Below are 57,671 nucleotides of genomic sequence, written 5' to 3' on the forward strand. Positions count from 1 at the left end.
GCCCCAGCAACCGCGTGGCCACAGCCGGCGACAACACTGCCTCACCCGACGACGCGGCGACGATCGCCCGGTGCAGCTCGTCGCGCGGGGTGTCCTTGAGCAGGTAGCCGGTGGCACCGGCCTTGATGGCGGGCAGGACGTCGCGGTCGGTGTCGTAGGTGGTGAGCACCAGGATGCGGGCCGGGTGGTCGCGGAGCCGTTCGATGGCGGACAGCCCGTCGGAACCGGGCATGCGCAGGTCCATCAGCACGACGTCGGGCGAGAGCGCTTCGACCACGGCCACCGCCTCGTCCCCTGAAGCCGCCTCGCCGACGACCTCGAACGACGGCGAGGCGAGCATGCCGCGCAGGCCGTCGCGGACGACGGGGTGGTCGTCGACGATCACGAGGCGGATCACGCGGATACCCCCGCCGGGGTCACGTCACAAGCCGCACGGCGGGGTGGACGGACAGGGGCGACCGCGCGGCCGGTCGCGCAGGCAAGCCGACCCGCATTCGCGCCCCAGCAGGCACACCCGCTGCCGAACCCGCCGTCACCCCAGCTCCGAACCGCACCCGACCACGCACACCCACGACCAGACCCGCCGTCACCCCCACCCACACCAGCACCCGACCACGCACACCCACGGTCGGACCCACGGCCATCCTCACCCACACAGACACCCGACCAGCCACGCCCACCGCCGAACCCGCGGCCACCCTCACCCACGCAGACACCCAACCAGTCACACCCACCGCCGAACCCGCGGCCACCCCCACCCACACCACCACCCGGCCAGCCACGCGCGCGGCCGGTCACGCGGGCACCCGCGCCGAGATCGCGGTGCCCGCGCCGGGCTCCGACTCGACGTCGAGCGCCCCGGACAGCCGGGACACGCGGTGGCGCATCGCCGTCAGGCCGAAGCCAGCGGACGGTGAGGCCAGGTCGAAGCCGATGCCGTCGTCGCGCACGTCCAGGGTCACCACGTCCTCCATGTACGACAGGGTCAGGCCGACGCGCGAGGCCGACGCGTGCTTCGCGACGTTGGCGAGGGCTTCCTGGGCGGTGCGCAGCAGGGCGACCTCCACCTCGGGGTGCATGACGCGGGCCGAGCCGGTCAGGGTCACCGACACGGGGACGCCGTGCAGGGCCGTCCAGCCGGAGGCGACCTCGCCCAGTGCCTCGGGCAGGGCGGCCTCGTCCAGCGCGGGCGGGCGCAGCGCGTGGACGGAGCGGCGGGCCTCGGCCAGGCCGGAGCGGGCCAGGCCGGTGGCGGTCGCGACGCGGTGTTCCCAGTCGTCGGGGGTGGCGGCGGACAGCTGCGTGATGATGCCGGCCAGGTCCTGGGCCAGGGTGTCGTGGATCTCCCCGGCCATGCGCTGGCGCTCGTCCTGCACGCCCGCCTCGTGGGCCTGCACCAGGAGCTGCGCCTGAAGGCCGGAGTTCTCCTCCAGCAACGCCTTGCGCAGGCGGGCCTGCTCGGTCGTCACGTACCCGACGAACGTGAACACGCACGCGACCACCACGAAGACGAGCAGCAGCAGCCAGAACGCCGGACGTTCCGCCTCGGGCGGGTAGCCGCCGAACAACGACATGGTCGCCAGCACGGCCGTCGCCGCCGTCGCGAGGAACATCCAGCGCGGGCGCACCACCTCGCTCGCGTAGATGTACACCGCGTAGGACACGGCACCGAACCAGTGTTCGCGCATGCCGAGGACCGCGTAGAAGACGACCATGCCGCCCACGAACACGGCCATCCGCTCGGGACGGCCGCGCCACTGCGGGTGCAGGGTGAACCACCACAGCATCCACGCGTACCCGAACGCCACGACGCCGTACGTGAACCAGCGCTCCGACGCCGACTGCTGCGTGAAGATCGTGTACAGCACGGTCGTCACGGTCAGCACGAAGTACGGGATCGCGTGTGCGACAGAGGCGAGCCTGCGCTCCCACTTGTCCAATGCGGCCTGGTCCACGAGCTACTCCCAGCGGAACGTCTTGGCCGCGACGCTACCCGCCACGAGGCTCACCAGCCCCATGATCGCCAAATGCCTCCAGTCCGGCGCGCTGCCGAGCCACGCCTGTTGCACCGCCTCCACACCGGGTGGTGTGTAGGAGCCGATCGCCTGCACGACCGAGGGCAGCATGAACCGCGGCAGGTACACGCCACCGAAGAACATCAGCAGCATGAACACCGCCGTCGCCCAGCCACCGGCCGCGCGCGCGTTCGGGGCCAGTGCGGCGATCACCAGCCCGAGCGCGAACGTGCCGGCGCCACCGAGCACCACCGCCGCCGCCAGGCCCAGCGGGTGGTGCGGCAGGTCGACGCCGAACACCACGTACCCCACCAGGATAGTGAGCAGCACCGACAAGATCGCCGCGCACAGGTTCACGACCATCTGGCCCGCCAGCAGGCGCGACGGGTGCATCGGCGTCGTGGCGAGCCGGCGCAGCACACCTTTCTCCCGATAGGTCGCCACGACCGTGGGAACGCGCTGCAACCCGATGAACGCCAACGTGAACACGACCAACGACGACATGTACGCGTCGATGAACCGGACCCCGCCGAACTCAGGGGCGGGCGTCCGCAGACCGGGAACCGCCCCCAGCACGAGCAGCAGCAGCGACGGGAACACCACCGCGAACAACGAGTTCAGCCGGTCCCGCAGGAACAACCGCGCCTCGACCTCAACGATCCGCACCATCACGACCCCCGGTCAGCTCCACGTAGGCGTCGTCCAGCGACACCTGATCCACCCGCAGCTGCCGCGCGACGATCTGCTTGCGCGCCAGCGATGACGTCACCGAGGCGAGCACGTTCTCGCCACCGGTGACCACGACCTGCTCCCCCACGAGGTCCACCCCGGCGACGTCCGGCAACGCCAGCAGCGCGTCCAGGTCGATCGGCGCGGACGGCACGAACCGCACCCGCGTCGAACCGTCCACACGCGACACGAGTCCGGCCGGGGTGTCCAGTGCCACCACCCGTCCGCCGCGGATCACGGCGACGCGGTCGCACAGCCGCTCCGCCTCCTCCATGAAGTGCGTGACCAGCAGGATCGTCACGCCGGCCGCGCGCACGTCCTCGATCACCGACCACGTGTCGCGCCGCGCCTGCGGGTCGAGCCCGGTGGTCAGCTCGTCGAGGATCGCCACGCGCGGTCCCCCGACCAGCGCCAGCGCGATCGACAGCCGCTGCTTCAAGCCGCCGGACAGCCGCCCGTACTCCGCGCTCAGGTGCTCGGTCAGCCCGAGCCGCTCCGACCAGTCGACCGGCTTCGGGTAGAACGAGGAGAACAGCTTCAGCGCCTCCCCGACGCGCATCCGTTCCGGCAGCTCGGAGGCCTGCAGCTGCACGCCGATCGCGGCACGCGACTCGGCCGGCGCACGCCCGAGCACGGACACGCTCCCCCGGTCGGGCGTCCGCAGCCCGGCCACGCACTCGACCGTCGTCGTCTTGCCCGCGCCGTTCGGCCCGAGCACTCCGAAGATCTCCCCCTCGGCCACCGAGAACGACACCGAGTCGACCGCGATCTTCGGCCCGTACCTCTTGCCGATGTCGTGCACTTCGATGATTGCCATGCGACAAGACTCGGCGAACCGCGCGCGGAGATCATCGAACGAGCAGCGGGACCGGCATCCACCGATCGGTTGATGCCGTCACTCAGTCACCAGGACGGCGCGCAGGGCGGCGGCGACCCGCGCGACCGGTTCCGGCACCGGGCCCGGCAGCCGGGCGAGCAGGACCCGGCGCCGCTCCGACGGCCCGCCGCGCACCGGCAGCACCCGCACCCCGGCCGGTACCACCGCGGCGAGCGAGGCCGGCACGGTGGTGATGCCGTGCCCGGCCGCCACCAGCTGGAGCTTCGCCAGCCAGTCACGGGCGGTGTGCGCGACGACCGGCCGTTCGGGCAGCCCCGGCCACACGCCCATCACCAGCGGGTCGCCGGGACCGGAGATCCAGCGCTGCCCGCTCAGCTCGGCGAAGTCGAGAAAGTCGTTGCGCGCCAACGGGTGCGTCGAAGGCAGGGCGACGCGCAGGCTGCGTTCGGCGAGCGTGTCGAACGCCAGCGCGGGCGTCTCGTCGTCGGGCGCGCGGAACGGCGGTGTGGACGCGATCAACGCGACGTCCAACGTGCCCGCACGCAGCGCGCGCACCAACGCCGGTGTGCTGCCCTCGCGCGTGACGACGGTGATCGACGGATGTGTCCGCCCCAGCTCCGACAACGCCCGCGGCACCAGCCATGCCCCGGCCGTCGCGAACCAGCCGAGCCGCACGGTGCTCTCGTCCTGTTCGGGCAGCCCGGCCAGCTCCCGCGCCGCCGCGTCGACCTGGTCCACCGCCACCGCGGCCCGCCGCAGCACGAGCCGACCGGCCGCCGTGAGCCGCACGCCGTCGTGGCGCCGTTCGAGCAACGGCACGCCCGCCGCCCGTTCCAGCGACGCGATCTGCCGCGACACCGCGGACTGCGTGTACCCGAGCGCACCGGCCGCCGCCGTGAGCGTGCCGCGCTCCGCCACCTCGCGGAACACCCGCAGCGCGACCAGTGACGCATCCGTGAAGGTCATGAGGTGTACGCATACCCCGGTTGAGGAACTTTCGCTACCCGCATGGCCACGGCGTGCCTAGCGTCGACGACGTGATCAGCACCCGGTTCAGCGGCACGGCAAAGGCACAGACATGATCGCTCTCATCACCGGCGCCACCCAGGGCCTCGGCCTCGCGCTCGCGGAGGGGCTCGCCCGGCGCCTCACCCCGCGGGACACCGTCTACCTCACCGGCCGTGACGCGGGCCGGGTCGCCGCCGCCGCCGAGACCATGCCGGCGGGCGGCGCGCGGGTGCGGGGCGAGGTGCTCGACGTGGCCGGTCCCGTCGACCGCTTCGCCGAGCTGCTGCGGCAGCGCCACGGCGGCGTCGACGTCGTCTTCGGCAACGCCGTCATGCGCATCGGCCCCGACGACGACCCGCGCGCGATCATCGACGACTACACCCGGGTCAACAACTTCGGCACCACGAGGCTGCTGACCGCCTTCGCGCCACTGCTGAACGACAACGGCCGCCTGATCGTCGTCGCCAGCTCGCTGGGAACGCTGCACCACCTCGCCCCCGTGCTCCACCGGCGGTTCACCGAACCCTCCACACTGGACGAGATCGACGCGGAGATCGCGCGGTGGCGTGACGACATGAAGGCGGGCCGGTTCGGCGCGTGGCCCGCGTTCGTCAACATCCCCTCCAAGATCGGCCAGGTCGCCGCCGTCCGCGTGCTCGCACGCCAGCGCCGTGAGTCCGACACGGCCCGCGGCATCCTGATCGCCGCCGCCTGCCCCGGGATGATGAACACGCCCTCGTCCGCGCTGTGGTGGGACGTCAGCACCGCCCCCACCCCGGACCGGGCCGCCGTGCCGCTGCTCGACCTCGCCCTCGGCCCGGTCAGGCCGGAGCACCGCGGCGAGCTCGTCCGCGACGGCGAGGTGCTGCGGTTCAGCTGAGCGGCTGGTGCAGCCCGTGCACCGCCTGGTCGAGCAACGTCTGGATGACCGCCTCGTTGTGCTCGGTCCGCCCCGGCGTGATCATGCGCGACGAGGCCTCGACCATGGCGTGCACGAGCATCGCCCGCAGCTGCGCGCGTTGCACCCCGGCGGTCTTGAACACCGACACGAGCGGCGCCAGCAGGCGTTCGTGCTCGGCCCTGATCTGCTCCCGCGCGGCGTCCGGCAACGCGTGCGCGGACAACGCCACGACCGCGCCGTGGCTGCCGTCGGTGATGATCGCGAGCTCGGTCCGCACGTACGCCTCGATCTTCTCCGGCACCGTGGCGGCGTTGCTGACCGCGTCGTCGAGCTTGTCCGCCCACTCGGGCAGCGCGTCGGACACGATCGCGGCGACCAACTCCTCCCGCGAGCGGAAGTACTCGTAGAGGCTCGGCCGCGACAGGCCCACCCGCCTGGCCAGCGCCGCGAGCGTCAGCGCCTCCGCGCCCTCGGACGCCACGATCTCGCGCCCCGCGTCCAGCAGGGCGCGCAACCGGTTGGCGCGGTGCTCGGCCACCGTGTCGGCGCTGATCCTCGGCACGGCCGAATCCTAGCGCGCTTGCTTTCCCGACGGGCAGTAGGAATACTTCCCGACAGTGCGTCGGAATCAAGGAGGGCCCCGCATGTTCATCGCGACGAACCGCCTGTTCGTGCCCGCCGAGAGGGCGGAGGAGTTCGAGGCCCACTTCCGCAGCAACATGCGGACGTTCCTGCCGGGGGTTCCCGGTCTGCTGCGCAGCACGCTGCTCAAGCCGACCCGCGAGGACCAGCCGTACGTGTCGGTCAACGAGTTCGAGTCCGAGGAGCACTTCCGCGCCTGGGTCGCCTCCGACTCGTTCCGCGAGGCGCACAAGCGCAACCGCGGCATCGCCCGGCACGTGACGGGCAACGCCGTCGAGACCTTCCAGCACGCCGAGGACCTCGTGTTGCCGCAGCAGCGCGCCGAACGGTAGGCAATACTGCCCCGGCATGGGGGAAGACGTGCGCTTCCGGGTGCTCGGACCGCTCCGCGTGGAGCTGGACGGGCACCCGGTCGACGTTCCGGAGGGCCGCAACCGCACCCTCCTCGCCACGCTGCTCGCCCGTGCGAAGGAGGTCGTGCCGTTGCACGGGCTCGGCGACCCGCGGGCCGTCCGGACGGCGATCAGCCGGTTGCGCAAGGTGCCGGGACCGGTCGGCGCATCCACACCCACCCGACCGGCTACCTGCTCCGGGTCACCGGCTCCGACCTGCTCGACCTCCGCGCGTTGCGCGAGCAGGGCCGCTACGCCGAGGCGCTCGCGGTGTGGCGCGGCGAGGCGAGCACCCTCGACAGCACCGCCTACACCTTGCACCACCTCGGCGACACGCACCTAGCGGCCGGAGCACCGGCCCAGGCGCGCGAGGTGTGGGAGCAGGCCGTCGAGATCGACGAACGCCTCGGCCACGCCGGCATCGCGAAGGCCCGCCGACGTCTCACAGGGTGGGCAGCAACGCCTTCATCCGGTTGATCTCGTCCGTCTGGGTGGCGACGACGTCGTTGGCCATCTCCTCGACCGCGACGTTGGTCCCGGCGCCGAGCACCTCGGTCGCCATCTGCAGCGCGCCCTCGTGGTGCTTGATCATCAACTCCAGGAACATCCGGTCGAAGTCCTTGCCGCGGGCCGCACCGAGCGCGTTGAGCTGCTCCTGGGTGGCCATGCCCGGCATCGAGCCGTGGTCCTGGTGGGTACCGGCCTCGCCGTTGGCGCGCTGCCACTGCTTCATGGCGCCGATCTCGGGTTCCTGCGAGAAGCGGATGCGGTCGGCCAGGCCCTTCACCGTCGCGTTCTCGGCGCGGTCGGGGGCGAAGCGGGTCATGGCGAGGGCCTGCTCGTGGTGGCCGATCATCATGGCCACGTACCTGCGGTCGGCGTCGTTGGGCGGAGCCGGGATGACACCGCTGACCTGCGAGGGCGCCAGCGTGGGAGCGGAACCACCCGGCGTGTCCGGCGCGATGACCGGCGCGGCTTCGGGTGCGGACGAGCAGCCCGCCAGCAGGGCGACCGTCGCGGCGATGACCAGAACCCCAGAACGCATGCCCCGGACAATACAAGTCGGGCGGAAGCCCAGCGGTCGAACACGTGGTCGACGGTGTGTCCACCCCGTCCCCCAACCCGGACAGAAGCGCAGAACCCTCCGAAAGACGCTGGCCTTTAGCAAGGCGAACGGGTGATACTCCCCCTCACCAACCCGGAGTGAGAGGGGGCACAGCTGTGACTTCACGCGCAACGACCGTTCGGCGCAGGGCGCCGATGGCGGTTCTGGGGGCGCTGGCGCTCACGCTGTCCACGTTGACGGCACCCGCCCTGGCCGAGCCCGACCTTCCTGCCGACGGGGCAGGGCTGTCGCAGGCCCAGCTCGAGGCGCAGGCGGAAGCGGTCGACGGCATTCCCGGCGAGAACGAGATCAGCCGGAGCCGCAACATGGTGTTGCTGGCGAACCTGCCCAAGCAGGCTCCGTTCGACAACTCGGCCTCCACGTACACCGACATCGCGTTCCAGGACAACTACGCGTTCGTCGGCAACTACAGCGGCTTCGTCATCTACGACATCCGCAACCCGCGCAAGCCCACGATCAAGAGCCAGGTGCTCTGCCCCGGCTCGCAGAACGACATCTCGGTGTACGGGAACCTGCTGTTCCTGTCGACCGACTCGTCGCGCAACGACAACTCGTGCAACAGCGTCGCCCAGCCGGCGACCGAGAAGTCGTCGTGGGAGGGCATCAAGGTCTTCGACATCAGCGACAAGAGCTCTCCGCGCTACGTCGCCGCCGTCGAGACCGCGTGTGGTTCGCACACCCACACGATGGTGCCGAGCAAGAACAAGAAGGACGTGTACCTCTACGTCTCGTCCTACTCCCCCAACGTGACGTTCCCGGACTGCCAGCCGCCGCACGACCTCATCTCGATCGTGAAGGTGCCGGTCAAGAACCCGGCCGCCGCGGCCCTGCTCAAGGCGCCGGTGCTGTTCCCGGACGGCGGCAACCCGGGCGTGCCGGGCACCGTCGAGACCGGTTACACCTCGGCCACCACCGGCTGCCACGACATCACCGTCTACCCGCAGATGGACCTCGCGGCCGGCGCGTGCATGGGTGACGGCGTGCTGTGGGACATCTCCGACCGGGAGAACCTGAAGGAGATCCACCGGGTGCAGGACGACGCGCACTTCGCGTTCTGGCACTCGGCCACCTTCAACAACAGCGGCACCAAGGTCGTCTTCACCGACGAGCTCGGTGGCGGCGGCGCCGCGACCTGCAACGAGAAGATCGGCCCGAACCGCGGTGCCAACGGCATCTACGACATCGTGGGCAAGGGCAAGGACCGCAAGCTGGTCTTCCGGTCCTACTTCAAGATCCCCCGCATGCAGGGCGAGTCGGAGAACTGCGTCGCGCACAACGGGTCGCTGATCCCCGTGCCCGGCAAGGACATCATGGTGCAGTCCTGGTACCAGGGCGGCGTCTCGGTGTGGGACTTCACCAACTCGAGCAAGCCGCGTGAGATCGGCTTCTTCGAGCGCGGCCCGATGCCGAACAAGGCGGGCGGCGGCACGTGGTCCACGTACTACTACAACGGCTACATCTACTCCTCGGAGATGGGCCGCGGCTTCGACGTGATCGACATGCGTGACCCGCGCGTGTTCCCGGCGAAGTTCTTCCGCACGGACGAGCTCAACGTGCAGACCCAGGGCAACTTCTACCGCGGGTAGACGTACCCGTCCCAGAACAGCTCAGATCAGCGCGGCTGCCGGCGTTCGGCAGCCGCGCTGATCGCTGTCAGGACCAGGGTGACGACGACACCGCCGAGCACCGCCCACACCGGCGAGCCGACGTCGAGCGCCCACGCGGCCACCACGGCGGTCAGGCCGTAGCCGGCGCCGGTCACCGCGTACATCATCGAGAACCCGGCGGCGTGCGCGCCGACCGGCAGCCGTTCGCGCAACGCGAGGCTGCGGGTCACCAGCACGCCGGACTGGAAGAGCCCCGCGGCGAGCAACGCGCCCGCGATGCCGGGCAGGTTCGGGAACAACGCCGCCGCGCCGACGCACGTCGCCGTGACGACCAGCAGCACGAGCCCCTGCGCGCGCAGGGATCCCGGCCACGGCCGCAGCCCGTAGAGCACCGCGCCCAGCGCGCTGCACGCCGCGAACCCGGTCAGCAGCGGCCCGGTCCAGCCGACGCCGATCCCCCGGTGCTCCAGCAGCGCGGGCAGCACCAGCTCCGCGACCGCGAGCTGCGCCAGTGCCGCCGCGCTCACCAGGTAGATCGGCCACGCCGACGCCACCACGCGGACCTTCGCCGTGCCCGACCGGGACGTCACGTGCCCGCGCGGCAGGATGAACACCAGCCACGCCGCGACGACGATGAGGCTCACCGACACGACCACGGGCGCGCGGCGGTCGACGCTGAGCGCCAGCACCGTGACCAGCGCGGGTGCCACCGCCCACACCACCTGCGTGATCAGGGCGTCGAAGCCCATCGCCTTGGGCACCAGCGCGTCCGGCACGAGCCCGAGCAGCATCGCCCGCAGCCCGCCCGGTGTCGTCGACGGCCCTGCGCCCGCGACGAACGCCGCGACCACCATCACCGTCACGTTGCTCGTGAGCGCCAGCGTCGTGAACGCACCGGCGCCGACGAGCAGCCCGGCGCTGAGCTGCCCGCGCATCCGCGACGGGTCGAGCAGCAGCCCCAGCACCCCGGCGCCGAGGACCTCGCCGAGCACGTAGACGGCGGTCAGCGACGCCGCGAGCACGTAGCCGCCGGGCAGGCTCCTGGTCAGGAACACCATCATCAGCGGCGTCATCGACATCGGTAACTTCGCGGCGACCGTGACGACGGCGGTGGTGAGGACGTCGCGGTTGGCGAGGTCGCGGTAGCCCGCGGCGGAGATCGTCACCTCGGTCACTCGCCGCCCAGCTCGGTGAACAGGGTCAGCTGCAACCCGGCCGGTGCCGCCAGCCTGGCGTTGAGCGAGTTCCACGGTGTGCGCGTCGGTTCCGCGATCACCCGCGCCCCTGCCGCTTCGAGCGTGCGCGTCGCCCGTTCGGAGTCGTCCACCTCGAACGCGACCCGGATCCGGCCCGCCACCCGCTGCCCCACCTCGACCCGGTCGATGAACTCGGCGTGCGGCGGGTCGGCGATCTCCAGCGTGGCCCGACCGGCGTCGAGGATCGTCACCCGCCCGCCGTCCGAGCTGAACGCCGCCCGTTCCGGCAGGCCCAGCACGTCGCGGTAGAAGCGCAGGGCGTCGTCGTAGTCGTCGGCGGTGACGACCAGGCGCAGTTCACGAACACCGGTCATGGCGACGATCATGCACCACACGCGTGTGGACGACGAGCGCACGCGCGGGACTACGCCACGGCGCGCTGACCGGCCTCCCACCGGGTCGCCACGACGAGCAGCAGCGCGATGCCCGCGGTCACGTGGATCGGCGCCGGCCCGAACGTCGCCGCCAGCACCGCGACCGACCCGAGCGGCAGCAGGTACTTGCGCACCCCCGTCTCGCCGGGGCAGTCCTGCACGTACCAGACGCAGAGGAAGAACACCGCCAGCGGCACCGTGGTGAACGCGGCGACCGTCGTGCCCGGTGCGTGTGAGAGGTGCAGGTCGTAGTCCACCGAGGCGGCGAGACCGGCGCCGAGCGCGGCGATCGAGCCGAGCACGAACAGGTGCGCGTAGCCCCAGAGGAACGCCTTCCGCTGGTTGTGCAGGTGGGTCGGCGACTCGAAGTAGATCCACCAGACCGAGAACACGATGACCAGCGAGGCCGCGGCGAGCGAGATCAGGTTGACGCCGCTGTCGAAGCCCTTCTGGAACGCGAGCGTCGCCGCCAGGATCGACTCGCCGAGCACGATCAGCGTGAACAGGCCGTGCCGTTCCGCGATGTGGTGCGGGTGCCACGTCGTGGCCGACTCGCGTTCCGCCCAGAGCGGCACCAGCAGCTCGCCGAGCATGAAGACGACCCACAGTGGCAACTGCGCGCCTGGTGGCGCGACGAGGACCCACAGCAGCCACAGCACCTGCATGAACGCGATGCCACCGGCGTAGCGGCGGGTGCAGCGGCGGTGCTCCGGGTTGTCGCGCGAGGCCCGCAGCCAGTGCGCGACCATCGCGAGCCGGATGACGACGTAGCCACCGACGACGATCCGGTAGTCCTGGCGTTCGAAGACGGCCGGGATGCCCGACGCGACCACGAGCACGCCCGCGATCTGCACCATCGTGATGACCCGGTACAGCGTGTCGTCGTTGTCGAACGCGCTGGCGAACCAGGTGAAGTTCAGCCACGGCAGCCAGAGTGCGAAGAACGCCATGCAGAACGCCACCACGCCGGCGCCGGCGTGGTTCTCGGACACGGCGTGGTGCAGCGAGGCGGCGGCCTGGGCGACCGCCACCACGAAGCTCAGGTCGAACAGCAGCTCCAGCGGCGTCGCGACCCGGTGGGCCTCCGCCGTGTCGCGCGCGAGGAGCTTTCTGATCATCCCGGTACCACCATGATCCTTGATTCGCTGAGGTCGAGGGCGACCCGCGTGCCCGGCTGGAACGCCGCCGCGGAGTTGGACGGCTGGTCGACCCGCAGGACCTGCTCGCCCACCCGGACCGAGATCCGGGTGACCGGGCCGAGGAACGACTGGGTCAGCACGTCGCCGACGATCTTGCCATCGGCGTCGCCGCTGTGCGCGGAGACACCGATGTCCTCCGGCCGCACGATGACGCGGACGTCGCTGCCGGAGGGCTGGTCGTGGGTCGCGGGCACCGTGACGCCGTTGACGACGACGGTCTGCCCCTCCGCCTTGGCGAGCACGCTGTTCGTGACGCCGACGAACTGCGCCACGAACGCCGTCGCGGGCTGCCGGTACACCACCGACGGCGTGTCGAGCTGTTCCAGCCGGCCGTGCGACATCACGCCGACGCGGTCGGAGACGGCGAGCGCCTCCTCCTGGTCGTGCGTGACGAACAGCGTCGTCATGCCGAGCTCGGTCTGGATGCGCCGGATCTCGTCGCGCAGGTTCACGCGGACCTTGGCGTCGAGCGCGGACAGCGGCTCGTCCAGCAGCAGCACGCGCGGCTGGATCGCGAGGGCGCGGGCGAGCGCGACCCGTTGCTGCTGGCCGCCGGACATCTGGTGCGGGTAGCGGCCGCCGAGGTGGCTGAGCCCCACCAGCTCCAGCAGCTCGCCGGTGCGCTTCACGTCGGCCTTGCGCAGCTTCAGTCCGAACGCGACGTTCTGGGCGGCGGTCATGTTCGGGAACAGGCTGTAGGCCTGGAAGACCATGCCCATGTCCCGCTTGTTGGCCGGGACCCCCGTGATGTCCTTGCCGCCCACCGTGACCGTGCCGGAGTCGGCGGTCTCGAAGCCCGCGACGATCCGCAGCGCCGTCGTCTTGCCGCAGCCGGACGGGCCGAGCAGCGACACCAGCTCGCCCTCGGCCAGTTCGAGGTCGAGACCGTCCAGCGCGGTGTTGCCGCCGAAGGACTTGCGCAGTCCCTTGAGTTCCAGGTGACCCATTGTCTCAGTTGCTCCCCGGCGAAACTTCTTCTTCGGCAACGGTCTGACGCCGCCGCTGGCCGACGTAGGAAAGTGCGAACAGCAGGACGAACGCGAAGATCAGGCAGAGCAGCGACACCGCGATGGACACACCGGCGTTGCGCTTGCCGAGCAGGTTGACCTGCACCTGCAGCGTGTCGAAGTTGAGCAGCGACGCGATGGTGAACTCGCCGAGCACCAACGCCACCGAGAGCAGCGACGCACCGATCAGCGCGACGCGGATGTTCGGCACGACGACCTTCCACAGCACCGTGAGCCACGACGCCCCGAGGCTGCGCGCGGCTTCGGCGAGCGTCTTGAGGTCGATGGCGCTCAGACCGGCGTCGATCGCGCGGTAGGCGAACGGCAGCACCAGGACCGTGTAGGCGAAGGTCAGCGTGAGCGGCGAGTCGCCGAGGAAGTAGTTCACCCACGCGTAGAGCGGCGCCATGCCGACCACCAGCACGATCGCGGGGATCGCGAGCGGCAGCAGGCAGAGGAACTCCACCAGCCGCTGCAGCCGTGGGAGCCGCAACCGGATCCACGCCATCGTCGGCACGAGCAGCACCAGCATCAGCACCGCGCTGGTGACCGACAGCAGCAGCGAGTTGACGAGCGCCTCCATCAGGCCCTCGTCGTCGACGATGGACGTCCACGACTCGAGGCTGCGGCTGCCGCCCCTGCCGCGCGTGGAGAACTCCGCCATCGCGATCAGCGGCAGGACGAAGTAGACACCGAGGACCAGCAGGACGACCGAGCGCAGGACGCGCTGCTTGCCTAGCGAACCCACTTCGCCACCCTCCGCTGGAGCAGCACGTTCACGCCCATCGCGATGCTGACGACGACCACCATGCCCAGGCCGAGCGCCTTGCCGAGGTTCTCCTGGCCGAGCACGACCTCGCCGGTGAGGAACCCGCGGATCTGCAGCGGCACGATCGGGCTGCCCTGCGAGACGAGCGCCGCCGCCGTCGCGTAGGCGCTGAAGGCGTTGGCGAACAACAACAGCAGCGCGCCGAGGAACGGCGGCGTGAGGATCGGGCCACCGACGTGGCGCCAGTAGGTCCAGCTCGTGCCGCCGAGGCTCGCGTTGGCCTCCCGCCACTGCGGGCGCAGGCCGTCGAGCGCGGGCAGGAACACGATGACCATCAGCGGGATCTGGAAGAACGTGTAGACGAGCGTGAGGCCGGGCAGCTCGAACAGCCACGCGCTGCCGGCGAACAGGTCGATGCCCGCGTTGTCGCGGAGGAACTTCGTGACCAGGCCCTCGAAGCCGACGGTCGCGAGGAACGCGAACGCCAGCGGCACGCCACCGAACTGCGCGAGCACCCCCGACGCGGCCACGACCACGCGGCGGACCATGCCCTCCTGCTCGCCGACCGCGACCGCCCACGTGAGCAGCGCGCCGAAGACGGCGCCGATGACCGCGGTGAGCGCGGACAGCTCGATGCTGCGCACGAACGCGTCGAGGTAGACGCCCTTGAACAGGTTCGTGAGGTTGTCCAGCGTGAACGCGCCGTTGGCGTCCTGGAACGCCCCGGCGAGCACGAGGACCGTCGGGTAGACGAGGAAGACGCCGACGAACGCCAGGAACGGCACCGCGACGAGCCACGCGGCCGCGGACGGCCGCCCGGCGGCCCCGCCCCTGTTCGGGGTAGAGCCGCCGGGCGTCGTCGCCACGGGAGCGACAGCGGTCATCCGATGGCCTGCGCCCAGGTCGCCGTGAGCACCGCCTTGGCCTTGTCGGCCTGCGCCTGCGTCTGGAACACCTGCTTGCCGTCGGTCTTGGGCAGCTTGTCCTTCGCCGCCTTGTCCGCCTTGTCGCCCATCTTCTCCAGGCGCACCGGGCGGGACATGCCCTTCAGGTACAGGTTCTGGCCCTCGTCGGAGTAGAGGAACTCCTGCCACAGGCGCGCGGCCGCGGGGTGCGGCGCGTCCTTGCTGATGGCCTGGTTGTAGTAGCCGCCGATCTGCGCCTCGGCCGGGACGACGACCTTCCAGTCGAGCTTGCCCTTGAGCTTCTCGGTCTGGGCGGCGTTGGTGTAGTCCCAGTCGATGACGACCGGCGTCTGACCGGACTCGATCGTCGCGGGCGACGGGTCGACCGGCTGGAAGTTGCCGGCCTGCTTGAGCTGCTTGAAGAACTCGACACCGGGCGCGATGTCGTCGGCGGAACCGCCGTTGCCCAGCGCGGCCATCACGACACCGGCGAACGCGGCACCGGCCTGCGTCGGGTCGCCGTTGAGCGCGACCTTGCCCTTGTACTCGGGCTTGAGCAGGTCCTTCACGCTCGCGGGCGCCGGCACCTTCGCGGCGTCGTAGCCGATCGACATGAAGCCGCCGTAGTCGCCGTAGTACAGGCCGTCGGCGTCCTTGAGCTCAGCGGGGATGTCGTCCCAGGTGCTGACCTTGTAGGGCGCGAACAGGTCCTTGTTGGCGAGCGCCACGTTGAGCCCGAGGTCGAACACGTCCGGCGCGCGGTCGTTGCCCTTGAGCTGCTTGGCGGCGTTGATCTCGTCCTGGCTCGACGCGTCGGGCTGCGCGGAGTCGACCTTGACGCCGTACTTGGCCTCGAAGGCCTTGATGATCTCGCCGTAGTTCGCCCAGTCCGGGGGCAGCGCGATGACGTTGAGCTTGCCCTCCTTCTTCGCGGCCTCGACCAGCTTGTCCACGCCGCCGAGCTCACTCGCGGACTTCGCGGTGCCCGCGGCCCCGGTCTGCGTCTCCTTGGCGGGCGGGGCGCCACAGGCGGCCACCGCCAGCACCAACGCGCCGACGCCGATCAACTTCGTCGTGACGTTCCGTCGCTTCAGCACGAGCGGAGGATTCGCGCGGGATGCTTTCGTTGTCAAGCCAGGCGCGCCGGTTGAGACCTTCTCGACTCCAACGGTGAATTCCCGGTGCACCACGGGTTGCGGCTGAATGCTTTCCGTGCCTCGTCCAGGTGCTGTCCGGTGATCCCGGTAGCCGGGTCGACGTGGATGAGCGCGGTGGTCACGTGCCGTCGCTTGTGGACGAAGTCCCGGTTCCGCTCCCGTTGCAGGGCGAAGTCGTCGTCGAACCAGACGAGCGGCCGTTCCCACGCGTAGCGCGCCACCGCGGGGTACTTCCAGCCGGTTTCGTCAGCGAACTCCAGCACCTCGAGGGTGGGCAGGCCGAGCCGGGGCCCGATCTCGGTGTTCGCCCGGTGGGACCAGGTGGTGGCCCAGGCGAGCTCCGCGCCGGTGTCCTCCGCGAGCTGCCTGAGCTGGGCGCCGTGGGCGGGGTCGAGGTGGATGCGCAGCTTGCGCCACCAGCCGACCTTGATGTCGAACGGCCGGTAGCCGGGCGGCTTGGGGTGGGCCGCCCACGGGTTGAGCGGGCCGTCGACGTCGATCAGGACCAGCGGTCTCACCCGATCTCCAGTCCCTGCGATGTCGGCACGCGTAGCACCTTCCCCTTGTCCCACTGCCACGACAGCGCGGGGACACGCGCGAGTGCAGCACAGATCCGCCGCCGTTGTCCCGCGCTTTTCCGAGGGGAACCGGAGCGCTGGAACCTGCGGTCGATCCGACCGTCCGCGAAGAGGGCCGTTTCCCGGACGGGAGGCGGCCCTCCGCCCTGGCCTCGGGAGCATGAGACGTCTCGGTCTGCTCCTGCTGCTGTGCCTCGCGCTGACGGGCTGCGACATGCTCAACGACCAGACGACGCTGCACTTCCGGCTCGCCGAAGCGGGCTACACCACCTTGTCGAGCTACCACAGCATCAGCGGCGAAATCGACCACTTCGAGGTCACCGCGAGCTCCGCCGACCGGACGAGGACGACCGAGCAGCTCGCCGAGGTCGTCTGGGACGCCTACCCGCAGCACGTCGACCACCTGTCGGTGACGCTCAACGGCACCAGCGAGGTCTACAGCGCCGAGCAGCTGCAGCAGGCGTTCGGCGACCGGCAGGTCACCGAGAAGCCCGACGACGACGCCGAAGTGAACCGCACGATCATGACGTGGCTGACCGTGGCCGCGGTGGTGGTCCTGCTGGTCCTCTCCGGTTGGCTCGTCCTGGTCGGGCTGCGGTCCCACGGCTCACCCCGCCGCGGGCAGCAGCCGCCGACGCCGCAGCAGACGCCGCCGCGGCACAACGTCTACCTCGTGAACCCCCCGCCCGGCCCGCCGCCCACCGCGTAGCACCTGTCGAACCAGCGGACCCCTGTCCACCGACGAGGAGATCGCCCACCTGCGTTCCCAGCCGCTCGCCCGCGTGGGTCTGGCGGGGCCGGGCTGCTACTGCCGCATCACGCCGACCGCGTCGTGGGCGTGGAACATGGCGGGCGAGCCGGCCGGTGCCGAGTGGTACGCACCGCGCCGCGGCACGTTCTCCCAGCGCACGCCGTAGATCAGGCCGGGCAGCAGCCGCCGGAAGCGCAGGTGCACCTCACCCGCGCGGTCCACCGGGAACGGCAGCCCGGCCGGGTCGCGGCGGTAGGCGCCGTCGAACCGCTGCACCTGCGGCTTGTGGTCGGTGCCGAAGCGCACCCGCAGGTCGAACTGCTCGCACGGGCGTTCCGGCACGTGCAGCAGCTCGGGCGGCAACGCGTCGCGGTCGAGCTGGTAGCGCACCGTGAACTCGAACGTCTCCCCGCGCGGCAACGGCTCCGCGGGCACGAGCGTGAAGCCGGGGCGGTCGTGCGTGACGACGCCGTGGTCCTGCAACGTGCCCCCGTGCAGCAGCCGGACGTCCCTGCGCGGCACCGCGAACAGCGCGGTGAACTCGACCTCGTCGACGTGGTCGGCGTCGACCACGAGCCGGTGGCGTTCCACGACCTCGGCCGGGCCGTTGTCGAGCGTGACCGAGACGGTCAGCTCGGCGAGGTGCCAGCCGCCGGTGTCGCGGCGCGTGGTCGTGGCGGCCAGCTCGGCCAGCTGGTCGACGGCCTCGTCGACGCGGCGGCGCACGGTGCGCGCGTCGCGGTCGACCTCGGCGGCGACCGCGAGCACCCGGTCCTGGTACAGCGGCAGCCGGGTCTCCGGGGTCAGCGCGAACGCCGCCCGCGTGGCGAGCTGCAGGTCGTCGGGCAGCTGCTCGACCAGCTCGGTCAGCCGGGTGATCAGCTTCTGCCGCGCCGTGAGCGCGCCGTCGGACCGGGTGATGCCGCACGCGGCCCGCAGTGTCGGGCCGATCTTCTCGTCGATCCCCGCCGCGTGCACGCCACGCCCCTTGCGCACCCTCTTCAGCTCGCGGACCAGGTTCCTGTGCGTCGTCATCGCCGCCTCTCCCCCTTCGTGTGCTCGTGTGCGGCGCAGCGTGCGGCGGGGGCGTGGACGGGAAGTGGACACGCCGTGGATTGATCAGTGATGTTCTGGACGCAGCACCGACGCGGCCAGCGCGATACCCAGTCGGACGCCGTCGCGGGCGAGGAACACCCGCGTGACGCCGATGCGGTCCAGCGCGGGCACGTCGACGGCACCGACCCCGAAAACGATCATCTCGGGGCAGTTGTCCGAGGTCGTGAGGCCGGAAAGCGCGATCTCCCACACGGTGTCGGTGGCTCTTCCGTCGGAGATGAAGAACAACACCGGGCGACGGACGCGAATGCGTTGCGCTTTCAACACTTTCACATCACGGTCGATCCTGGTGCGCATGAGGGTGAACGCGGCACCGAAGTCCGTGCCCGATTCCTGGCGGGCGTGAACGACCTCGACGCCGTCGATCGCCGGGCGCAACGGCTGCACCACCCGCGGCTGCCGGGCGAAGGCCACCACGCACACGCGGACCTCGGCGACCGCCGTGCGGTCCGCGTGCACGGCGCCGCGGAACTCGCGCAGACCGGCGTTCACCTCGTCGAGGTGGTCGGCCATCGAGAACGAGACGTCGCACAGGACGTAACACGGCAGCACTTCGGACACCATCCGTCTCCCCCAAGTCACCTCACGTGATCCCAGCTTTCCGCCCGGATGTAGACCGAAAGTGGAAAGAATGCTGATTCGCGACACACCAAAGGGCCCTTGTGCGACATCCATGCCAGAAGTGAAGCTGGCCAGAGGGAGGCGGAGTGGAATTCCGGATGCTGGGCCCACTGGAGGCGTGGCACGGCGGCGCCGAGGTACCACTGGGCGATCTCCAGCAGCGCTATGTCCTCGTGGTCCTGCTGGTGAACGCGAACCGGCCGATGACCCCGGAGCGGATCACCGAGATCGTCTGGCCGGACCAGCCCGAGCGCAAGAACCTGGTGCGCGGCTACGTCAACAAGCTGCGCAAGGCCTTCACCGAGGCCGGCGCCGACGACGTGATGATCGCGACGACGCCGACCGGGTACGTCCTGCGGGTCGACGAGGACCGGATCGACACCGTGCGGTTCGACCGGCTGCGCGAGCAGGCGGCGCGGGCGGTGCAGGACGGCGACCAGCGCCGTGCCGTCGAGCTGCTGCGGGAGGCGGTGGGGCTGTGGCGCGGCCGTTTCGTCGAGGACATCGACATCGACCGCGTGGGTGGCGCCGACGTGGTCTTCTCCGACGAGGGCCACCACGACGCGATCGGCGACCTGGCCGAGCTGGAGCTGGTGATCGGCGACCACCGCTCCGCCCGCGACCGGATGCGCCGGGCCGTCCGCACCCGGCCGGACCACCAGAAGTACGCCGAGCTGCTGATGCGCGCGCTCATCGCGGGCGGTGACCAGGTCGGTGCGATCAAGGTCTTCGAGGCGGCCGGCGAGGCGCTGGACCGGGCCGGGTTCGAGCCGGGACCGCTGCTGCGCAACCTCGCCGAGCGGGCACGGCGCGGCGAACCGGTCAGCTCGCTGCCCTCCCGGCCGGGGCGGTTCACCGGCCGGGCCGACGAGCTCGCGGTGATCGAGCGGGCCGCGGCGGGAACGGGCGAACGGCGGGCGGTGTGGGTCAGCGGCGCACCCGGTGTCGGCAAGACCGGCCTGGCGATCGAGGCGGCGCACCGGCTCAAGCGGCGGTTCCCGGACGGCCAGCTCCTGGTGCGGCTCAACGGGTTCACGCCGAACGTGGCACCGACGTCGATCTCCGACGCCCTCACCCAGCTGCTGACCGAGCTGGGCGTGCCGCCCGAGCAGATCCCGGACACCGTGAGCCGCAAGACCACCCTCTACCAGACGCAGCTCTACGGCACGAAGACGCTGGTGGTCCTCGACAACGCTGTCTCACCCGATCAGGTGCGGCCGTTGCTGCCGGAGGCCGAGGGCTGCTTCGCCGTCGTGACCAGCCGGCACATGGGCGAGCCGGACATCAGCGCGCACGTGCGGCTGTCGCCGTTGCCGCCGGCCGACGCCTTCACGTTGTTCACCACGCTCATCGACCCGTTCCGCGTGCAGGGCCGCTCCGCCGACGTCGCCGGGCTCGTCAAGCGCTGCGGCTACCTGCCGATGCCGATCAACATCGCGGCCGCGCTGTTCCGCAGGCACGACCGCTGGTCACTCGACCACCTGCTCGGCCTGATCGACGAGAACGGGGCGTGGCAGCAGGACGGCACCGCCGCGATCCGCGCGTCCTTCCTGCAGCTCGACGCGGCCCAGCAGGAGGCGTTCCAGCTCTTCGGCCAGCTGCCGGGACCCGACGTCGACGTGGTGGGCGCGGCGGCGTTGCTGGGCCACGACATCGGTGTCACCCGCGCGCTGCTCGACGACCTGCACGAGGTGTGCCTGCTGGAGGAGGTCGCGCCCGACCGCTACCAGATGCTCGACGCGCTCAAGGAGTTCGCCTCCGCCGACCCGCCGCCGACGCAGCGGGAGGCGTTGCTGCGGCTGCTCGACTTCTACCTCGTGACGCTCGCGGCCGCGGTGGGCACCGCCTACCCGTTCGACCGGGCCGGTCAGCCGTCGGTCGACCGCACGAGCCCGCTCGCGCTGACGTTCGACGACACCGCCGACGCGCTGACGTGGCTCACCGCCGAACGCGACAACCTCGTGGCCGCGGTCCCCTACGCGAGCGAGCACGGGCTGGCCGGGCACGCGTGGCGGGTGGCCGTGCTGGTGTGGCGGCGGTTCGCCTCGGCCAAGCGGTTCCGCGACTGGATCGACGCCACGGAGCTGGCGCGGCAGGCCGTGGGCGCGGACCACTACGGCCAGGCGCACGTGCTGCTGCGCCTGGCCACCACGCACGACCGGCTCGGCCGCCACACCGAGGCGCTGGAGCTGGCGGCCGCGGCGCTGCCGTTGTGGGTCGAGCTGGGTGACGTGTGGGGCGAGGCGGCGACGCTCGGCGCGATGGCCATCTGCACCATGCAGCTCGGTGAGCACGAGAAGGCGATGGCGCAGTTCGAGACCGCGCTGCGCAAGTACGAGGAGTGCGGCGACCTGCGCGGCCAGGCGCACGTGCTCAGCCACCTCGGCTACCTCAACGAGCAGCACCGCGAGTACCGCACCGCGTTGCGGCAGCAGGAGGCGGCGGTCCGGATCGAACGTTCGATCGGCAACCGGCGCGGCCTCGCCCACGCTTTGAACAACCTCGGCGCGATCCGGCAGCACCTGGGCGAGCTCGACGAGGCCATCCCCGCCCACGTCGAGGCGTACGAGATCGCCTCCGAGCTCGGTGACTCGGCCCTGATCGCCTACGCGTTGACGAACATCGCCGACGCGCACCGCCTCGCGGGCCGGCTCACCGAGGCCGTGCGCCACCACGAGCTGGCCACGTCCGTGGCGTCCGGGGTGGACGACGCGGACCTGCGCGCCCGCCTCTACCGCGACCGCGGCCTGGTGGCCCAGGACGGCCGGGACCACGTGACGGCGCTGCGGCTCTTCCGGTCCTCGCTGGACGTCGCCGACGCCACCGGCAACCCCACCCACCGCTCGCACGCGGAGGCCGGCATCGCCCGCGCCCTGCACGAGCTGGGCCGGCACCGGGAGGCCGCGGCCCACTGGGACGTGGCGGAGGAGGTGTACGCGGCGCTCGACCAGCCGGAGGCCGGGGAGGTGCGGGCCGAGCGCGCGGGACTGGCGTGCGCCTGCGGTCAGCGGTGAGCCAGCAGCCGCCTCAAGTCCGGGTACACCTCGCGCACCGGGCCGTGGTTGTGCCAGCGCCCCAACGTCCGCGCGAGCTGCCGCAGATCGGTCCTGATCGTCGCCGAGTCCACCTGCTCGGCGTCGGCCAGCGTCGCGGCCAGCGTGCGGCAGCCCTCGTCGACCTCGCCCGCCAGCACGTGGGCGAGCGAACGCCGCGCACCGAACCGGGCCCGCGACCGCTGTGACCGCGCCGGCAGCAGGGTGAGCTGCCGGTCCAGCAGGTCCGCTGCCTCGGCGTTGCGCCCGAGGTCGCACAACGACCAGCCCCGCGCGAGCTCCAGCGGGTCCGGCACGCTCGACCCGAGCAACGGGTAGGCGCGGTCGTCCCGTGGCGCGTCCTGCATCAGCTCGGCCGCTCGCTCGAACGCGCTCTCCGCCGCGTAGCGGTCTCCCGCCAACGCGTGGCCCTGCGCCTCACGCCGCGCGGCCAGCGCGAGCGTGCGCGCCCCGGCCCGTCCGATCCACTGCGCCTGCTGGGCGAGGTTGATCGTCTCGGCCGCCTGCTGCCGGTAGAGGGCGAGCCCCGCCTCCCGCACGAGCGCGTAGCAGGCGATCTCCGGGTCGCCCGCCGCGCGCGACAGCTCCGACGCGTGCCGCGTCCACCACAACGCGTTCTGGTCGTCGCCGGCCTCCTGGCTCATCCAGCCGGTGTACTCGGCGATCCTCGCGGCCAGCCGCAGCAACGCCGTGCTGCCGTCCTTGCGGGCGGTGGCGTCGACCTTGTACTGCAGCTCCTTCAACGGTTCGAGGATCGCCCTCGGGCTCATCCGCAGCCCAAGCCCCTGCAGGTGCTCGAACCGGTCCCGCATCCGGAAGGTCAGCTCCGGCGAGGGCGCGTTGCCCGTCAGCGCCCCGACCCCGAGCATCGTCCCGGCCACCAGCACCTGCCGCCGCGTCGGCGCCGGCCTGCTCGCCGCCGCGATGAGCTCACCACCGGCACCGAGCACGCTGTCGCACTGCCGGGCGAACGCCGTGTTCGGTGGTTTCAGCCCATTCTCGATCTTGCTGAGATAACCCTTGCTGTAGTGCACGAGCTTTGCGAGCTGCCCCATCGACAATCCCGCCGCGAGCCGTCGCTCGCGCAGTAACTCACCAAAACTTGCAGTCACGACTGCCTCCCGCTCAGAGGTGTCCCGAGTACAGCACCCGGAACGAGTTCAGCGCAATGCCCCGGCCTTCCGCCGAATGACGACGGTCGGCCGGGGTCATTTGCGGTCAGGTCAGTCGTGCCACGGGTTCCCGCCGCCGTCCGGCGTCTCCGTGGTGGTTGTGGTGGTCGGCGGCTTCGGCGGGTTCTCGTCGGCCGCGTTCGCCCCGGCACCAGCGGAAACGGAAGCGGCGATGGCGATGGCGGCCAGGAGCGTGGCGATACCGGTCACGAAAGTGGGCACGATTTTGGACATGGCGAATCCTCCGAAGGGATCGGAATTGTTTTTCGGATTTCGCCCGCTCTCTGCGGGCTCCCTTCGAGCATTCGTCTTCCAAAGGCGTGGAACCAGGTGTTTCCCGTTGCCCACCGAGGTGGTCAACGCGTCCACTCCCCATCCACTTCTGGTCAACACCCGCTGTGTTGGCTGCGCGCACCCGGCCACCGGCCGGAACGTCATCAAGGAGGTTGGAGTGACCGATTCCGCGACCTATGACATCGCCGTGTCGTTCAACGAGGAGCAGCGCGCCGTGGTCGACGAGGTGGTCGAGGCATGCCGGCAACGCGGCCTGACCGTGCTGGAGAGCAACGACCTGCCGGAGGCGGAGGTCCGTTTCCTCGTGTCGTTCGTGTCCACCGCGGACGAGGTGCGGACGGACGACGAGCACGTGCTGCTGGTGCTGACCGGTGAGGACCCCACGTCAGCGCCGCACCTGCACACGAGTGGCGACGTCGTCGACACCCTGGTGTCCCGTGTCGAGGAAGCCGAGACCACGGGCCGCCCGCGGATGCCGGTCGCCGACCTGGTGGCGGCGCTCAAGCAGCAGCCGGAACCCGAGCCCGTTCCCGCACGTCCGGGAAACCCCCTGCGTGCCTTGGCCGAACAGTTCGCCGCCGCCTCACCCGCGCTCGCCAAGCGCGGCCTGGCCGGCACGCTGCACCTCGGTGGCACCACCGTCTCGGTACGCGTCGAGCGGGAGGACAACGCGGTCTACGCGGTCGAGGTGCGTGACGACGACATCGTGAACTTCGTGGTGCTCGGCGACTCCACCGAGCAGTTCTCCGGCTTGTGGCAGCGCATCGAGGCCATGCTGACCGCGTGACGCCGACGAGAAAGGGCGGTGCCTCGTTCCGGGACACCGCCCTTTCTCACTTCCTGGCCCGCTCGACCACTTCCTCCAGCCGCAACGGGCTGGGCGGATGATGGCTCAGGCACAACGGCGCCCGCATCCGCCGGAACCCGAACGTGTCGCCGGTGACGTAGAACTGGCCGCGCTCCAGCCGTGAGATGTCCGCGACCGAACTCCCCTTGGCCCGAGCCATCTCCGTCGCCGCGGCGATCTGGGCGGGACTGTTCAACCGCCCGAAGAACTGCGTGGTGGCATTACCCGTGATCTGGTTGTGCACGCCCTTCGGCGCCTGCGTGGCGAGCAACAACCCGAGCCCGTACTTCCGGGCCTGCGACGCCAGCAGGATCGTCGACTGGGTACTGGCGGTCACCCCTCCGGAGGGTGCGATCATCTGTGCCTCGTCCATCACCAGGAGCCCACCGAGCGGACGGTCCACCGCCGGGTTCCGCTTGATCCAGGCGAACACCTCCAGCTGCAGCTGGCTGATGAAGCCCTGCCGCTGCTCGTCGGACGGCAACCCGACGAAGCTGATCACCGAGATCCGCGCCTTCCTGCCCGGCGCCGGTTCGAGCAGCATGCCGGGATCGGTCGGCTCCCCCTGCCCACCGAGCAGGGGGTCGTTGACCATGGCGGCCCTCAGGGTCTCCGCGAGATCAGCCGCCGTCGCCGCGGCCGAGTTCAGCTTGCTGATCCCCTCCGGAAGCTCGGCGAGCAGGTCCACGAACCCGCTGAGGTCGCGCCGATCGTTGCGCGCGTAGTACTTCAGCGCCTCTTTGAGCACAGCCCGCCCGCGGACGGCGAACTTCGTCTCGTTGGCGATCCGGGCGTGGGGCACCAGCCGGGCCACCGCGGCCTCGATCGCCGCCGCGAACTCGTCCTCATCGCCCCGCACCTCGGCGAAGTCGGGCAGCGGGTGGAACACCAACGGGCGCCCACTGGCACGTCCCGGCGTCCACACCACGACCTCGGTACCGGCCAGGTACTCGGCGGCCTTGGCCGCGTCCCCGGCCAGCCAGTCCGCCGGCGGCTCCGGCCAGGCGTCCCCGAGCCGCGCCAGGTCGTTGTTGGGGTCGAGCACGATCGCCGAAACCCCCTGTAGTGCACACTCTTCGACGATCCGCCGCAGCAGCACCGTCTTGCCGCTGCCCGACCCCGCGAAGACGATCGCGTGCTTGCGCAGCGACTCCAGCTCGATCCGGACCTCCCCGTCCATCCCGAGCACGATCGCGCCTTCGTGAGCGGGTAGCCCCTCCTGCGACGCCGGCCTCGTCCGTGCTTCCGGTCGAGGCTCCGGCTGAGCCTGAGGTTGCGGCTCCGGTTGCGGCCGGGGCTGTGGTGGTTGGGGCTCCCACCTCGGCGGAGGGCGCGTCTCCTGATGACCGCTCCTCCCCCCGCTCCTCGCGGGATCCGGCAGGATCGTCTTCAGGAAAGTGCTGCTGCTGGCCGGTTTCCGCGCCACCAGCCACGCGAGCAGCTGGTGCGACTGCGACGACCACATCTCCTTGAGCGCGATGAACGTCCGCAGGTCCTCGTCCGACACGTCGATGCTCGTGCCGCCGCTCCGCACGAACTCCGCGACCTCGCCCCTGGTCTTCGCCCCGGTCCACCCCTTGGCGCCGTTGCGGATGAGCACGAGGTGCCGACCCCGCCCGCCCGCGACTGCGGCACGGGCACCGCGCAAGCGCCGAAGCACGCGGTTGCCGTGACTGCTCGCGATGAGCCGGAACACCCAGCGTTCCTCGACATCGCGCTCTTCGTCGACGGTGTGTCGCAAGCTCGCGTGCAGGCTGTTGTCGGGCGACTGCGGCTCCGGGTGCCAGGCGAGGTCGTCGTTACCGATCTCGGTGACCCACGACCGCAAGCCCGCCAGCAACAGCGCCGGCATCAGATCGTCCTCGTTGTGCGGCCGGACGTCAGCGGCGACGAACGCCGCCTTCTCCCGCAACCGCTCGAACCTGGCGTCCAGTTCGGCGAGGTAGTCCGGCGCAGGACCGGCCTGCGGCGTGAACGCGACGCGTGGTGCGGTCGTCTCCTCCTGCTCGGGCTCTTGGAACGAGCGAAGCTCGCGGATCTCACCGTGCAGACAGGACTCGGCGTGGGCGTGCACCCGCTTGAGCAGCATGCGTGGCGTCACGGCCTGCCAGTCGGCTCCGAACGCTTCCGCTGCCACCGGCCAGGTCGGATGCGGAGGCACGATCCCGCGGCTTTGGTAAACCACCCCGAGCCACTTCTCGACAAGGGTCTGCGCGACCGCAGGATCCAGGATCGCCCCGAGAGGCGGCGTCAGCGTGAACCGGTCACCGACGGTGTCGCTGGCGGCCCTGCCCAGCTTCGTCCAGGTGCTGGGCAGGCAGGCGACGATCGTCGTCGTGCGCCTGGTGATCTCGCGCAGCTGCATCAACCCGTCGGAGATCAGCGCCAGCTCACGCGCCTCCTCCGGGTTGAGATCGTCCTCGATGACGTCCTGGTTGTTGTTCACCACGGTGTCCAGCTGGTCGATCGCGACCACGCTGGGACCGGTCAGGGCGAGAACGCGTGAGATGTCCCTGACCACCTGCTGCGCCGACTTCGTCTTGCTCGACAAACCCCACTCACGACGCTCTGCGGCCTCGTCGTCGTCGATCCCCTCGAGGTAGTTGCGACCGATGGAAGAGTGCTTGGACACGTAGAGCACCAGTGCCCGGATCACCTCCTCGCACTCGTTCGCGATCCGGAAGTCGACCTTGCGCAGCCCGTCGACCAGCTCACCCAGGTGGTGCGGCGCAAGCGGAGCCTCGTTCAGGACCGCGCGCGTGACCTCGTCCGACACCCCGGCACCACGGCAGAGCTGCCGCAGCAACACGACGATTTGGAGCTCACCGCTGTCACCGGTCCTGAGCAGCTCGCTGCGCATGGCGTTGGCGACGTCGTCCCAGAACATCGCCGCCGAGCTGATCTCGATCAGGAAGAAGTAGCCGCCGATCTCCTGCACCATGCTGCGCACCGTGCCCAGCAGGTGCGTCTTCCCCACACCCTTGCGTCCCTGCAACACGAGCCCGACGGGGTTAGGACCGGTGCTCTCCCTGGCGTCTGCGATGGCAGCCCTGATCCGGTGCTCCGCCCTGCTGTGCAACCCGTCGACGTGCGACGGCGAGGTGCGCCAGACGTCGTCCGGGGTGAGGACGGAGTTCAACCGCAGCGCAGCGAGCGCCTCCCGCAACTGCGCGGTCATGACTCCTCCATCGCCACGAGGTGCAAGTCCTCGTTGCCGAGCCGCAACGCCGCGGCGTGGTCGTCCGGCGTGAGCACCTTGGTGTTGGACTCGGGCGCCAGGTGGACGGTCCCGGTCTTCATCATCTTGACCAGCGCGTCGTCCACTTCGCCCTTCTCCGCGCCGTTGAGCCTGGGCCGGATGCGCGCGAGCCTGATCCAGTCCTGCGGCTCGACCGCGAGCTCCTCGTAGACGGACCGGATCAACGACTCCAGGTCCCTGGACCGGATCACCTCGACGAGCGTGCCGCGAGCGTTGTGGTGCTTGATCAACTTGCGCAGCAGGGCGAAGCCGGCGCGTGCGTACGAAGGCGTTCTCGGCGGCAGCTCACCCTCGATGAGATCATCCACGCACCGGGTGATGCCTTCGTCGGTGATCTCGTGAACCATCGGCTTGACGTTCTCGTCCGTCCGGATCAGGCCGGCCTTGTTCAACTTGACCCGGCCGGCTTTGGTGAGCCTGACCTTGTCGTTCAACTCTGTGTTGAGCACGCTGCGGTTCTCCAGCATCAGCACCATCAACACTGCGAGCTCAGGGGCACCAAGCTTCTCCGGCATCACGCCGCCTTTCTCAGTCGGTGAACGCGTTGAGTCGTCGATCGATGCGGGCGAGCAGGTCCGTCACCACGGCCCGCAGCTCCGGTGGCATCGGAACCTGCGCTCCGCTGCCGTGGGTCTTGCTGATCAGTGAGAGGTCGGCCGATTGGTCGAGCAGCAGACCGACGTCTCCGCGGTCGAGCGCCGCCGTCATGTCCCGCACGAGCTCCTCGACGAGCGCGAACCGGCTGGCGTACGGCATCTGCTCGGGCAGGCCGCGCAGTGCGGCCGCGGCCGCGATCAGCGCCTCCTGGTTCGGTTCGTGCTCGCCGGCGCCCTGGATCAGGGCGTGGAGCTTTCGTGCGACCGTTCCCACCTGTGGACCGAGCTCCAGGGGCAGCAGGTTGCGCAGGAAGCCCGGCAGCAGCTCCCGGTCCGTGTTCGCCGACAGGACGCAGAACAACTGCCGCTGGCCGCCTTCCGGCCCGATCGCGTGCCGCAGGAAGCGCTCTGCCTCGGTGAGCTGCCACCGGCTCGCCTCGACGTCCACCAGCAGGCACAGGTGCCTCGCCGGCACGCCGGCCTGTTCCAGGATCTCCGGGTCGCCCGACACCGAACGCTCGGCGCGCACACCGAGAGCGTTCAGCTCGGCGACGAGCTCTTCGGTGGCTCTGAACAGCGTTCGAGGACCGGACACCAGGAGGTCGAGGGCGAAGTCCCGGTGGTGGTTGCGGGCCGCCGCGACGTAGGCGTCACGGTTGTCCTCCAGCACGTCCGTCCGGTCGAACCCCTGCGCGATCACTGCGGCGACGGTCTCCAGGGCGTACGAGATCTGGTCCGGCGACGGCACGAGCTCCTCGAGAACCGGCAGCTGTTCGCCGAAGCTCCAGTAGGAGACGTAGGGCACCGTCAGGTGGCGCAGCATCAAGTCCTCGGGAACGCTCTTCACGAGCCAGTTCTCGAACAGCGGGGTGACGGCCTGGGCGCACTTGCGCTGCCAGGCGTCCGCGCGCTCGTACTCCAGCCGGTTGTCCAGTCGCGACAGCACCGGGAGCACGGTGTGCCGAGGCCGGTCGTACGGCATCCGGTCCCTCGCGTCGTCAGCCCGCCGGGCGATGTCGACGATCTCGTCCAGGTTCTGGTCGTTGGCCGTGAACACGACGACCAGTCGGTCCGGCAGATGAGCGGTGCAGATGCCCGCGATGTCGGAGATGCCGGTTCTGCTGTCGATCAGCACGAAGTCGTGCTCGGCGGTCCAGATGTCACGGCAGGTCTCAAGGAAGTTCGCGAACCCCCGCGCGTACAGGTCCTCCCAGTCGATCGCCTGCATCCGACCCATATACCCGCGATCCATCTTCCCCGAGGCGAGCAGAGCGAGTGACCCACTGCCCTCCACATCGACCTTGAGGATGTGCGCCGCCGGCCTTTGCGCACCCGCGAGGAAATCGTGTGCGAGATCGATCACGCCACCTTCCGCCGGACCTGGCATCAGCGGCCCGAAGTAGTGGTGCAACCCAGGAGCTTCCAGGTCCCAGTCGATCGTCAGCACTCGATAGCCCCAGCGTGCGAGCAGGACCGCGATGCTCGCCATGATGAAACTGCGCCCGACGCCGCCCTTGTACGAGTAGAAGGTGATGACGGTCCCAGCCATGGTCAGAACCTCGGTATCTGTGGTGGGTCCAGGAGCGGGGGGTTGGGCGGATCGATGTCAGGCCAGTTCTCCTGCCACGGAGGAGCCACCTTGGCGAGCTTCACGAGATCTGCCGCCAGGTTGTTGACCCGCGTGTGAAATCGCAGGTACTTCTTGCTCTGCTGGTACACGGGATCCGGGTGGGCGACGTCCTTGAAATTCACCCAGGAACGTTCTCTCTCCTCGGGCGGGAAGTTCTCGGAGTCCGCGTAGAGAATGGGGTAGATCAGCCCCTGCGAGATGTCCAGGCTTGCGAGACCCAGCATCTCCTCCCTTGCCCGCATGCTCCTCTGCTCGGCCATGCACCATCGCGACTGGTAGTACTGCGGGGTCAGGAGCTGGATCATGATCTTGCTGTGGCGCAGCGCCTTCTGCAGGTTCGACGGCCAGTGCACCCCCCGCTCCATCGAGCGGTCGACGTACACCGTCGGCGTCGGCGCGTACTGGTCGGCCAAACATTCCCGGAGCTTGTCCAGGAAGTGGTTGAGCAGCCACCTCTGCACGCTGCCGTATCGGCAGTAACTGATGAAGAAGTCGTACTTGTAGCCGGACACGGCACTGAACAGTAGATGCGGCTATCTCGCCATAAAAGACCAAAAAGTGGTCGTTTTCGGCCGTTACGACCAATTAATGGACAAAAATTGGGCGGCTATCGATCCGTGCTGGAACAGCAAGAAGCCCCCGGTCCTGGTGGACCGGGGGCTTCTAGTGCGGAGTGGACGATACTGGGATTGAACCAGTGACCCCTACCGTGTCAAGGTAGTGCTCTCCCGCTGAGCTAATCGTCCGAGCGGATGACGAGACTCGAACTCGCGACCCTCACCTTGGCAAGGTGATGCGCTACCAACTGCGCTACATCCGCGTGCCCCTCAGGATTCCCTTGTGGGGTTTCCCTCGGTGCGAGAGGAACTTTATCCGACGGTCCCCCGAAGTTCCAAATCGGCTGATCTTGAGCGTGCCGGCACCACCGAGAGGCCACGCCCAGGCCGTGGAACGAGAACGGGGCGAGGTGCGTTGCGCACCTCGCCCCGTTGCCAAACCGAGTGGACGATACTGGGATTGAACCAGTGACCCCTACCGTGTCAAGGTAGTGCTCTCCCGCTGAGCTAATCGTCCGAGGCGGAGACGGGAATCGAACCCGTGTACAGGGCTTTGCAGGCCCTTGCCTAAGCCACTCGGCCACTCCGCCAGGAGTTATGAGTCGCCCGGCGACAGCCACCGGGGACCCACAGAGCGGATGACGAGACTCGAACTCGCGACCCTCACCTTGGCAAGGTGATGCGCTACCAACTGCGCTACATCCGCGTACATCACTGACTTCGTGATGTTGGAACGAACTTTATACGAGGGGTCCAACCGAGTTTCACCGGGGGTACCCGCACCACCTTCGCGGGCCCCCTACCTCGGGTTTTCAGCTCAGGTCGTTCGAGATCAGGTGCGTGAGCGCCTCGTCGACGTTGACCCACAGGTGCTCGTTGCCGGGCACCACGACGTCGTAGGTCCGGTCGAGGAAGTCCGCGAGCTCCTGGGCGGACGCCTCGAACATGGCGTGCCCGGACGGCGAGCTCAGCTCGATCACGACGACCTCGGGGTCGTCGGCGGCGGGCCGGATCCGGACGTCGCCGTCACCGGCGTCGGCGATCAGGCCGTCCGCGAGCAGGTCGCGGGCGAAGACCCACTCGACCCAGCCCGCGCGACCCGTGCGGAACGCGGCCACGACCGCGTACGGGTCCTTTGTGTCATATCGCAGCTCCACTTGGACCGGAACCGCAGGGGTCCTCGGTGCCAGCAGGTCGAAGACCGCTGTCGAGCGGAGCGTCACGTGATCGTTGCGCATCGTCGTTACCCTCTTCTCCCTTCCCGGTCAATGAAACGACCGAGCACCTCAGTTGTGACGAGCATGTGGCGAGGAACGCTCGCTGTTCGGTCGCAGATCACCCCATCGGGTCAGCTCAACCTCGCTGGGCGACCGTTCGTGCGCGTTGCGTGTCCTCCTTGCTGCCAGCCCGAGTCCAGCGACCCCCATCTTGCTGGGTCTAACCTGAACCCGGTACCGGCTGTTGCGCGAATGTTGGACGTGAGGACATCTCTGGTGGCTGACTCGCCCGGCCCGACCGCCGCGTCACGCGACGAGCGCCCGACCGATTTCGAGCTCGTGCAGAGGCTGGCACAGGGCGACCGGCCGGCGTTCGGTGCGCTGTACGACAGGTACGGCACACCGGCGTACTCGCTGGCCAGGCGGATCTGCGTGGACCCGGAGCTCGCGGAGGACGTCGTCCAGGAAGCCTTCCTCGCGCTGTGGCGGCACCCTGCCCGGTTCGACCCGGCCCGCGGCGGTTTCGGCACCTGGCTGATGACCCTGGTGCACCACCGCGCGGTGGACGCCGTCCGTAGGGAGAACACCCAGCGCCGCCGAACTGTTCCCCTCACCGAGGACGTGTCACCACCCTCGGAGGGTTCGGACCACGAGGCGTTGGTGAGCGTGGTGGGCGCCGAGGTGAGGGCGGCACTGCGGACGTTGCCCGAAGAGCAGCGCCAGGTCATCGCGCTCGCCTACCTGGGCGGCTACACGCAGTGCGAGGTGGCGAAACTGACCGGCGTACCACTGGGGACTGTGAAATCGCGCACGTTCGCGGCGATAAGACGCCTGAGAGGCACGTTGGGGAACCTGTGGGCCGGCGAGACCGGCGAGACGACGGGAGTGAACCGGTGAACGGCGAGCTGTGCGCTCACGAGGAGCTCGCCGTCGGCTGGGCGATGCACTCCCTGGAGCCCGACGAGGAAGCGGCGTTCCGCGACCACCTGCCGACCTGCCCCACCTGCCGGCACACCGTGCAGGCCACCCAGGAGGTCCTGGCGGGCATCGGCGGCGCGGTCCGCCAGGAACAGCCCCCACCCCACCTGCGCGCGCGGCTGCTGGAGCAGATCGAGCACACCCCCCAGGACACCCCCGCTCCGCGCCCCGCCGCACCCCCGACCCCGCTGCGCCCGCAACACCGCCGCCGAACCGGCCGCGTCCTGCTGGCCGCCGCGGCCGCACTCGCGGTCCTGGCCGCCGGCACCTACCTCGGCGTGCGCGTGACCCAGCTCTCCGACGAGGTGGCCGCCGCCCAGTCCCGCACCGACGACCTGAACAGGGCCCTGCTCCTGGCCGCCGACCCCACCACGAACCGCGCGGTGCTGCGCGCCACCGGTTCCGGCGACGACGTGGCCGTGGTCCTCTCCGGCCCCACCTCCGCCGCGGTGATGCCGATGAACCTCAAACCGAACGACTCCGGTCACGTTTACGTGGTTTGGGGCGCAAGCACGAAAGCGCCGGTACCGTTGGCCATGTTCGACGTGCGCGCCGGCTCGACCACACCACAACTGCTCCCGTGGTCGTCCGACGCGCACAAGCACACGACCTTCGCGGTCTCACTCGAACCCGGCCGCCAGCCCCCTCCGAAACCCTCAGAGGTGCTGGCACTGGGTCAGGTTGCGCCCGCCTGAGTCCCAACAGGATGATCGACACATGACCAAGCCCGACGCGAAGCCCACCGAGCACAAGGGCTGGCGCCACCGGTTCCACCGCAACCCGGCGCTGAACCTCGCCTACCGCATCGGCGTCGGCGTGATCGGCGGCCTGGTGCTGGCTGCGGGCGTCATCATGATCCCGTACCCCGGCCCCGGCTGGCTCGTCGTCTTCGCGGGCCTTGCCATCCTCGCAACCGAGTTCGAGTGGGCCGGCCGCGTCCTGAAGTTCGCCAAGCGCTACTACGACCGCTGGGTCGAGTGGCTGAAGCGCCAACCCGCCTGGGTCCGCGGCCTCGTGATGGCCGGCGTCTGCGCCATCGTCCTCGCGACCTGCTACCTCCTCAACGTGTTCGCGCTGGTAGGCGGCTGGTTCGGCCTCGACTGGGCCTGGTTGCAGAGCCCGATTTTTGGTTCTCGTTGATGATGTTGTAAGCTATGACCACACCGCGAGAGCGGGGCAACACCACAACAGAACACGGGCGTTTAGCTCAGCGGGAGAGCGCTTCGTTCACACCGAAGAGGTCACTGGTTCGATCCCAGTATCGCCCATAGTGTGTTTTACCAGTCCAAACGGCCGGCCGATGATCTTCATCGGTCGGCCGTTTGCGTTGCGTGAGAGCAAACTGGAAGCAGGGCCCTAGCCAACCCACGAGGTCCAGGCGAAGCTCTTGCTACCGAGATTTGCGAATTCGCAGGTCAGCGAATCGAAGACCATTCGATCGCTGGTGACCTCTTCGCCACCACCTGAGCGGTCACCGGCAAGGGTGCAACGCACATCAATTCCCACCCACCTCAAGCAACCTGGGCGGCCCCGAGCAATTCCTTCTGCAGGTCGGCAGCCGAGCCGGCTACGACAGACGCTCATCCAAACGATCCATTCGGCTGTCCGAGGACCACACCTACAAGATCTTCTAAGCACTGACCAACCTCGGCGTCGTGCCACTGGGGCATTGACGCCGCGGACCGGCTCGTTCTGGCCTGGCTACGCCGAGCAGACCGCGGACTGGGAGCTGCCTGACGCGGTGCGCAGTTCGATCGTCGCCGTCGGCCTGCGAAGCGCTCGGCGACGCGTCTACCTCGGCGCGTTCTTCTGATCGAGTGCATGGCTCCTGGATCGAGAGCCGGAGTCCCGTAAAACCCTGCCCACGCCCGGCCACGTCGTGCCGGGCCGGTGAGCAGTTCTGCCAAAGTTGACTTCATGCGCGCGTTAGACCGACTCGGGTCGCCAGCCCTGATGCCCTTGTGGAAGGCCGTGCACGACCGGATTTCGTCGGGACGTCAGGTCAGCCGGGTGAAGGCCGGCCCCCTCGACGAGGAACAACGGTCGGCTGTGGCCGATCTGCTGGGAACTGATCGCCTGCCGGGCGAGTACGCGACGGTGTCGATGGCCGCGCTCGACGAGTTGCTCATGTCCGCAGTGGGTGCCGGGGCGCGCGAGGTTGTCGTGGCCCTGCTGGGACCGCTGGACGACCGGGCCGGACAGCGGGCGTTGGCCGATGCCTCCCGCTCCGAGCTGTGGGCGTGGCTGGACAGCCATGTCGTGGTTACCAGCCAACCGGCGTTGAAGGGGTGGGTGGAGTCCATTCGGCGCGCAGGGCTCGTCGCCGGTTCTGTCGAGCGCACCAGGAGGGAACTCGATCGCGCTTTGCGAATCCTCGCCGCATTGCCCGCGGCGGGCGTGCCTCTGCCAGTGCTCGCGGAGAACCTGCTCGGTGATCCGCACGCCCTGGACGAGGGAACGCGGGGCGCGGGGATGGTGTTGCGGGCACTGGCGGAGTTGCACGACGTGGAGCTGCCGGGGAACGCTCAGGAGCGTCGGGCGCTGTGGGAGAGCGCCGGGGTGGTCGAGGACGAGCTGTCGTCGGTCGTCTTGGCCGCCGGGCTGAGGTTGAGCGGTGTCGGCGGACAGGTCCTGCGGGTGTGTGCGGACGAGGGGCACGTCGCGGCCCTGACGTTGGCACAGGTGCGGGCCACCTCGTTCGTCGGCGCGCCACAGGAGGTGTGGGCCTTCGAGAACCCGAGTGTGCTCGCGGTGGCGGTCGCCCGGCTCGGGCCCTCGTGCCCGCCGATGGTGTGCACGTCGGGGTGGCCCAACAGCGCGGTGATCGCCCTGCTGCGCGGGCTGGCCACGGAAGGATCCTCGCTGCGCTACCACGGTGACTTCGACGGTGAGGGCGTGCGGATCGCCGCGCACGTGATCGCCCGCACGGGCGCCACGCCTTGGCGCATGGCAACTGAGGACTACCTGCGGGCGTTGGGTGACGGCACGCCGGTGGGACGGGTCACCGAGGCGCCCTGGGACGACGGGCTGGCCAGCGCGATGCGCGAGCACGGGTCGGCGGTTCCGGAGGAGCGGGTCACTGCTCGCTTGCTGGACGAGATCCAGGAACGCGGGCGGGTTGTCGGTGGGCTGCCGTAGCGTGCTCGACTGAGGGGAGGAGGGAAGTCTTGGCTGCCATGCGCGTGCCATCGGAGATGTTCCGGTTCACCACGGGCGAGCGGGCGGAGCTGTACGTCGCGATCCTAAATGCGTTCGGCGAGGCCAACGAACGGCTTGAGACCGCTCTCGGGCTGGACGACGTGCGGTCGAGACTTCGCGCTGTCGGTTGGCTCGACCCCCTCGATGACCAGGATCTCATCGACGCGCTGGGCAGCTTGCGCGGCTGGGGGCTGCTCGACGTCACCCAGAACCACGCCGAAAACTACCGGACCGCCGACGAGTACGAGCGGCGCAACATCCAGTACTCGCTGACCAGACGAGGTGAGGCCGCACTTGCCGGGGTGGTGCACGCGATGGGCGTGCTGGCCTCGACCGGAGCGCTCCAGACCGCCGTTCTCGATGCGATCGCGGACCGGCTTGCTGAACTGGCCGTGCACCTCAGTGATCACGGCGCGCCAGATCGCCGGGTCTTCAGCACGCTGGTCGAACTCGAAGGTCACCTGGAAGCCCTGCGGGGCAACACAAAGCAGTTCAACGGCGAACTCCAGCGCCTGCTGCGCGCCGAGGGCGCCGACCAGGACACCTTCCGCGAGGTCAAGTCGGCGACCGTGGCCTATCTCCAGGAGTTCACCACGAACCTGGAGCAGCGCACGCACGCGATCGCCAATCGGATCGCCGTGGTCGAGGGCTACGGTGTGCCTCTGTTGCATCATCGGGCGTTGCTCGGCGCAGAGCTCCCGCCCACCGGGAACGACGGTGCGGACGTGGCATGGCTGGAGCTGCGCCGGGCCAGATGGGAGGGGTTGCGGTCGTGGTTCCTTCCGGTGGACGGCAGCACACCGCGTGCCGAGCAGCTGTTCACGGTCGCTCGGCGCGCGATCATCGCGTTGTTGCAGGTCCTGGACCGGATCACCGAATCTCGACGCCGATCGACCAGCGCGGCGGCCGACTTCCGTGAGCTGGCTCGCTGGTTCGCCGCGGCGCCGTCGGAGGAAGACCTGCACCTGCTGTGGGCCACGGCTTTCGGCTTCGGTTCGGCCCGGCACGCCCACCTCGCGCACGCCGATCCCGAACTGGTCAGCTCGTCGGCCGGCTGGTCCGAGGCACCTCCCGTGGAGGTGTCCGCGCTCCTGCGCAGTGCGGGCCGGACCGAGCGGTTCAGCCGCACCGGACGAGTGCGCGACGTGGCGGCGGTCAAGGCGGTGCGTGCCGAACGGGCTCGCGCTGAGCGGGCCGCGCTGAAGGCCGCCTGGGACCGGCTGGACACCGGAGGCGGCATCCGGCTCTCCCGGTTCGCGCAACTGGAACACGAGGTGCTCGAACGGCTGCTGGAGTTGCTCGGACGAGCCTTGGCCACAGCGCCGGACCCGCACGGCGTCCACCGGGCCACCACGGGCGACGGACGGGTGGAGATTCTGCTGACCCCGCCGCGGGAGCACCGTGAGCACGCCGTGATCCGGAGCCCGCGCGGGGTGTTCATCAGCCCGGACTACGACGTCGAGATCCGCACGGCGGGTGGCCGCACGACACGCCCCCGGGAAGCTGAGGCCGGATGAGCAACCTGGCGAACCAGCTGGTCATCGCCGAACGCGAGGAGGTCTCGCGGGCAATCCGCCTGCTCCTCGCGGCACCGCTGATCAGCGCCAGGACCGCACCGGAGGCGTTCGACCTCGTGCGCAGGCGGCGGGACCCGGTCGAGAAGTGGTTCGACTACTACTGCGGGTGGTCGCTCGTGGTCGAGCCGCGCTTGGGATACGCGCGGCTGGCCAAGGTCAGGCTCGCCACCGATCCCACCCGTCCGGCACGACGGCACCGTGCCGGCCGTGCCCCGTTCGACCGCCGCCGGTACACGCTGATGTGCGTGGTGGCCGCCGAGCTGCTGGCGATTCCGGTCACCACCATCGGACTGCTGGCGGACCGCGTCGTCCAGGCCTGTGCGGCGGACCCGGCCCTGCCGCGGTTCGACACGTCCAGTCGCGCCGAACGGATGGCGTTCGTGGACGCGCTGCGCCTGCTGGAGTCGTTCGGCGCGGTCGAGGTGGTGGACGGCGTCACCGACGCGTACGTGGACTCCGCCGCGGCGAAGGTCCTCTACCAGGTGGATGCCACGCTGCTCATGCGCCTGCCGGCGGCCCCGGTCGGCGCCTCGCAGGTGGCGGTACCCGCCGACGAGGTCCCGTTGCTCTTCCCGGAGCTGCTGACCAGGCTGTCCAGGGAACGGCGTTACGGCGACACCGACGACGAGGTGTCCGACGTGCGGCGCAACCTGAGGCTGCGGCACTCGGTGTTCCGCAGGCTGGTCGAGGACCCGGTCGTGCACCGTGACGAGCTGACGCCCGCGGAGCTCGCCTATCTGGAATCCCCGACAGGTGGCCAGCTCCTGCGCCGGGCCGCCGACCAGGCGGGCTTCCTGGTGGAGGAACGTGCCGAGGGCTTCATGCTGGTCGATCCGGACGGCCTGGCCACCGACAGCCGGTTCCCTGACGATTCGAGCAACGCCAAGGTCGCCGCACTGCTGCTCCTGGACGGAATCGCGTCCGCGCCCGGACCTGTCGCCGTGGAACAGCTGCACGGTGAGGCCGACGCGCTCCTGAACCGATTTCCCAAATGGGCCAAGGGTTACCGCGGCGAGAACGGTTCCGGCCGGCTGGTCGCCGACGCACTCGAAGTGCTGACCGCGTTCGGCCTCGTCCGGGTCGGCGGCGGAGTCGTGCGAGCCCGTCCCGCCGCCGCCCGCTACGCGGTGACCCGAACCAGCACCGACGACGTCGAGGACGAGCCATGACGGTGACCGAACTGCCGAGCGCCAGCACCGGCACGGAGCCCGCGGCAGTGATCAGGTGGGTGCCGGAACGCGCCGGGATCTTGAACGTGTGGCGCTATTACGACGAGGTCTTCCGATTCCACAAAGGACGGTTGCTGCTGCGCGGCCCCAACGGCACCGGCAAGTCGAAGGCGCTGGAACTGCTGCTGCCCTTCCTGTTCGACGCCAATCTGCGCGCCAACCGGCTGTCCACGTTCGGCACGTCCGAGCGCACCATGCACTGGAACCTGATGGGTGACGGGGCGTCCGGTGCCACCAGGGTCGGCTATGTGTGGCTGGAGTTCCGCTTCCCCGGTGCGAACGGCTCGCTGGACAGGTGGTTCTCCTGCGGCGCAAGGCTGGCCGCGACCAAGCACACCACCACCGTGCACCCGGACTACTTCACCACCGACCTCCGCATCGGTGTACCGAACGGCCTCTCGCTCACCGACCAGCACGGCGCCCCCCTCACGACCAAGGCGCTGGAAGCCGCGCTCGGCGAGCAGGGGGTGCTCCACCAGAACGCCGCGGACTACCGGTCCACCGTGCGCTCGACCCTGTTCCACGGGTTGAGCGAACAGCGCTACGACGCACTCATCACGGCCCTGCTCCAGCTCCGCACACCCAAGCTCTCGCAGCGGCTCGACCCCGTGCTGCTGTCCACGCTGCTGTCCAAGGCCCTGCCGCCCCTCGGCGAGGCGGAGATCAGCGATCTGGCCGAAGGCTTCGAACGCCTGGACCGGCAACGTGAACAGCTCAACCGCATGGACGCGGAAGTGGAGGCAGCGCAGCGCCTCGGAGCGAGGCAACGCGCGTACGCCCAGCGAGTGCTGCGCGCCGCTGCGGCGAAGCTGATCTCCGCGACGACCGAGCTCGGGAACCTGGCGGAGGCCGCGAAGCGCTCGGCCGAGGAGCACGAACGTGCGGCGCTGCGCAAGGAAGAAGCCGAGGCGCTCGAGGATCAGCTGGAACGGCGGATCGTCGACACCGACGGGCGTGTTCAAGGCCTGATCGGTAGTGAGGCGTACCGGAAGGGTGAACAGCTCGACCGGTTGCGAACCCAGGTCCGCCAGGCGCGTACGGCCGCCACGACGAGGCGCGCCGACGCGACCCGCCATCGCGAGACCGCCCGGGCTGATGTGGAGGCCGCGGACACCGCCGCCAGGCACGTGGAGGCACGGACCAGGACCGCCGCGGCGCTGGCCGAAGTCGCGTCAACCGACGCCACCCGCGTCGGGCTGGCCTCCGTCCACGCGGAGATCACCAGAGCCCTCGACGATCCCTCTCGGTCGCGGGGTCTGCTGCGCGCCGCGGTGCAGGCACGGGGTCAACAGGTGGAAGCCGTGCGCGCCGCGTTGAGCGAGCACGGGGTCGCCGTCGCGGGCAGGAAGGAGACGGAGCAGGCACTCGACGAGGCCAGGGAAGCACTCGCGGACGCCGTTGAACGGCGCGCGGTGCTGAGCGCCCGCCGCGACGAAGCACTCGCGAAGCTGCAAGACGCCATCGTGACCTGGGCGGCGGGCTGCCGCGAACTCGTCTTTCCCGAGCCCGGCGCGCTCGCAGGTCTCGCTGCGGCGGAGACCGCCCTGCTGTCCCAGGTCGACGCCGTCGCCAGGCGCGTGCTGGATGCCGTCACCAGGGAGGAGACCCTGGTGGAAACGGCGCGGGAAGACACCGAACGTGAACGTGGCGCACTGCGCGAGGAGGTCCGCCGGCTGCTGGCCGAACAGGACCTGCCTCCCCTGCCAGCGCACACCCGCACCACCGACCGCACAACGATGAACGGCGCGCCGCTGTGGCGGCTGGTCCGCTTCGCCGACGCAGTGCCGGAGGAGGTCCGCGCGTCGGTGGAAGCCGCACTCCAGGCGTCGGGCCTGTTGGACGCCTGGGTCGGCCACGACGGCGCGATCACCGGGCACGACACGTTCGCCGTGCCCGGCTCCGTACCCACGGCGCCGGGCCGGTCGCTCGCCGAAGTCCTCGTGCCCGAGGTGGACACGCCCGTGACCACCGGCGTCGTCACCCGCCTGCTGGGTGAGGTGGCCTACGGCGAACACCCGCCAAAGGGGCACCCGGCGGCGATCGGCGCCGATGGCGGCTGGCGCCTGGGCACCCTGCGCGGCACGTGGCAGAAGGATGAGGCCGCACACATCGGCGCGTTCGCCCGACAGCGGGCCAGGCAACGTCGGTTGACCGAACTGCGCGAGCGGATCACCACGTCGGAAGAGCTGATCGAGACGCACAACGCCGCGCTGCGAACGCTTGCGTCACGCAGGTCGGCCGTCCAGGTCGACCTGGATGCGCGGCCCGGCCATGCCGACGCGGACGCGGCCCTGGAAGCACTCACCAGGGCAGAGGCGGCGGTCTCCACCGTCGATGGCGTGGTCCGGCGCTCGCTGGACACCCTGTCGAAGCAGGAGCAGCGCGTTGACCGCGCCCTGCGCGAGCTGACCGCGGCCGCGGCCGAACACAGCCTGCCCACGGAGCGAAAGGCGCTCAACGCCGTGGCGGAGGCCGTGAACGCCTTCCGCGCCGCCGCCGACGCGTGGATCGACGAGCACACCACCCTGGTCGCGACGCGTCGCGAAGCCGACCGAACCGCCGAGCAGGCCCAGCGTTCCCGGCTCGTCGCCGAGCAGCGAGAGGCCGAGGCGGACGAAGCCGAAGCCGTGGCCAGCAGACTGGACAGTGAGCTGGACGCCGTCGAGGGCACCATCGGCGTCGACTTCCGGAGCGTGCTCGACCAGCTCGGCGCCCTGCGGGTCGAGCTCGACGAACTCAAGCAGCAAGTGGGCAGGACGCGAAAGGAGATCAGCGGCCTGGCCCAGCGGCTGGGTGAGCTGACCACCCGGCGCGCCACCGACGCGGAGGTTCGCGACAGCGCCATCGGAGTTCGCGACCAGGCGGCAACTCGCTTCCGCCACCTGGCGAACGGCAGCTTTCCCGCGGACAGCGGCTTGCCCGACCTGGCCGCGTTCACCGAGGCGCTCACGACGTCCACCGGTGTCCGGGCGACTCTCGACGCGGCGAGGACGGTCGCAGCCTCGTGGCCGACGCTCCCTCACTCACCGAAGAACATCGGCGACGCCGCACATCGGTTGGCCGAGGAGGTGCACGCGTCCCGCGAGGTACTCGGCGGTCGCGCCGACCTCGAGCTCGACTCCGACGAGGGCGTCCAGGTCTTCTCCGCGATGGTGGACGGAATGCGCATCGGCGCGTTGGCGCTGTTCGACCGGCTCCGATCCGACGCCGAGCGCAGCCGGGAGGACATCACCGCACAGGAACGCGAACTGTTCGACCGAACCCTCACCGGCGACACCCGCCGCCACCTCGCCGCCCGAATACGGCAGGCGCACGAGCTGGTCGACGGCATGAACGCCCGCTTGGAGCGCGTGCGCACGGCGTCCAAGGTGGCGGTGCGACTGGTGTGGGAAGTCTCGCCAGACCTGCCGGCCGGCACGAGGGCGGCGCGCGACCTCCTGCTCAAGGATCCAGTGCGGTTGAGCGAGGCCGATCGCGAGTCGCTGCACCGATTCTTCCGCGAGCGCGTCGAGCAGGCCAAGGCCGATGAGTCCGCCGCGGGCTGGGAACAGCAACTGGGGCAGGTGTTCGACTACACCGCCTGGCACCGGTTCGTGGTGAAACTCGACCGCATGAACGGCACTGGCTGGCAGCCGTTGACCAAGAAACTTCACGGAGCACTCTCCGGCGGTGAGAAGGCGATCGCCCTGCACCTACCCCTGTTCGCCGCCGTGGCGGCCCACTACCAGGCAGTCGCCCGAGCACCGCGGGTCATCCTGCTGGACGAGGTCTTCGTCGGCGTCGACGCGGTCAACCGCGGCCAGGTCTTCGAGTTGCTGTCCGCACTGGACCTGGACCTGGTGCTCACCTCCGACCACGAGTGGTGCACCTACCGCGAACTGGACGGCATCGCGATCCACCAGCTGATCACGGGTGGCGACGGAGAAGAGGCCGTGACCACCGCCCGCTTCGTGTGGAACGGGACCGAGATACTCGACGAGAGGGAAGAGGAAGTCGGTTGAAATCCCCCAAGGTCGACTCTTCCTCGTGCCTCACAGGACGCCCATGTCGGCGACAAAGCAGTACGTCAGCCTTGGGAGCACACTCTGGGAGCGGATTGGGAGCAGCGTCGTGCGCTGGACGCACCGAAACGGTCCTCAACGAACCTGAACGGAACCGCGCCGACCCGCAGGAGTCACATTTCTGCAGGTCAGCGCGATCTCATCGCCATAGTTCACACCGAGAGGTCAATGGTTCGATCCCAGTATCGCCCACAGTGTGTTTTGTCTGGTCAGACGGCCTGTCGATGATCCTTATCGGCGGGCCGTTTGCCTTGCGTGAAAGCAAATTGGGAGCAGAAGCCCTCCCTCAACTCGCGAGATGTACGCGAAGCCTTGTCGCCAAGATTGACAAAACCGCAGTTCAGCGAATCGACGCTCATCAGACTGCTGGTGACCTCTTCGCTGCCACACAAGTGTTCACCATGTCTCGTCTTTGCCTTCAGAGGCAACGCTTACGGCTTCACCCTCCGGCTCACTCGGTTACCAGCCGACTCGGAGCGTCTGGATGAGTTCGAGTCTCTGCATGCCGCCGCCAGGGCGATCGACCCGTTGGTCGATGTGCACTACGAGACGTTGCGGGTATGGATCAAGAAGGCGCTTACGGAGGGCTCCCAGCCCGCTGCGCGGCCGTCGCAGGGACGGCTGCCGGCCGAGCACGAGCAGTTGCTGCGGCTGCGGAAGGAAGTCCGAGATCTCAAGCTGGCCAACAAAAGCCTGATGTTGGCCTCGGCTTTTTCACGCGGGAACTCGGCCCGCGGTACCACTGATCGTCGACTTGATCGACTATCAGTGGTACCAGGTCTACGGCGTCGAGTCGATCTGGATTCCGTGCTCGCTGAGCACGGAATCCAGATCGCGCTCATGACCTACCGCAGGGCCCGCCGCCGGCGGGCATCGGCCCGAGTCGCTGGGGTGGCTCTTCATCGACGAGGCGGGACAGGCCACCCCGCAGGACGCTGTCGGTGCGATCTGGCGCAGCAGGAGGGTGGTCGTCGTCGGCGATCCACTTCAGCTCAAGCCGATCGTCTCACTGCCCTTCCGCGTTCAGCAGGCGATCCGGGGTGACCACGGCGTCGACGAGAAGTGGTTGCCCGCACGGACATCCGCGCAGCAGCTGGCGGATCAGCTGACGCTGCTCGGCACCCATCTGCCCACCGACGACGGGCCGATCTGGGTCGGGTCTCCGCTGCGTGTGCAGAGGCGGTGCGACGAGCCGATGTTCGGCATCGTCAACCAGATCGCATACGACGGAATGATGATCAAGGGCGGCCATCGCAGCAAGGACCTCACGCTTCCGTCGGGTGACCAGCTATTGCCGGAGAGCAAGTGGTTGCACATCTCAAGCGAGGAAAGCAGCGGCCATTGGAAACCGGCCGAGGGCAAGAAGCTCGGTGACATGCTCGTCTACCTCGCGAAGTCCGGGTTCGACATGTCCGAGGTGATGGTGATCGGACCGTTTCGGGACGTCGCAATGGAGATCGGCAAACACCGGCGACGGTATCCAGGACTGGTCGCTGGAACCGTCCACACAGCTCAGGGCAAGGAAGCGGATATCGTCATCCTGGTCCTGGGCGGAGATCCGCGCAGGCCGGCGCAAAGAAGTGGGCGGCGAGCAAACCCAACCTCGTCAACGTCGCGGTCAGCCGTGCGAAGCGCAGGCTCTACGTCATCGGTGATCGGACGGAGTGGTCGAAGCAACGGCACTTCGACGTGCTCGCGCAGGGGCTTCCCTGCCGTGAGTGATCAGCGCGTGAGCGTTCTGCACACAGGAACGCAGCTGGGGCAACGTCGTGTGCGGCTTGCCGACTCAGCTGATCATTGCGGCTGTACGGCGGCGTAGAACTATCTCGCCAGTTCGCGCACGGGTCCGCGGCACTGCTCGTTGTTTCCGGCGGTGGGTGTCTTGCGATTGCGGCTGTCCGCCCTCACCACGGCGTTCTCATCGAGAATCTCCAGGGTGCAGCCGTTGGTGTCGTCACCCTTCCAGCGGGCATCCGAGCCGAGGTTCACGCTGCCGTCCTTCTCGCGTGCCTGCTGTTTTCGGCCCGTAGCGACCTGCGCACTGCGGCGAACGGCGACATCACCCGATCGCTCAGCGGTTACGATCTGCCGTTCGACGCGTTCAGTACCGGGGAAAGCATGGGTGCGGCGATCATCGCGCGGCTGCTGGCGGCCTAGTTGGCAGCGACAAGCCCGTACCGAACAACCGACCAGTGAACCGCGCTCCCGCTGTTGGAACGCGGATAGACCGCGCCGCGCTGCTACCCTCCTGACCGACGGTACGAGACGGACACTGATCTCAAGTTCAAGTACGTAGTCCGATGCCCTTAGCGGTGAGCCTCGCGCGACTGCTCGACGATTACACTCTTCGCCCAATACGCCGAGACCTTCCTCAAAATGGCGACAAGCTCACGAGCGCGCGTTCAACGCCTGCCGCAGCAACTATTCCGCCACGAAGCTCGTCCGGCTGGTCTGCTTCATGCAGGCCCGGTTCGGAGGCCAGGTCACGAGCACGTGGGAGTGCCTCAGCTGACCACTTGTCGGCGGGACCGCGGATTTCCTGTCGACGTGCGGCGATACACTCCGCTCATGGAGGTACGGGGCCCGTCGGCAGGGCTCGACGAACTGATCGCACAGGTGACCGAACTCGATGCGCTGGCCAAGCGCGCCCAGGTCGACGACGACGCCGAAGGGAAGTCAGCCGCGCTCGCGCTCGGTGCCAAGTACGAGATCTGGTACGCGGAGTGCTTGTCACTGCTGCCCGGCGATCTGAAACAGCAGTTCCGCACCCAATACGAGGGCAGCCTGATGTTTCCCCGCGTCAAGAGCTTCCTCCACGAGCCCAGGCGCGCACGGGTCAAGTTCATCGGCAACTGGCAAAAGCCACCAAGCCAGTACAACGGCCGCATGGGGTATTGGCAGCACCCATACCAGCGCTGTTTCCTGGAGCCCGTCACCGAGCAGAAGCGCATCCTCCTGGAGACGCAGGCGCGGCTCGGCAGGCCACGTGCGGTCACGCCACGTGCCGAGGTGAAGGCGGAGACGCGGGACAACTCGGTCTTCGTCATCCACGGACGAGACAAGAAGGCCCGTCGCGAGTTCTACACGTTCCTTCGCGCCATCGGGCTGGATCCCGTCGAATGGGCCGAAGTGCTCGGCGAGACCGGAAAGGGCTTGCCGCACATAGGCGAGGTCCTACGGACCGTGATGAGCAAGGGGCGCGCCATCATCGTGCTTTCGACTCCGGACGACATCGTGGAACTGAAGCCGGAACACGCCGACGACGAGGACGACCGCGACCTCCGGCCGACCGGTCAGGCACGGCCGAACGTCATCTTCGAGGCAGGGATGGCATTAGCGCTTGAACCCGACCGCACCCTGCTTGTCGAGTTCGGCAAGGTCCGAAGGTTCACCGACATCGACGGCTACCACGCGGTCCGCCTCGACAACAGCGCCGAGAAACGTCAGCTCCTCGCCCAGCGGCTGCAGGACATCGGGTGCCCGGTGAAGCGCGTCGGCAGCGACTGGCTGCAAGCGGGTGACCTGACGCCACCGGTGTCCTCGGCAGGCGGCGCCGAGGGCGACGCAGTCCACGTGGAGCACGAACTCGGACAGCTCTCGCTTCGCAACGTCAGGGTCAATCTGGACGAGTCGATTCAAGGAGAGGTTCACAACCTCGGTCGTGAGGCGAGGAGTGCGTTGATCCGGACTTTCTACTACGGCCTCCGCAAGGAGATTCTCGCTACGGTCGACGGCGTGCTGGACGACATCGCGCCGGAATGCATGAGAACCTTTGTTCTCAAGCCCGAAACCGATGTGTCGGCCTACGAGAACTTCGACGCGGAGATCCTGGCCGAGTTCTGATCGTCGGACGTCACCGGAGCAGAGCATCGTTTCCGAGGCCATGAACGGCTCAGAATCAAGTCATGGTGAACGTGCACAACGAGATGGCGGGAACAGCGTGCAGCGTCGTGCAGGCCGGCGCCATCCACGGCGGTGTGCACATAACCGTTGCCCACGCACCACCCACCATCGTCCCGCGTCAGCTGCCCGCGCCCGGCCGCCTGCTCACCGGCCGGGCGGCCCTCCTGGAACAGCTCGACGACGCCCTTCTGCCTCAAGGCTTCGCCGTGTTGACCGGTATGGCGGGAGTCGGGAAGACCGCGCTCGTCCTGCACTGGGCCGAGAACAACACGGCGGTCTTCCCGGACGGTCAGCTCTACGTGGACCTGCACGGGTTCGGCACTGATGACCCACTGAGCCCGAATGACGCTCTAGCGAGATTCCTGCGGGCACTCGGCCACGCCCGGCCAGAGGAACTCGCCACCGTTGAGGAGCGCGCGGCGCACTTCCGCACGTTGATGAGCGACCGCAGAGCGTTGGTCGTGCTGGACAACGCACATTCGGTCGAGCACGTCAGACCACTGCTGCCCGGAGCCGGTTCGTGCTCCGTCGTCGTGATCAGCCGTCACCAGTTGCGGGGCCTCGCGATCCACCACCCCGCCAGTGCGGTCACCATCGGGCCGTTGTCGGAATCGGACAGCTTGGCGCTGCTGAACGAGGCCGTGGGCGCCGAACTCGAGGAGCAGGCGGCCGCACAGCTGGCGCGCTACTGCGGCGGGCTTCCTCTCGCGCTGCGCATCGTCGCCGAACGCCTGGCCGACCAGCCGGACGAGATCCACGAAGTGGTCGACGAGCTGATCGACACGCGCGCAAGACTCGGTGCCCTTGACACGCAAGACGACGCCCACTCCGCCGTGCGAACCGTCTTCTCTTGGTCTTACCAGCGCCTGCCCGCGCACGAGGCGCGCGCGTTCCGGCTACTCGGCCTGCATCCCAACACGGAGTTCAGCACAAACGCCGCCACAGCCCTGTTCGGACTGGCGCACAACATCACCATCCGAACGTTGCGGTCATTGGGGCAAAGGCACCTCGTGTCGCATCTTGGTCACGGCCGGTTCGCCGTGCACGATCTGCTGCACACTTACGCAGCGGAGATCAGCGAGTCGACGGAGGACGCGGACAACAAGAACTACGCGCTGAAAATGCTGTTCGACCACTACCTCCACTCCGCCGACCACGCTGGCCGGCTCGTGATGCCGCACCGGCTTCGTCTTCCCCTGCCGGACAGACCTCGCGCTGTTCCAGTGCTGGACGGCAGGCAGGAGGCGTTACGGTGGTTCGAGGTCGAGCGCCGGAACCTGGAAGCCATGTGCGCGCTGGACGACCCGGCATTCGACGAGCGGACCTGGCTACTCGCTTACACGTTGCGGGACTACTACTTCCTCGACAAGCTCCTCGACGGCTGGCGCGGCACCCATGAGAAGGCGCTCGCGGCCGCCATTCGTGCCGGTGACCCGCTCGCTGAGGCCAGGACGCGGAACAACCTCGGCATGGCACTCGTCGAGGCAGGACTGCTCGACGAGGCCGAGGGGCACTACAACGGGGCCCGCCGGTTGTTCGAGCAACTCGGAGACGGTCACGGCAGGGCGAACGCACTGGCCAACCTCGCCGCCGTGCTGCGGCGGCGAGGGCGGTTCGCGGAGGCGTTGAGCAGTCAGCAACTCGCACTCGACTGGTATCGAAGCGCCGGAGCGACGCGGAACATCGGGATCACCCTGCGCGGCATGGCGTTGGCCGAGATGGAGCTGGAGCGGTACGACGATGCCGTCCGGCACGTCCAGGAGGCTCTGGACATCGCGCTCAAACTGCAGCTCGACATCGACGCCGCCGAGGGGTTCGGCCGGCTGGGCCGCATCCAGCACCAGGCAGGAGACAACACGGCAGCCGAGGTCGCGTTGCACCGGGCCGTCCACTACAGCCGACGCTCCGGAAGCCGTCACGAAGAAGCCCGCGCACTTCGCTGGCTCGGCGACGTGGCCGCCACCACCGGACGGACCGCGCAGGCCCGCCGGTGGTGGCTCGCCTCACTCCGTGTGTACCGGGAGCTGGGTTCGGTGGAAGCGGACTCGCTGCACGAGGCGTTGGATGGGTTGTCCAGCGATCAATAGTGCGGGTGTTCTCTCGCGTGCTTCAGGATCCGGCGGTGGACGGTCCTCGCGACGTCAGGGTTGTTGTATTGGCAACACGTGTGCCGTCATCGTGCACACCTCCGATCAACCGCGTGCGCGCGAGGTGACACGCCTGCCACCGCCAAGATCCAGTCGCATCGCGCCCGGATTCACCAAGGATCGCCGTTTCAACCAGTCGCGGGTCATCCCTGTCGGCGGTGGCAGGCGCAGGTAGTGCCGCAGGAGGTCTGCGGTCGTGCGCGCGTCGGCGAGGGCGCGGTGTGCGGGCCCTGCGGTGTCGATACCTGCTGCGGCACAACAATCCTGCAGCTTCCGGCGCCCGGCGTTGTGGATCAGCCTGTCCACTTCGAGTGTGCAGATCCCGGTGTCGACCGGCAGTGGCCTGCCGGCACGCTGGAACTCGGCCTCGAGGAACCTCAGCTCGAACGGCAGGTTGTGCGCGACGAGGATCGCGCCGTGCAGCTGCTCCGCGATCAAGTCCACCACGTCCGCGAAGCGCGGTGAACCTTCCACGTCGGACTTGGTGACGCCGTGCACCCAGGACGCACCGAGGGACCGCTCGGGGTCGATCAGCGTGCTCCACTCCCCCAGCCGCTCACCGTCCGGTCCGAGCCGGGCGACGGCGATCTCGACCACCCGGTCTCCTCGGCGCGGCGCGAACCCGGTCGTCTCCAGGTCCACCACGGCGAAGGAGAGGTCGTCGAGCGTCGAGTACGCGACTGGTGCGGGCACACCTGCGATGGGGTCGATGTCGACCACCGGTAGAACGTTGGCGAGGGTCTGGAGCACGGTACGGGCAGCAGGCAAGGTGAGTTTGCCGTGGGCGTAGGCACGCTCTCGCAGCGGTCGTCCGAGGTGCGCGTCGTGTTTGCCGACAACGGTGTTCGGCACCTCCGCGGCGAGCTCGACGGCGGTCGGCCCGTCGCTGGCCAGCAGTTGCCGGACCGCGTGGCCGAGCTCGGCGGGCGTGCACTTGGAGATCGCCACGGCGACGCCGTCCGTGCTGGTCTCGTAGCCGGCGGTCGTCAGCCACACTGCGAGCGTGTTCAGCACGCGGTCTCCGAGCCACGGGAAGATCAGGGTGTCATCGCCCCAGGCGAGCACGGGGTTCTCGCCGAGTGCGAGACGCCGGTAGGACTGGCGGCCCTCCGCGAGGAGGCGCTGTGCTGTCGCGTCCAGGTAGGGCGGTTCGTCGTCCGACTCGTACCACCACCGCATCCGGCGGCGGATCTCGTCGCAGATCTCCGCGGAACCGCCGGAGAACCTCGGTGCCTTGCCGCCGCGAGCGGGTGCCAGGTCGATGAGCTTGGCGTTCGAGTCGACCGAGACGACCTGCCAGCGGCGGCCGGCGAAGATGAGCAGCTGGCCCTCGATGATCGGGTGGACCACAGGAATGGTGCCGAGGCTGCGGTTTCCGCTGACGAGGCGGTACTCCTCGCCGCTGGTGAACGCCGCGTAGAAGCTGTAGTGGTTGACGATCGCCTCTCCTGCGGCCCCGAGCAGCAGGAGGCCGTCGTCCTCCTGCTGGATCAGCTCCGCCCGGCCGAGGTCGCGCAGCAGTTCGACGAACGTTTCCTGGTCGACGTGGGCGAACGGACCGCCTGCGCACAAGGCCTTCCACAGCTGTGCCGGCGCGGCGCCCTGGTGTTGCGCGATCACCGACAGGACCTGCTGGACCAGCGTGGAGAGGTGCCACGCCGACGTGTCGGGCGGTTCGTACCAGCGTTCGCCGAGCAGGTCGATCATGGCGACGGTCTGGAAGAGCTCAGCGCGGAGCTGGTCGGCGGGCGGAGTGGTCGACGAGATCTCCCGTTCGGTGATGTAGACCCGCAGCACCGACGGTTCGCCCCGGCGGCCGGACCTGCCGAGGCGTTGCCTCAGAGCCGAGACGGCCGGAGGTGCGCCGATCTGCGCCACCGAGGTCACAGAGCCGATGTCGATGCCCATCTCCAGCGTGGAGGTGCAGATGGCGGTCGTGGGCCGGGCGCTGCGGAGCTGTTCCTCCACGTGCTCACGGACGTTCTTCGCGAGATTCCCGTGGTGCGGGAGGAACTCGTTGGGCACACCCCGGTTTTCGCTCAGCGCGCGTAGGTGGTCGGCGTAGTACTCGACGGCGCCGCGCCGGTTCGCGAAGACCAGGTGGTTGCGTCCCCGCAAGGTCGTGAAGAGGTGCTCGGCAATCGCCATGCTGCTCGCGGGCTCGTCGGTCGGCTCGTCATCCGGCACCTCATCGGCGTATCCACGCACGATCAGCTTCGACTCACCCGCGCTGTCCGTGGACTCGAGCACCCGGACAGCGTTGCTGTCCCCAGGGCGGAGGAAGTCCGCGGCGGTGGCCATGTCGCTCAACGTCGCGGACAGCCCGACGCGAGGCACCGGTCGCCGCACCGTGAGCTCAAGTCTGTGCAGCAGCGACTGGAGTTGCGCACCCCGTTCGGTTCCGATGAACGAGTGCATCTCGTCGACCACGACCCAGCCGAGCGAAGCGAAGATCCGCGCGACGTCGCCACCGCGCAGGACGAACATCGCTTCCAGCGACTCCGGGGTGATCAGCAAGATGCCCTCGGGCTTCGAGAGCAGCTTGGCCTTCGCCGACCCGGCAACGTCGCCGTGCCAGCGATGCACCGGCACCTCGAGACGTCCGCACAGCTCGTCCAACCGCCGGTGCTGGTCGTTGATCAGCGCCTTGAGCGGTGAGACGTAGAGCGCGCGGATGCCCGCACCGGGCTCTTCGAGCAGCGCCGAGCAGATCGGCAGGAACGCGGCCTCGGTCTTTCCGGATGCCGTGGCCGCGGCGATGATCACATCGCGGTCACCGGGCAGGATCTCCGGGATCGCGCGCTCCTGGATGTCCCGCAGTTCCGGCCAACCCTGCTGCCACACCCAGCGCTGCACCGCGTGGTGCAGCGCTGGGAAGCTGGACGACCGGACAGGTTCAGAGCTTGAAGGAAACGAGGTCATCGTCGCCTGCGACGTCCGTGAGCGGTTCCAGATCCGGGTTGACGTCAGCTTCCAGCCGCACGCCACCGAGCAGGGGCCGCCAGTCGGTGCCGGGGTTGTTCTCCAACACTGACAACAGGTTCAGGAACTCCTTGATGGTGGTCCGCGGCGTGCGGAAGTAGGCGTCGCCGATCCGTTGCGAGCAGTGCTGCATGAACGCGTGCAGCGCCTCGTCGGGCAGCAGGTAGTCCACGGGCTCGCCGCTGGCGAAGACGTGTCGGAGCTTGGTGAGCAGGACGTAGAAGTCCTCTTGGGTCAGGCTCGACAGACGCAACACCGGCCCCGAGTAGTCGCTCAGTCCGTTTGCTGCGAAGGAGTTCTCGGCGAGCCGGGACTGCAACGCCTCGTAGGAGTAGAGCCCTCTACGGGTGTCCATCAGGAACTCGGGGGTACCGCCGAACAGGAAACCCAGGTGCGCGGCGGTGCCCTGCAGGCTGTCGTTCACGATGCGCAGGACCTGCTCGTAGTTCGCCGATCGTGCCTGCGACGACGTCAGCTTGTAGAGGTTGACCATCTCGTCGAGGCAGACCAGCAGCCCGCTGTAGCCGGCCATCCGCACGAAGCGGGACAGCAGTTTCAGCTGGTCGTAGAAGCTGGAGTCGTCGACGATCGTGCGAACCCCCAGTGCCGCACGCGCATCGGTCTTCGTCGCGAACTCGCCGCGCAGCCACCGTACCGCGTCGGACTTGAGCTGCTCGTTGCCGGTGTCATGACCACGCCAGTAAGCCGCGATCACCTCGGCGAAGTCATAACCGCCGACCAGCTCCGACAGGTCGGCCATCCTCTGCCGGATCACGGCTTCCGGATTGCTGCCCTGCTCCCGCGCCGTGGCCAGCGCCTGGGAGACGAACCGCTCGACAACCGCGCCCAGCGCACCGCCGTCCGGCTTGGCCTGGGTCGCGGTGTTGCGCGCGAGTTCGGCGTAGAGACTGCGGGCCTGACCTCCTGTGGCGTGCAACCTCCGGTCGGGGGCGAGGTCGGCGTGCATCGTGACGAGCTTCTGCTTCAGTGCGATCGACCTCACCAGGTGCAGGAAGAACGTCTTCCCGGAACCGTATTCGCCGATCACGAACCGCGCGGTCGACCCACCGTCGGCGATCCGGTCGATGTCGCGAACCAGCGAGTTGACCTCGTGGTGGCGTCCGACCTGGACGTGCTGCTGCCCGGCCCGCGGCACCACGCCGGCACGCAGGGACTGCACGATCGCGTCGCGGTCGCGGGGGCGGATTCGGGTGGCTGCGGTCGTCATGCGAGCAGTGCTCCTCGCGCATAGTCGTTGATGCGGAACTCGTCGTGGTCGTCCTCGACGAGAGGTTCGTCTACCGCGTCGAGCGCCGCCTCGTTCACCGAGTCCAACGCTCCCTCCAGCATCAGACCCAGCTCATCGCACAGCGCTTCCAGATCACTCCTGGTCCACCGCGGGCTGTCAGCCACCCGGCGGGCGAACGTGGAGTGCGCGGCATCGAGTCCGCGGACCGAGGGCACGTCGATCGCGACTGCGGCAGGTGGTGGAGCGGGATCGTCGGCTTCGTCGACGAAGATGTCGGCCAGCAGGGCCGAGACCGCGGCAGTCTCGGCCAGCCTGGCCTCGACGAGTTCGCGGTCGAGCACGAGCTGACCGGTAGCGGCCGGCTGCGGCTGCGGGATCAGGTATCCCGTGGGTTTCGGGCCGGGTGTACCGATGGTGACCGGCTCCGTCGCAGGAGCGGGTTTGGCCGCCGCGGAGACGTGCAACCTGCCGTACACGGACTCCGGGTCCAGCTCAAGCAGCGTGTAGATCTTGCGCAGCGTCTTGACCTCACCCGGAGAGATGTGACCGTCGATGGCTGCCACCATGGTGAGGAAGTCAGCGACGTGACCTCGTTGTGCCGCGGTCAGCACCGAGAGCCGCTTCTTCAACCCCGTCAGCTTGGTCTCCGAAGCCAACAGCAACGTCAGATGCGCGCTGAGGCGCTGACGTTCACCGGCCGACAGGTGCAGACCCGTCTCGAGGTGGCCGGTCAGGTGTGCCCGCTCGGCTTCCGACACCTCGTCGTCCGCCGCGCTCACGACAGCGGCGAGGTGCAACAACGTGGTGGCCGCGGCGTACTCGTGACTGGCGACCGCCGGTTGCTCCTGGCCGAGGCGGAACAACACAGCAGGGCCGGACGACAACACCGGCCCGCCCATGCGGACGTCAGGCTCCACACCGACGCCGAGCCGTTCCAGCAACTGCGCCAGCCCGACCGCGTCCACCTTCCCGAACTTGCCGGGAGTACGCGCCGGCCACAGTGCGACCAGGTCAGCCGCAGGCACCACCACAGGCGCCTCTGCGTCACCGAGCGTCCGATCGATCAACTCACGCACGGGCCGCAACGCTTCACCGCTGGTGCTCAGCAACTCCGCGGGGAGCAATGCCGCCGCCGCCAACGAGTTCGCGACATCCGGCTGCTTGCCGATGAGCCTGCTGTACGCATCGAGCGCCGCGGTGCACTCATCGACCAGGTCCGCGAGCTCACGGGTGGCCGCGGGTTCCGCGACGACGTCAGGAACGTCGAGGCCGACCTGCGTGGTGCCGAGACCACCACTCGCCGGGCGGTAGGACAACGACACGAGCTGCTTCGACGGCCGGATGCGCAAACCCACCCCATGCCTTCGCCGATAGCGCTCCTGGAACAACTTCCGGAACTCTTCGGGACACCGGGCCGCGGGCGTGCGGGGATAGATCTCCGGGTGCAGCAACGCCCAGCTGAGGGCCCATTCCGCCGGTACCGGCTGCCCGTCGCGGGCGAGCATGCCGAGCCCGAGTTGGAGCGCTACAGGCGTTGGATACCGCACCGCGGTCGCCGGATCCGGCGGGGTAACGGAAGAGCTCTCCCCCTCGGCTGTGAGCATCAGTTCAAGGCATTGCTGGAACTTCGTGGCATAGCCGTTGAACGACCTGTTCCCACCGTAGAGCCGTTGAAGCCTCAACACTTCGGCGTAGATGCGCCGCAGATCGGCTCGTGCCGACGAATCGCTCGAAGCATCGATGAGCACGCGTCGCTCAAGCCCGTAGAAGAACAGGAAGACGTACCCGATGTAGGCGTCCGGCGCCTTGCGCCCGCCCGCGAGCCATGACAGGTACCCACCACGGTTGGCTGGGGAGATCGCGTGGTAGGCAGGCCAGTACGACATCCCGTGGCCGACACGGTCGGGATTCGCGTAGTTGACCTTCAGCGCGGGATCGATGCTCTCCGGCATCTCGTCGGTGCCCCACACGTGCCGGGGCACTGGTCCGACGTAGATCATCCCGCCCGGAACGGCGTACCGCCCGATCTGGATGGTCACGCCAGGTGGAACCCAGGTCGGCACCTGCGGCTTTGGTGTCGGAGGTGCTGTCGGCCTCGCGTCGAATCGCTGGACCGGTGCCACTGCAACGGCATGAGCAGGCGCGGCAGCCCTGCGACGGAAGCGATCCCAGAAGCCCACCAGCCCACACTCCTCTTGGCCCAACCCAAGCACAGACGGTCACTACGTCGCTCCCGGATAACGCAGCGTTACGACTCCAAACGGGTGACAGGGCCTCGCAAATGTGAGCGCGCCCCCGAAATCACCGTTCATGATCGCAACCAGGACATCGACCATCCACATAGGACAGAGCGAGCCGGAATTCCATGTGAGAGCGAAAGAATGCACTCCTACAGCTCACCCAAACAGGTCAAGTAAGAGCGCACCGGATCGACCAGACGGACGCGGCGTGTCGAGTTTCGCTCCGATCGAGGGACCCCCTATGGTGCGAGCCACCACTCGGGCAGCGAGGCGGCGCGGCGCAGGTGGGTCGGGGATCAACGTGATCGACTACTCGACCTGGACGGTCATTCAGTGCACCTTGAGAACTACTCCGTACGAGGTTTCCGCTCGCTCGCCGAGGTGGCGGAAATCCCGATCAGCAAGCCCACGATCCTGGCCGGGCCGAACGACGGCGGTAAGACCGCCGCCCTTGCGGCACTGGGGTTCCTGCTCGGCGAGCACAAACCCATCGAAGACGATCGGACGTTCCTTCCCGAGGAAGCCGGCGAACGTTCGCCGTACGTCGAGGTCGAAGGCACCTTCGCCCTCGACGCATGGGAGCAGAACGCCTTCGCCCTGCCCGGATCCGTGCGCGTCCGGCGTGTCATGGACGCGTCCCATGACACGAGGTACGAGATCTGGGCCGCGATGCCCGACGACGAGAACCTCCGTCACCTCGACAGCAAGAAGGTGCCGGAACTGAGGCAGCTCGCCACGTCGTGCGGCATCGGCCTGGCGAAGGCCAACAGACCTGAACTGCTCGCTGCGCTGCGCGAGTACGCCGCCGCGCACTCCAGCAGCCACGGGTGGACCGAGCTGCCGGCCGGCCTGCGCGACCGGTTGCCGCGCGTCGCGGCGTTCGAGGGCAGCTCATCACACCCGGAAGCGGCCATTCGCGCGGTGCTCAACGTGCGGTTCAAGTCCTATCTGGACGAAGAAGTAGTCCGTGCGCAGCTGGCGAAGCTGGAGACGGAGGCACAGGGCTGGCTGGAGATCCAGGCGAAGCCGCTGGCAGACCACATCGCCGAGCGCTGCCCGGACATCGCGGCGGTCAGCGTCGAACCCACCGTGAGACTGACCCCTGCCCTGGGACCGACCTCACTGCGGCTGGAGCGGTCGACCGGAGAAGCGGTCCGCCTGGACAGGTCCGGACAGGGCAGCTCGCGGCGGATCTCGATGGCCATCTGGGAAGCGACCAGCGACCTGCTGCAGGAGCCGCTGGCGCCCGAGGAAGGCGTTGACGATCTCGCCACGCCGGTACAGGTGATCGTCGTGTACGACGAGCCGGACACGCACCTGGACTACCACTTCCAGCGCGAGGTGATGCGCCTGATCCGCGATCAGGCGGCTCTGGCGCACGTCAGCGTGGTGGTGGCCACCCACTCGATGAACCTGATCGACGGCGTCGACATCCGCGATGTCGTCCTGCTGAGACTGGATGAGCGCCGCCGGACCGTCATGGAGCGGCTCGGCAGCGGCACACACGCCGCTTTCGACCGCCACCTGGGAGCCGTCGCTGCGGCGGTCGGTCTGCGCAACTCGGTGCTGCTGCACGAACGGTGCTTCTTCGCCGTCGAAGGAGACACGGAGCAGCAGGCGATGCCCATCCTCTTCGCCCTGTCCGAAGGGCTGTCGCTCCAGGCCGCCGGCATCGCGCTCTGGGGATGCGGCGGCAATGACGGCGCGCTTCAGCTCGCGAGCTACCTCGTCGCCCACGACCGCTCGGTGATCCTGATGATCGATGCGGACAGCGAGAAGCGGAGCAGGATCTTCCGGGAGGCGAACCTCTCGAAGAAGTTCGGCGGCCGCAAGGACGAGGTACTCGTGGAGCTGGGCAAGCTCAGCGGTGCGGACGAGCTCGAAGAGCTCTTTGACGACGACACCTGGGCAGGCACGGCGAACGAGGTGTGGCCACGCCAGTCGGGCGAGTGGACGCCCGGCGACTTCACCGCGCTGCGCGGCCAGGGCAAGTTCAGCAAGCGCGTCGAGGACATGCTCCAGAAGCATGGCGAAGCCTCACCCGAGGGCAAGGGCTCGATGGTGACGGCGATCGCCATGCGCCTGGAACGGCCGGACCAGGTTCCAGGCGAACTCCGTGACGTCTTCCGCAGGCTCAGGAGGCTAGCCGGTCAGTAGCTCCGGAACCCGGCGCCTGGCGCCGTGCCCGGCGGGCGAGCATGCGGTGCTTGCGCTGCTCCCCCGTCGGCTCGGCCCAGCCGTGCCACCTCACCTCTGGAGCCCAGCGCTGGTGGTGACGCTGCTTGTCGACACCGCACCACCGGCAGCCGTTGGGGTTCGGCAGTCGCTCGTCAGATCTCTGCTCGGTCATGTCGTCCCCTCCGTTCGACCTCAGGTGTACCCCGGCACACCGACATTTTTCGGCTTCGACCATCTGGAGGAACCGTGCACCACCAGACCGTCGCTTCGTCCAACATTCGCTCCATCGGCTACGAGGACGCCTCAGGCACGC

At 69.0% G+C, this 57,671-nt stretch carries 48 protein-coding genes and 6 tRNA genes (2 of these 54 running past the window's edge); 21 read left to right on the top strand and 33 right to left on the bottom strand.

Features of this window, described 5'->3' with window-relative positions; all coding sequences use genetic code 11:
- The 5 genes from ADL03_RS16305 to ADL03_RS16325 form a co-directional block, all read right to left on the bottom strand.
- On the bottom strand, window positions 1-397 hold the 5' portion of the coding sequence (locus ADL03_RS16305; RefSeq protein ID WP_053734310.1) for a response regulator transcription factor. It extends 227 nt beyond the left edge of the window; 397 of the gene's 624 nt are visible here — the first part of the coding sequence; it begins with the start codon at window positions 395-397; its stop codon lies beyond the left edge, outside the window.
- Between the two features lie 397 nt (window positions 398-794).
- Window positions 795-1,955 carry a sensor histidine kinase gene (locus ADL03_RS16310; protein ID WP_053734311.1) on the bottom strand — a complete coding sequence of 387 codons (1,161 nt, stop codon included), beginning with the start codon at window positions 1,953-1,955 and terminating at the stop codon, window positions 795-797.
- Window positions 1,956-1,958: 3 nt separating this feature from the next.
- The gene (locus ADL03_RS16315; RefSeq protein WP_053734312.1) at window positions 1,959-2,684 is read right to left on the bottom strand and encodes an ABC transporter permease; all 726 of its coding nucleotides are present in this window, start codon (window positions 2,682-2,684) and stop codon (window positions 1,959-1,961) included.
- Window positions 2,668-3,561: an ABC transporter ATP-binding protein gene (locus tag ADL03_RS16320; protein WP_053734313.1), complete on the bottom strand. Its 894-nt coding sequence runs from the start codon at window positions 3,559-3,561 to the stop codon at window positions 2,668-2,670. The genes ADL03_RS16315 and ADL03_RS16320 overlap by 17 nt, the downstream gene beginning before the upstream one ends.
- Window positions 3,562-3,639: 78 nt before the next feature.
- Window positions 3,640-4,548 (bottom strand): LysR family transcriptional regulator, encoded by a 909-nt coding sequence (locus tag ADL03_RS16325; protein WP_053734314.1) that lies wholly within the window; start codon window positions 4,546-4,548, stop codon window positions 3,640-3,642.
- Between the two features lie 112 nt (window positions 4,549-4,660).
- Here ADL03_RS16325 and ADL03_RS16330 point away from each other — a divergent pair, with 112 nt between their 5' ends.
- Window positions 4,661-5,470, top strand: a complete 810-nt coding sequence (locus tag ADL03_RS16330; RefSeq protein WP_053734315.1) for an SDR family NAD(P)-dependent oxidoreductase — start codon at window positions 4,661-4,663, stop codon at window positions 5,468-5,470.
- Here the strand turns inward: ADL03_RS16330 and ADL03_RS16335 are convergent.
- Window positions 5,463-6,053, bottom strand: coding sequence for a TetR/AcrR family transcriptional regulator (locus tag ADL03_RS16335; protein WP_053734316.1), 591 nt, complete (start codon window positions 6,051-6,053; stop codon window positions 5,463-5,465). The two genes, ADL03_RS16330 and ADL03_RS16335, sit on opposite strands and share 8 nt — an antisense overlap.
- 82 nt (window positions 6,054-6,135) lie before the next feature.
- On the opposite strand from ADL03_RS16335, the gene ADL03_RS16340 reads away from it, so the two are divergent.
- Both ADL03_RS16340 and ADL03_RS16345 read left to right on the top strand, forming a co-directional pair.
- Window positions 6,136-6,465, top strand: coding sequence for an antibiotic biosynthesis monooxygenase (locus tag ADL03_RS16340; RefSeq protein WP_053734317.1), 330 nt, complete (start codon window positions 6,136-6,138; stop codon window positions 6,463-6,465).
- Window positions 6,466-6,759: 294 nt separating this feature from the next.
- Window positions 6,760-7,002: a tetratricopeptide repeat protein gene (locus ADL03_RS16345; protein WP_053734318.1), complete on the top strand. Its 243-nt coding sequence runs from the start codon at window positions 6,760-6,762 to the stop codon at window positions 7,000-7,002.
- On the opposite strand, the gene ADL03_RS16350 is transcribed toward ADL03_RS16345, so the two are convergent.
- Window positions 6,968-7,570, bottom strand: a complete 603-nt coding sequence (locus ADL03_RS16350; protein WP_053734319.1) for a DUF305 domain-containing protein — start codon at window positions 7,568-7,570, stop codon at window positions 6,968-6,970. The two genes, ADL03_RS16345 and ADL03_RS16350, sit on opposite strands and share 35 nt — an antisense overlap.
- Before the next feature lie 215 nt (window positions 7,571-7,785).
- Here ADL03_RS16350 and ADL03_RS16355 point away from each other — a divergent pair, with 215 nt between their 5' ends.
- Window positions 7,786-9,237, top strand: coding sequence for an LVIVD repeat-containing protein (locus ADL03_RS16355; RefSeq protein ID WP_053734320.1), 1,452 nt, complete (start codon window positions 7,786-7,788; stop codon window positions 9,235-9,237).
- Between the two features lie 26 nt (window positions 9,238-9,263).
- On the opposite strand, the gene ADL03_RS16360 is transcribed toward ADL03_RS16355, so the two are convergent.
- Genes ADL03_RS16360 through ADL03_RS16395 form a run of 8 tightly spaced genes read right to left on the bottom strand, consistent with a single transcriptional unit; the run spans window position 9,264 to window position 16,443 of the window.
- On the bottom strand, window positions 9,264-10,433 hold the full coding sequence (locus ADL03_RS16360) for an MFS transporter (protein WP_231641925.1): 1,170 nt from the start codon (window positions 10,431-10,433) through the stop codon (window positions 9,264-9,266).
- On the bottom strand, window positions 10,430-10,828 hold the full coding sequence (locus tag ADL03_RS16365; RefSeq protein ID WP_053734405.1) for a VOC family protein: 399 nt from the start codon (window positions 10,826-10,828) through the stop codon (window positions 10,430-10,432). Before ADL03_RS16365 ends, ADL03_RS16360 begins: the two co-directional genes overlap by 4 nt.
- Window positions 10,829-10,878: 50 nt before the next feature.
- A complete protein-coding gene (locus tag ADL03_RS16370) occupies window positions 10,879-12,006 on the bottom strand; it encodes a low temperature requirement protein A (protein WP_053734321.1) in 1,128 nt (375 codons plus the stop codon).
- Window positions 12,003-13,034 carry an ABC transporter ATP-binding protein gene (locus ADL03_RS16375; RefSeq protein ID WP_053734322.1) on the bottom strand — a complete coding sequence of 344 codons (1,032 nt, stop codon included), beginning with the start codon at window positions 13,032-13,034 and terminating at the stop codon, window positions 12,003-12,005. Before ADL03_RS16375 ends, ADL03_RS16370 begins: the two co-directional genes overlap by 4 nt.
- 4 nt (window positions 13,035-13,038) lie before the next feature.
- Window positions 13,039-13,842, bottom strand: a complete 804-nt coding sequence (locus tag ADL03_RS16380) for an ABC transporter permease (RefSeq protein WP_053734323.1) — start codon at window positions 13,840-13,842, stop codon at window positions 13,039-13,041.
- Window positions 13,830-14,747 carry an ABC transporter permease subunit gene (locus ADL03_RS16385; RefSeq protein ID WP_053734324.1) on the bottom strand — a complete coding sequence of 306 codons (918 nt, stop codon included), beginning with the start codon at window positions 14,745-14,747 and terminating at the stop codon, window positions 13,830-13,832. The genes ADL03_RS16380 and ADL03_RS16385 overlap by 13 nt, the downstream gene beginning before the upstream one ends.
- Window positions 14,744-15,865: an extracellular solute-binding protein gene (locus ADL03_RS16390; protein ID WP_197288375.1), complete on the bottom strand. Its 1,122-nt coding sequence runs from the start codon at window positions 15,863-15,865 to the stop codon at window positions 14,744-14,746. The genes ADL03_RS16385 and ADL03_RS16390 overlap by 4 nt, the downstream gene beginning before the upstream one ends.
- A 32-nt stretch (window positions 15,866-15,897) precedes the next feature.
- The gene (locus ADL03_RS16395) at window positions 15,898-16,443 is read right to left on the bottom strand and encodes an HAD domain-containing protein (protein WP_053734325.1); all 546 of its coding nucleotides are present in this window, start codon (window positions 16,441-16,443) and stop codon (window positions 15,898-15,900) included.
- Between the two features lie 220 nt (window positions 16,444-16,663).
- Here ADL03_RS16395 and ADL03_RS16400 point away from each other — a divergent pair, with 220 nt between their 5' ends.
- The gene (locus tag ADL03_RS16400) at window positions 16,664-17,212 is read left to right on the top strand and encodes a hypothetical protein (RefSeq protein ID WP_053734326.1); all 549 of its coding nucleotides are present in this window, start codon (window positions 16,664-16,666) and stop codon (window positions 17,210-17,212) included.
- Window positions 17,213-17,308: 96 nt separating this feature from the next.
- On the opposite strand, the gene ADL03_RS47095 is transcribed toward ADL03_RS16400, so the two are convergent.
- Together ADL03_RS47095 and ADL03_RS16410 are read right to left on the bottom strand one after the other, a co-directional pair.
- Window positions 17,309-18,289 carry a hypothetical protein gene (locus tag ADL03_RS47095; protein WP_053734327.1) on the bottom strand — a complete coding sequence of 327 codons (981 nt, stop codon included), beginning with the start codon at window positions 18,287-18,289 and terminating at the stop codon, window positions 17,309-17,311.
- Window positions 18,290-18,373: 84 nt separating this feature from the next.
- Entirely contained in the window at window positions 18,374-18,934 is a 561-nt protein-coding gene (locus tag ADL03_RS16410; RefSeq protein WP_053734328.1) for a VWA domain-containing protein, read from the bottom strand.
- A 155-nt stretch (window positions 18,935-19,089) separates the two neighbouring features.
- On the opposite strand from ADL03_RS16410, the gene ADL03_RS16415 reads away from it, so the two are divergent.
- Window positions 19,090-22,005 (top strand): tetratricopeptide repeat protein, encoded by a 2,916-nt coding sequence (locus ADL03_RS16415; RefSeq protein WP_053734329.1) that lies wholly within the window; start codon window positions 19,090-19,092, stop codon window positions 22,003-22,005.
- On the opposite strand, the gene ADL03_RS16420 is transcribed toward ADL03_RS16415, so the two are convergent.
- Window positions 21,996-23,156 carry a helix-turn-helix transcriptional regulator gene (locus ADL03_RS16420; RefSeq protein ID WP_053734330.1) on the bottom strand — a complete coding sequence of 387 codons (1,161 nt, stop codon included), beginning with the start codon at window positions 23,154-23,156 and terminating at the stop codon, window positions 21,996-21,998. The genes ADL03_RS16415 and ADL03_RS16420 overlap by 10 nt on opposite strands.
- 111 nt (window positions 23,157-23,267) lie before the next feature.
- A complete protein-coding gene (locus tag ADL03_RS47100; protein WP_157528809.1) occupies window positions 23,268-23,585 on the bottom strand; it encodes a hypothetical protein in 318 nt (105 codons plus the stop codon).
- An 82-nt stretch (window positions 23,586-23,667) separates the two neighbouring features.
- Between ADL03_RS47100 and ADL03_RS16430 the strand changes: the two genes are divergently transcribed.
- Window positions 23,668-24,297, top strand: coding sequence for a hypothetical protein (locus ADL03_RS16430; protein WP_053734332.1), 630 nt, complete (start codon window positions 23,668-23,670; stop codon window positions 24,295-24,297).
- Window positions 24,298-24,343: 46 nt separating this feature from the next.
- Here the strand turns inward: ADL03_RS16430 and ADL03_RS16435 are convergent, their stop codons facing one another.
- From ADL03_RS16435 to ADL03_RS16480, 10 genes are all read right to left on the bottom strand, one after another.
- A complete protein-coding gene (locus tag ADL03_RS16435; RefSeq protein ID WP_053734333.1) occupies window positions 24,344-27,535 on the bottom strand; it encodes an ATP-binding protein in 3,192 nt (1,063 codons plus the stop codon).
- On the bottom strand, window positions 27,532-28,131 hold the full coding sequence (locus tag ADL03_RS16440; protein WP_053734407.1) for a hypothetical protein: 600 nt from the start codon (window positions 28,129-28,131) through the stop codon (window positions 27,532-27,534). The genes ADL03_RS16435 and ADL03_RS16440 overlap by 4 nt, the downstream gene beginning before the upstream one ends.
- 13 nt (window positions 28,132-28,144) lie before the next feature.
- Window positions 28,145-29,761: a KGGVGR-motif variant AAA ATPase gene (locus ADL03_RS16445; RefSeq protein WP_053734334.1), complete on the bottom strand. Its 1,617-nt coding sequence runs from the start codon at window positions 29,759-29,761 to the stop codon at window positions 28,145-28,147.
- Window positions 29,762-29,763: 2 nt separating this feature from the next.
- A complete protein-coding gene (locus tag ADL03_RS16450; protein WP_053734335.1) occupies window positions 29,764-30,354 on the bottom strand; it encodes a TIR domain-containing protein in 591 nt (196 codons plus the stop codon).
- A 162-nt stretch (window positions 30,355-30,516) separates the two neighbouring features.
- Window positions 30,517-30,588 (bottom strand) — tRNA-Val (locus ADL03_RS16455).
- Between the two features lies 1 nt (window position 30,589).
- Window positions 30,590-30,662: transfer RNA gene (locus tag ADL03_RS16460), tRNA-Gly, on the bottom strand.
- Window positions 30,663-30,844: 182 nt separating this feature from the next.
- Window positions 30,845-30,916, bottom strand: a tRNA-Val gene (locus ADL03_RS16465).
- A 1-nt stretch (window position 30,917) separates the two neighbouring features.
- Window positions 30,918-30,989: transfer RNA gene (locus ADL03_RS16470), tRNA-Cys, on the bottom strand.
- Window positions 30,990-31,032: 43 nt separating this feature from the next.
- Window positions 31,033-31,105, bottom strand: a tRNA-Gly gene (locus tag ADL03_RS16475).
- Window positions 31,106-31,211: 106 nt separating this feature from the next.
- Complete coding sequence (locus tag ADL03_RS16480) at window positions 31,212-31,637, bottom strand: SsgA family sporulation/cell division regulator (RefSeq protein WP_030466274.1); 426 nt, start codon at window positions 31,635-31,637, stop codon at window positions 31,212-31,214.
- Window positions 31,638-31,892: 255 nt separating this feature from the next.
- Between ADL03_RS16480 and ADL03_RS16485 the strand changes: the two genes are divergently transcribed.
- From ADL03_RS16485 to ADL03_RS16525, 10 genes are all read left to right on the top strand, one after another.
- Complete coding sequence (locus ADL03_RS16485) at window positions 31,893-32,513, top strand: RNA polymerase sigma factor (protein ID WP_197288376.1); 621 nt, start codon at window positions 31,893-31,895, stop codon at window positions 32,511-32,513.
- A complete protein-coding gene (locus ADL03_RS16490; protein WP_053734337.1) occupies window positions 32,510-33,289 on the top strand; it encodes an anti-sigma factor in 780 nt (259 codons plus the stop codon). Before ADL03_RS16485 ends, ADL03_RS16490 begins: the two co-directional genes overlap by 4 nt.
- Before the next feature lie 22 nt (window positions 33,290-33,311).
- Window positions 33,312-33,734, top strand: coding sequence for a TIGR02611 family protein (locus ADL03_RS16495; protein ID WP_053734338.1), 423 nt, complete (start codon window positions 33,312-33,314; stop codon window positions 33,732-33,734).
- Between the two features lie 56 nt (window positions 33,735-33,790).
- Window positions 33,791-33,862, top strand: a tRNA-Val gene (locus tag ADL03_RS16500).
- A 401-nt stretch (window positions 33,863-34,263) separates the two neighbouring features.
- Window positions 34,264-34,407 carry a hypothetical protein gene (locus ADL03_RS47105; RefSeq protein ID WP_157528811.1) on the top strand — a complete coding sequence of 48 codons (144 nt, stop codon included), beginning with the start codon at window positions 34,264-34,266 and terminating at the stop codon, window positions 34,405-34,407.
- 140 nt (window positions 34,408-34,547) lie between these two features.
- Window positions 34,548-35,732, top strand: coding sequence for a TIGR02679 family protein (locus ADL03_RS16505; RefSeq protein ID WP_197288377.1), 1,185 nt, complete (start codon window positions 34,548-34,550; stop codon window positions 35,730-35,732).
- A 38-nt stretch (window positions 35,733-35,770) separates the two neighbouring features.
- Window positions 35,771-37,309 carry a TIGR02677 family protein gene (locus ADL03_RS16510; RefSeq protein ID WP_053734340.1) on the top strand — a complete coding sequence of 513 codons (1,539 nt, stop codon included), beginning with the start codon at window positions 35,771-35,773 and terminating at the stop codon, window positions 37,307-37,309.
- On the top strand, window positions 37,306-38,538 hold the full coding sequence (locus tag ADL03_RS16515; protein WP_053734341.1) for a TIGR02678 family protein: 1,233 nt from the start codon (window positions 37,306-37,308) through the stop codon (window positions 38,536-38,538). Before ADL03_RS16510 ends, ADL03_RS16515 begins: the two co-directional genes overlap by 4 nt.
- Window positions 38,535-42,599 (top strand): TIGR02680 family protein, encoded by a 4,065-nt coding sequence (locus ADL03_RS16520; RefSeq protein WP_053734342.1) that lies wholly within the window; start codon window positions 38,535-38,537, stop codon window positions 42,597-42,599. The genes ADL03_RS16515 and ADL03_RS16520 overlap by 4 nt, the downstream gene beginning before the upstream one ends.
- 961 nt (window positions 42,600-43,560) lie before the next feature.
- Window positions 43,561-44,478, top strand: coding sequence for a DEAD/DEAH box helicase (locus ADL03_RS16525; protein ID WP_255353371.1), 918 nt, complete (start codon window positions 43,561-43,563; stop codon window positions 44,476-44,478).
- Between the two features lie 2 nt (window positions 44,479-44,480).
- Here ADL03_RS16525 and ADL03_RS48425 read toward each other — a convergent pair whose 3' ends face one another.
- Window positions 44,481-44,648 (bottom strand): hypothetical protein, encoded by a 168-nt coding sequence (locus ADL03_RS48425; RefSeq protein WP_197288379.1) that lies wholly within the window; start codon window positions 44,646-44,648, stop codon window positions 44,481-44,483.
- 579 nt (window positions 44,649-45,227) lie between these two features.
- Between ADL03_RS48425 and ADL03_RS16530 the strand changes: the two genes are divergently transcribed.
- Both ADL03_RS16530 and ADL03_RS16535 read left to right on the top strand, forming a co-directional pair.
- Complete coding sequence (locus tag ADL03_RS16530) at window positions 45,228-46,502, top strand: TIR domain-containing protein (protein ID WP_053734344.1); 1,275 nt, start codon at window positions 45,228-45,230, stop codon at window positions 46,500-46,502.
- Between the two features lie 62 nt (window positions 46,503-46,564).
- Window positions 46,565-48,649, top strand: a complete 2,085-nt coding sequence (locus ADL03_RS16535; protein WP_053734345.1) for a tetratricopeptide repeat protein — start codon at window positions 46,565-46,567, stop codon at window positions 48,647-48,649.
- Between the two features lie 105 nt (window positions 48,650-48,754).
- Here the strand turns inward: ADL03_RS16535 and ADL03_RS16540 are convergent, their stop codons facing one another.
- From ADL03_RS16540 to ADL03_RS16550, 3 genes are read right to left on the bottom strand one after another with little or no spacing between them, the layout of a single operon-like run.
- Window positions 48,755-51,553, bottom strand: a complete 2,799-nt coding sequence (locus ADL03_RS16540) for a DEAD/DEAH box helicase (protein ID WP_197288380.1) — start codon at window positions 51,551-51,553, stop codon at window positions 48,755-48,757.
- A gap of 52 nt (window positions 51,554-51,605) precedes the next feature.
- On the bottom strand, window positions 51,606-52,919 hold the full coding sequence (locus ADL03_RS16545; RefSeq protein ID WP_053734346.1) for an ATP-binding protein: 1,314 nt from the start codon (window positions 52,917-52,919) through the stop codon (window positions 51,606-51,608).
- Window positions 52,916-55,153: a TerB N-terminal domain-containing protein gene (locus ADL03_RS16550; protein WP_082373198.1), complete on the bottom strand. Its 2,238-nt coding sequence runs from the start codon at window positions 55,151-55,153 to the stop codon at window positions 52,916-52,918. The genes ADL03_RS16545 and ADL03_RS16550 overlap by 4 nt, the downstream gene beginning before the upstream one ends.
- A 360-nt stretch (window positions 55,154-55,513) precedes the next feature.
- On the opposite strand from ADL03_RS16550, the gene ADL03_RS16555 reads away from it, so the two are divergent.
- Together ADL03_RS16555 and ADL03_RS16560 are read left to right on the top strand one after the other, a co-directional pair.
- A complete protein-coding gene (locus tag ADL03_RS16555; protein ID WP_053734348.1) occupies window positions 55,514-57,337 on the top strand; it encodes an ATP-dependent endonuclease in 1,824 nt (607 codons plus the stop codon).
- 267 nt (window positions 57,338-57,604) lie between these two features.
- On the top strand, window positions 57,605-57,671 hold the 5' end (the start) of the coding sequence (locus ADL03_RS16560; protein WP_053734349.1) for a KTSC domain-containing protein. 146 nt of this gene lie beyond the right edge of the window; the window shows 67 of its 213 coding nt (coding positions 1-67); its start codon is at window positions 57,605-57,607; the stop codon falls past the right edge of the window.

Source organism: Nocardia sp. NRRL S-836 (assembly GCF_001279525.1).
Taxonomy (GTDB): Bacteria; Actinomycetota; Actinomycetes; order Mycobacteriales; family Pseudonocardiaceae; genus Lentzea.

Bases quoted from the DNA above. Each gene is read 5' to 3' on its own strand.
- ADL03_RS16315 (WP_053734312.1), bottom strand. From the start codon at position 2,684: ATGGTGCGGATCGTTGAGGTCGAGGCGCGGTTGTTCCTGCGGGACCGG.
- ADL03_RS16320 (WP_053734313.1), bottom strand. From the start codon at position 3,561: ATGGCAATCATCGAAGTGCACGACATCGGCAAGAGGTACGGGCCGAAG.
- ADL03_RS16325 (WP_053734314.1), bottom strand. From the start codon at position 4,548: ATGACCTTCACGGATGCGTCACTGGTCGCGCTGCGGGTGTTCCGCGAG.
- ADL03_RS16330 (WP_053734315.1), top strand. From the start codon at position 4,661: ATGATCGCTCTCATCACCGGCGCCACCCAGGGCCTCGGCCTCGCGCTC.
- ADL03_RS16340 (WP_053734317.1), top strand. From the start codon at position 6,136: ATGTTCATCGCGACGAACCGCCTGTTCGTGCCCGCCGAGAGGGCGGAG.
- ADL03_RS16350 (WP_053734319.1), bottom strand. From the start codon at position 7,570: ATGCGTTCTGGGGTTCTGGTCATCGCCGCGACGGTCGCCCTGCTGGCG.
- ADL03_RS16355 (WP_053734320.1), top strand. From the start codon at position 7,786: ATGGCGGTTCTGGGGGCGCTGGCGCTCACGCTGTCCACGTTGACGGCA.
- ADL03_RS16365 (WP_053734405.1), bottom strand. From the start codon at position 10,828: ATGACCGGTGTTCGTGAACTGCGCCTGGTCGTCACCGCCGACGACTAC.
- ADL03_RS16370 (WP_053734321.1), bottom strand. From the start codon at position 12,006: ATGATCAGAAAGCTCCTCGCGCGCGACACGGCGGAGGCCCACCGGGTC.
- ADL03_RS16375 (WP_053734322.1), bottom strand. From the start codon at position 13,034: ATGGGTCACCTGGAACTCAAGGGACTGCGCAAGTCCTTCGGCGGCAAC.
- ADL03_RS16385 (WP_053734324.1), bottom strand. From the start codon at position 14,747: ATGACCGCTGTCGCTCCCGTGGCGACGACGCCCGGCGGCTCTACCCCG.
- ADL03_RS16400 (WP_053734326.1), top strand. From the start codon at position 16,664: ATGAGACGTCTCGGTCTGCTCCTGCTGCTGTGCCTCGCGCTGACGGGC.
- ADL03_RS47095 (WP_053734327.1), bottom strand. From the start codon at position 18,289: ATGACGACGCACAGGAACCTGGTCCGCGAGCTGAAGAGGGTGCGCAAG.
- ADL03_RS16410 (WP_053734328.1), bottom strand. From the start codon at position 18,934: ATGGTGTCCGAAGTGCTGCCGTGTTACGTCCTGTGCGACGTCTCGTTC.
- ADL03_RS16415 (WP_053734329.1), top strand. From the start codon at position 19,090: ATGCTGGGCCCACTGGAGGCGTGGCACGGCGGCGCCGAGGTACCACTG.
- ADL03_RS16435 (WP_053734333.1), bottom strand. From the start codon at position 27,535: ATGACCGCGCAGTTGCGGGAGGCGCTCGCTGCGCTGCGGTTGAACTCC.
- ADL03_RS16440 (WP_053734407.1), bottom strand. From the start codon at position 28,131: ATGCCGGAGAAGCTTGGTGCCCCTGAGCTCGCAGTGTTGATGGTGCTG.
- ADL03_RS16445 (WP_053734334.1), bottom strand. From the start codon at position 29,761: ATGGCTGGGACCGTCATCACCTTCTACTCGTACAAGGGCGGCGTCGGG.
- ADL03_RS16480 (WP_030466274.1), bottom strand. From the start codon at position 31,637: ATGCGCAACGATCACGTGACGCTCCGCTCGACAGCGGTCTTCGACCTG.
- ADL03_RS16495 (WP_053734338.1), top strand. From the start codon at position 33,312: ATGACCAAGCCCGACGCGAAGCCCACCGAGCACAAGGGCTGGCGCCAC.
- ADL03_RS16505 (WP_197288377.1), top strand. From the start codon at position 34,548: ATGCCCTTGTGGAAGGCCGTGCACGACCGGATTTCGTCGGGACGTCAG.
- ADL03_RS16510 (WP_053734340.1), top strand. From the start codon at position 35,771: ATGCGCGTGCCATCGGAGATGTTCCGGTTCACCACGGGCGAGCGGGCG.
- ADL03_RS16515 (WP_053734341.1), top strand. From the start codon at position 37,306: ATGAGCAACCTGGCGAACCAGCTGGTCATCGCCGAACGCGAGGAGGTC.
- ADL03_RS16520 (WP_053734342.1), top strand. From the start codon at position 38,535: ATGACGGTGACCGAACTGCCGAGCGCCAGCACCGGCACGGAGCCCGCG.
- ADL03_RS16530 (WP_053734344.1), top strand. From the start codon at position 45,228: ATGGAGGTACGGGGCCCGTCGGCAGGGCTCGACGAACTGATCGCACAG.
- ADL03_RS16535 (WP_053734345.1), top strand. From the start codon at position 46,565: ATGGTGAACGTGCACAACGAGATGGCGGGAACAGCGTGCAGCGTCGTG.
- ADL03_RS16545 (WP_053734346.1), bottom strand. From the start codon at position 52,919: ATGACGACCGCAGCCACCCGAATCCGCCCCCGCGACCGCGACGCGATC.